The organism is Pedobacter sp. (genome assembly GCF_039594775.1).
Taxonomy (GTDB): Bacteria; Bacteroidota; Bacteroidia; order Sphingobacteriales; family Sphingobacteriaceae; genus Pedobacter.
Genome location: NZ_JBCNMT010000006.1, coordinates 1 through 57671, shown reverse-complemented (window position 1 = coordinate 57671; position 57671 = coordinate 1). Strand labels below are relative to the sequence as shown.

Annotated in this window: 52 protein-coding genes (1 of these 52 running past the window's edge); 34 read left to right on the top strand and 18 right to left on the bottom strand. The window is 38.8% G+C overall.

What is annotated here, in order from left to right; genetic code table 11:
* Together ABDV71_RS14770 and ABDV71_RS14765 are read left to right on the top strand one after the other, a co-directional pair.
* Positions 1-1007, top strand: the 3' portion of a protein-coding gene (locus ABDV71_RS14770; protein WP_343533873.1) for a hypothetical protein. The gene continues 2404 nt to the left of window position 1, outside the view; only the last 1007 of its 3411 coding nucleotides appear in the window; its start codon lies beyond the left edge, outside the window; the stop codon is at positions 1005-1007.
* A 119-nt stretch (positions 1008-1126) separates the two neighbouring features.
* Complete coding sequence (locus tag ABDV71_RS14765; RefSeq protein WP_343533871.1) at positions 1127-3403, top strand: FAD-dependent oxidoreductase; 2277 nt, start codon at positions 1127-1129, stop codon at positions 3401-3403.
* A gap of 407 nt (positions 3404-3810) precedes the next feature.
* Here the strand turns inward: ABDV71_RS14765 and ABDV71_RS14760 are convergent, their stop codons facing one another.
* Positions 3811-4962 carry a galactokinase gene (locus ABDV71_RS14760; RefSeq protein ID WP_343533869.1) on the bottom strand — a complete coding sequence of 384 codons (1152 nt, stop codon included), beginning with the start codon at positions 4960-4962 and terminating at the stop codon, positions 3811-3813.
* Positions 4943-6019: a UDP-glucose--hexose-1-phosphate uridylyltransferase gene (locus ABDV71_RS14755; RefSeq protein ID WP_343533867.1), complete on the bottom strand. Its 1077-nt coding sequence runs from the start codon at positions 6017-6019 to the stop codon at positions 4943-4945. Before ABDV71_RS14755 ends, ABDV71_RS14760 begins: the two co-directional genes overlap by 20 nt.
* A 142-nt stretch (positions 6020-6161) precedes the next feature.
* Between ABDV71_RS14755 and ABDV71_RS14750 the strand changes: the two genes are divergently transcribed.
* Positions 6162-6857: an NUDIX domain-containing protein gene (locus tag ABDV71_RS14750; RefSeq protein ID WP_343533865.1), complete on the top strand. Its 696-nt coding sequence runs from the start codon at positions 6162-6164 to the stop codon at positions 6855-6857.
* Between the two features lie 2 nt (positions 6858-6859).
* Here ABDV71_RS14750 and ABDV71_RS14745 read toward each other — a convergent pair whose 3' ends face one another.
* From ABDV71_RS14745 to ABDV71_RS14735, 3 genes are all read right to left on the bottom strand, one after another.
* The gene (locus ABDV71_RS14745; RefSeq protein WP_343533863.1) at positions 6860-7069 is read right to left on the bottom strand and encodes a hypothetical protein; all 210 of its coding nucleotides are present in this window, start codon (positions 7067-7069) and stop codon (positions 6860-6862) included.
* Between the two features lie 17 nt (positions 7070-7086).
* Positions 7087-7737, bottom strand: coding sequence for an FAD-binding oxidoreductase (locus ABDV71_RS14740; protein WP_343533861.1), 651 nt, complete (start codon positions 7735-7737; stop codon positions 7087-7089).
* A gap of 138 nt (positions 7738-7875) precedes the next feature.
* Positions 7876-8733, bottom strand: coding sequence for a helix-turn-helix domain-containing protein (locus ABDV71_RS14735; RefSeq protein ID WP_343533859.1), 858 nt, complete (start codon positions 8731-8733; stop codon positions 7876-7878).
* A 167-nt stretch (positions 8734-8900) separates the two neighbouring features.
* On the opposite strand from ABDV71_RS14735, the gene ABDV71_RS14730 reads away from it, so the two are divergent.
* Genes ABDV71_RS14730 through ABDV71_RS14720 form a run of 3 tightly spaced genes read left to right on the top strand, consistent with a single transcriptional unit; the run spans position 8901 to position 13642 of the window.
* Entirely contained in the window at positions 8901-10295 is a 1395-nt protein-coding gene (locus ABDV71_RS14730; protein ID WP_343533857.1) for an AcvB/VirJ family lysyl-phosphatidylglycerol hydrolase, read from the top strand.
* Between the two features lie 41 nt (positions 10296-10336).
* Positions 10337-12916 (top strand): phosphatidylglycerol lysyltransferase domain-containing protein, encoded by a 2580-nt coding sequence (locus tag ABDV71_RS14725; protein WP_343533855.1) that lies wholly within the window; start codon positions 10337-10339, stop codon positions 12914-12916.
* 39 nt (positions 12917-12955) lie between these two features.
* Positions 12956-13642 (top strand): VIT family protein, encoded by a 687-nt coding sequence (locus tag ABDV71_RS14720; protein ID WP_343533853.1) that lies wholly within the window; start codon positions 12956-12958, stop codon positions 13640-13642.
* 32 nt (positions 13643-13674) lie between these two features.
* Here the strand turns inward: ABDV71_RS14720 and mgtA are convergent, their stop codons facing one another.
* From mgtA to ABDV71_RS14695, 5 genes are all read right to left on the bottom strand, one after another.
* Entirely contained in the window at positions 13675-16224 is a 2550-nt protein-coding gene (mgtA, locus tag ABDV71_RS14715) for a magnesium-translocating P-type ATPase (RefSeq protein WP_343533851.1), read from the bottom strand.
* A 153-nt stretch (positions 16225-16377) separates the two neighbouring features.
* The gene (locus ABDV71_RS14710; protein ID WP_343533849.1) at positions 16378-17007 is read right to left on the bottom strand and encodes a YceI family protein; all 630 of its coding nucleotides are present in this window, start codon (positions 17005-17007) and stop codon (positions 16378-16380) included.
* Entirely contained in the window at positions 17000-17623 is a 624-nt protein-coding gene (locus ABDV71_RS14705) for an intradiol ring-cleavage dioxygenase (RefSeq protein WP_343533847.1), read from the bottom strand. Before ABDV71_RS14705 ends, ABDV71_RS14710 begins: the two co-directional genes overlap by 8 nt.
* Positions 17624-17705: 82 nt before the next feature.
* Positions 17706-18533, bottom strand: a complete 828-nt coding sequence (locus ABDV71_RS14700; protein ID WP_343533845.1) for a LytTR family DNA-binding domain-containing protein — start codon at positions 18531-18533, stop codon at positions 17706-17708.
* A 5-nt stretch (positions 18534-18538) separates the two neighbouring features.
* A complete protein-coding gene (locus ABDV71_RS14695; RefSeq protein WP_343533843.1) occupies positions 18539-19990 on the bottom strand; it encodes a serine hydrolase in 1452 nt (483 codons plus the stop codon).
* 181 nt (positions 19991-20171) lie between these two features.
* On the opposite strand from ABDV71_RS14695, the gene ABDV71_RS14690 reads away from it, so the two are divergent.
* From ABDV71_RS14690 to ABDV71_RS14640, 11 genes are all read left to right on the top strand, one after another.
* Positions 20172-20750, top strand: a complete 579-nt coding sequence (locus tag ABDV71_RS14690; RefSeq protein ID WP_343533841.1) for a Crp/Fnr family transcriptional regulator — start codon at positions 20172-20174, stop codon at positions 20748-20750.
* Between the two features lie 60 nt (positions 20751-20810).
* Positions 20811-21665, top strand: a complete 855-nt coding sequence (locus ABDV71_RS14685) for an acyl-CoA thioester hydrolase/BAAT C-terminal domain-containing protein (RefSeq protein ID WP_343533839.1) — start codon at positions 20811-20813, stop codon at positions 21663-21665.
* Between the two features lie 40 nt (positions 21666-21705).
* Complete coding sequence (locus ABDV71_RS14680) at positions 21706-22161, top strand: zinc ribbon domain-containing protein (RefSeq protein ID WP_343533837.1); 456 nt, start codon at positions 21706-21708, stop codon at positions 22159-22161.
* A gap of 5 nt (positions 22162-22166) precedes the next feature.
* Complete coding sequence (locus ABDV71_RS14675; protein WP_343533836.1) at positions 22167-22601, top strand: DUF1801 domain-containing protein; 435 nt, start codon at positions 22167-22169, stop codon at positions 22599-22601.
* A 338-nt stretch (positions 22602-22939) separates the two neighbouring features.
* Complete coding sequence (locus ABDV71_RS14670) at positions 22940-23947, top strand: hypothetical protein (RefSeq protein ID WP_343533834.1); 1008 nt, start codon at positions 22940-22942, stop codon at positions 23945-23947.
* 14 nt (positions 23948-23961) lie between these two features.
* A complete protein-coding gene (locus ABDV71_RS14665) occupies positions 23962-25059 on the top strand; it encodes a hypothetical protein (RefSeq protein ID WP_343533832.1) in 1098 nt (365 codons plus the stop codon).
* A gap of 2 nt (positions 25060-25061) precedes the next feature.
* Positions 25062-25805, top strand: a complete 744-nt coding sequence (locus ABDV71_RS14660; RefSeq protein WP_343533830.1) for a hypothetical protein — start codon at positions 25062-25064, stop codon at positions 25803-25805.
* 26 nt (positions 25806-25831) lie between these two features.
* On the top strand, positions 25832-25984 hold the full coding sequence (locus ABDV71_RS14655) for a hypothetical protein (protein WP_343533828.1): 153 nt from the start codon (positions 25832-25834) through the stop codon (positions 25982-25984).
* Positions 25985-26005: 21 nt separating this feature from the next.
* Positions 26006-26914, top strand: coding sequence for a hypothetical protein (locus tag ABDV71_RS14650; protein WP_343533827.1), 909 nt, complete (start codon positions 26006-26008; stop codon positions 26912-26914).
* 916 nt (positions 26915-27830) lie between these two features.
* Positions 27831-28517, top strand: a complete 687-nt coding sequence (locus ABDV71_RS14645; RefSeq protein ID WP_343533826.1) for a DUF4377 domain-containing protein — start codon at positions 27831-27833, stop codon at positions 28515-28517.
* Between the two features lie 267 nt (positions 28518-28784).
* Positions 28785-29135, top strand: coding sequence for a hypothetical protein (locus tag ABDV71_RS14640; RefSeq protein WP_343533825.1), 351 nt, complete (start codon positions 28785-28787; stop codon positions 29133-29135).
* 50 nt (positions 29136-29185) lie between these two features.
* Here ABDV71_RS14640 and ABDV71_RS14635 read toward each other — a convergent pair whose 3' ends face one another.
* Positions 29186-29524, bottom strand: a complete 339-nt coding sequence (locus ABDV71_RS14635; RefSeq protein ID WP_343533824.1) for a hypothetical protein — start codon at positions 29522-29524, stop codon at positions 29186-29188.
* A gap of 341 nt (positions 29525-29865) precedes the next feature.
* Here ABDV71_RS14635 and ABDV71_RS14630 point away from each other — a divergent pair, with 341 nt between their 5' ends.
* The 3 genes from ABDV71_RS14630 (at position 29866) to ABDV71_RS14620 (ending at position 35531) form a co-directional block, all read left to right on the top strand.
* Entirely contained in the window at positions 29866-32688 is a 2823-nt protein-coding gene (locus tag ABDV71_RS14630) for a TonB-dependent receptor (protein WP_343533823.1), read from the top strand.
* Positions 32689-32697: 9 nt separating this feature from the next.
* The gene (locus tag ABDV71_RS14625; protein WP_343533822.1) at positions 32698-34356 is read left to right on the top strand and encodes a tetratricopeptide repeat protein; all 1659 of its coding nucleotides are present in this window, start codon (positions 32698-32700) and stop codon (positions 34354-34356) included.
* 101 nt (positions 34357-34457) lie between these two features.
* Positions 34458-35531 (top strand): phytase, encoded by a 1074-nt coding sequence (locus ABDV71_RS14620; RefSeq protein WP_343533820.1) that lies wholly within the window; start codon positions 34458-34460, stop codon positions 35529-35531.
* 426 nt (positions 35532-35957) lie between these two features.
* On the opposite strand, the gene ABDV71_RS14615 is transcribed toward ABDV71_RS14620, so the two are convergent.
* Together ABDV71_RS14615 and ABDV71_RS14610 are read right to left on the bottom strand one after the other, a co-directional pair.
* On the bottom strand, positions 35958-36710 hold the full coding sequence (locus tag ABDV71_RS14615; protein WP_343533819.1) for an SDR family oxidoreductase: 753 nt from the start codon (positions 36708-36710) through the stop codon (positions 35958-35960).
* A 200-nt stretch (positions 36711-36910) separates the two neighbouring features.
* Positions 36911-38113, bottom strand: a complete 1203-nt coding sequence (locus ABDV71_RS14610; RefSeq protein ID WP_343533817.1) for a GAF domain-containing sensor histidine kinase — start codon at positions 38111-38113, stop codon at positions 36911-36913.
* 107 nt (positions 38114-38220) lie between these two features.
* On the opposite strand from ABDV71_RS14610, the gene ABDV71_RS14605 reads away from it, so the two are divergent.
* A complete protein-coding gene (locus tag ABDV71_RS14605) occupies positions 38221-38601 on the top strand; it encodes a YchJ family protein (RefSeq protein WP_343533815.1) in 381 nt (126 codons plus the stop codon).
* 42 nt (positions 38602-38643) lie between these two features.
* Complete coding sequence (locus ABDV71_RS14600) at positions 38644-40686, top strand: TonB-dependent receptor (protein ID WP_343533813.1); 2043 nt, start codon at positions 38644-38646, stop codon at positions 40684-40686.
* 366 nt (positions 40687-41052) lie between these two features.
* Here the strand turns inward: ABDV71_RS14600 and ABDV71_RS14595 are convergent, their stop codons facing one another.
* Entirely contained in the window at positions 41053-41925 is an 873-nt protein-coding gene (locus ABDV71_RS14595) for a ChaN family lipoprotein (RefSeq protein WP_343533811.1), read from the bottom strand.
* Between the two features lie 157 nt (positions 41926-42082).
* On the opposite strand from ABDV71_RS14595, the gene ABDV71_RS14590 reads away from it, so the two are divergent.
* The 8 genes from ABDV71_RS14590 (at position 42083) to tsaB (ending at position 47220) form a co-directional block, all read left to right on the top strand.
* Positions 42083-42880, top strand: coding sequence for a LiaF domain-containing protein (locus ABDV71_RS14590; protein ID WP_343533808.1), 798 nt, complete (start codon positions 42083-42085; stop codon positions 42878-42880).
* 29 nt (positions 42881-42909) lie between these two features.
* Positions 42910-43971 carry a histidine kinase gene (locus tag ABDV71_RS14585; protein ID WP_343533806.1) on the top strand — a complete coding sequence of 354 codons (1062 nt, stop codon included), beginning with the start codon at positions 42910-42912 and terminating at the stop codon, positions 43969-43971.
* The gene (locus tag ABDV71_RS14580) at positions 43949-44683 is read left to right on the top strand and encodes a LytTR family transcriptional regulator DNA-binding domain-containing protein (protein ID WP_343533804.1); all 735 of its coding nucleotides are present in this window, start codon (positions 43949-43951) and stop codon (positions 44681-44683) included. The genes ABDV71_RS14585 and ABDV71_RS14580 overlap by 23 nt, the downstream gene beginning before the upstream one ends.
* 458 nt (positions 44684-45141) lie before the next feature.
* Positions 45142-45294: a lmo0937 family membrane protein gene (locus ABDV71_RS14575; protein WP_113635858.1), complete on the top strand. Its 153-nt coding sequence runs from the start codon at positions 45142-45144 to the stop codon at positions 45292-45294.
* A 333-nt stretch (positions 45295-45627) separates the two neighbouring features.
* Positions 45628-45786 carry a 50S ribosomal protein L34 gene (rpmH, locus tag ABDV71_RS14570; protein WP_013632808.1) on the top strand — a complete coding sequence of 53 codons (159 nt, stop codon included), beginning with the start codon at positions 45628-45630 and terminating at the stop codon, positions 45784-45786.
* Positions 45787-45851: 65 nt separating this feature from the next.
* Positions 45852-46247 carry a ribonuclease P protein component gene (locus tag ABDV71_RS14565; RefSeq protein WP_343533795.1) on the top strand — a complete coding sequence of 132 codons (396 nt, stop codon included), beginning with the start codon at positions 45852-45854 and terminating at the stop codon, positions 46245-46247.
* Complete coding sequence (gene yidD, locus ABDV71_RS14560) at positions 46234-46464, top strand: membrane protein insertion efficiency factor YidD (protein ID WP_343533793.1); 231 nt, start codon at positions 46234-46236, stop codon at positions 46462-46464. Before ABDV71_RS14565 ends, yidD begins: the two co-directional genes overlap by 14 nt.
* Before the next feature lie 69 nt (positions 46465-46533).
* A complete protein-coding gene (tsaB, locus tag ABDV71_RS14555) occupies positions 46534-47220 on the top strand; it encodes a tRNA (adenosine(37)-N6)-threonylcarbamoyltransferase complex dimerization subunit type 1 TsaB (RefSeq protein WP_343533791.1) in 687 nt (228 codons plus the stop codon).
* Here tsaB and ABDV71_RS14550 read toward each other — a convergent pair.
* A complete protein-coding gene (locus tag ABDV71_RS14550; protein WP_343533789.1) occupies positions 47217-48638 on the bottom strand; it encodes a DUF5723 family protein in 1422 nt (473 codons plus the stop codon). The two genes, tsaB and ABDV71_RS14550, sit on opposite strands and share 4 nt — an antisense overlap.
* 50 nt (positions 48639-48688) lie before the next feature.
* The gene (locus ABDV71_RS14545) at positions 48689-50251 is read right to left on the bottom strand and encodes a hypothetical protein (protein ID WP_343533787.1); all 1563 of its coding nucleotides are present in this window, start codon (positions 50249-50251) and stop codon (positions 48689-48691) included.
* Positions 50252-50340: 89 nt separating this feature from the next.
* Between ABDV71_RS14545 and ABDV71_RS14540 the strand changes: the two genes are divergently transcribed.
* A complete protein-coding gene (locus ABDV71_RS14540; protein ID WP_343533785.1) occupies positions 50341-50727 on the top strand; it encodes a DUF423 domain-containing protein in 387 nt (128 codons plus the stop codon).
* Complete coding sequence (gene priA / locus ABDV71_RS14535; protein WP_343533783.1) at positions 50727-53201, top strand: primosomal protein N'; 2475 nt, start codon at positions 50727-50729, stop codon at positions 53199-53201. Before ABDV71_RS14540 ends, priA begins: the two co-directional genes overlap by 1 nt.
* Here priA and ABDV71_RS14530 read toward each other — a convergent pair.
* The gene (locus ABDV71_RS14530; RefSeq protein ID WP_343533781.1) at positions 53198-53881 is read right to left on the bottom strand and encodes a hypothetical protein; all 684 of its coding nucleotides are present in this window, start codon (positions 53879-53881) and stop codon (positions 53198-53200) included. The genes priA and ABDV71_RS14530 overlap by 4 nt on opposite strands.
* Positions 53882-54059: 178 nt before the next feature.
* Between ABDV71_RS14530 and ABDV71_RS14525 the strand changes: the two genes are divergently transcribed.
* Positions 54060-54716 (top strand): protein-L-isoaspartate(D-aspartate) O-methyltransferase, encoded by a 657-nt coding sequence (locus tag ABDV71_RS14525; protein ID WP_343533779.1) that lies wholly within the window; start codon positions 54060-54062, stop codon positions 54714-54716.
* Between the two features lie 90 nt (positions 54717-54806).
* Here ABDV71_RS14525 and ABDV71_RS14520 read toward each other — a convergent pair whose 3' ends face one another.
* A complete protein-coding gene (locus ABDV71_RS14520) occupies positions 54807-56057 on the bottom strand; it encodes a DUF1343 domain-containing protein (RefSeq protein ID WP_343533777.1) in 1251 nt (416 codons plus the stop codon).
* Positions 56058-56134: 77 nt separating this feature from the next.
* On the opposite strand from ABDV71_RS14520, the gene ABDV71_RS14515 reads away from it, so the two are divergent.
* Complete coding sequence (locus ABDV71_RS14515) at positions 56135-57355, top strand: FtsX-like permease family protein (RefSeq protein ID WP_343533776.1); 1221 nt, start codon at positions 56135-56137, stop codon at positions 57353-57355.
* Positions 57356-57671: the final 316 nt, after the last annotated feature.

Here is a 57671-nt window from a genome sequence, read left to right as displayed (position 1 = left end):
TTTCCAAAGCTCAAATTCTACACGTTTACATGTCCAACTGGGCACCTAACTTGCTGCGTATATTCCAATACAATAACCGAGATATCTTTCAAACCTATGCACGTAACTCTATTATTGGCCGTTTTGCCAACTATCCAGGTTATTATGCAAGAGGTTTTACTGATGTACCTTTAAAGGCAGATTATCCGTATGTAGGACCTGATGTGACTTCCATTTACTACCATCACATTCCTTCCCAATTAGCTTTTTCGGTTGATTTTTTAGTGACCGAAGCCATGCAGCGTTCCCAAGGAAATATCAATTTTCCATACAGTAGGCAAGAAGGATTCGTTTGGTTCAACAATCGGATTTTTGGAGGCGGAAAGGGTAAAGTCTATACAGATAAAGAAGCCACACTATTGTTAAAGAAAGATTTGGTCCAATCGAGCAATCCCGATGTGAATTATCTTACGGCCATTTCCGAAAACAAATTTTGGGTCATCGCTTTAAATGAATCTCCAAATCCCGCTGCGGTAAGTTTGACGCTTACAGACAGCGTGAAAGTGGCGTCTAATTCATCAAGTGAACTTTATACTAATGATAACTGCACACCAACTACTGCCGTAATGAATGGTCGTACCACGCAGCTTACTGTAGGTGCAAAAAGTGTTTCGGCGCTTTCATTTCCATTAAGCACCCCATTTAAGGAAGCAAAGGCTCCCAAGTTGCCACAAGGAATGTACACCACTACGGTAGATAGTAATTGGGGCACTTTCTATGTGTTCAGGATAAGATCTCCATTTGGTTGGGATTCTATTTACGCCTATCTGGATACCCCACCATTGGAAAATGCAGAAGCCAATTTGACCACTAATCTTGATTCAAATACCCTACAACGAGTGGCCTATCCCTATGAGTGGTCTTTGAAAAAAATCCCTTACGGCCATCAAGTAGTGCTCAACTTACAATTGACACTGAACGGAGTAAATAAGAACCTATCGGTAACGGTAAACGGCACCAGTAATTAACCGCAATGAATAAGGATAATTTTCGGGGAGATGGAAATTTATGAGATTTATTAATATATTTACAGACCAAACCAAACCATACCAAATTTATAATAACCAAGATAACCGAGTATTTTAATATGATCATATCAGAGGCAACAGATTCCCGTAATTTAAAATCCAATCAATTAAACACAGATTTTGCAGTGATTGGCGGTGGACTGGCAGGGGTTTGTACTGCCATTACTGCTGCACGTAAAGGTGTAAAGGTAGTTTTAGTACAAGATAGACCCGTTTTAGGCGGTAACTCATCCAGTGAAGTTCGTTTATGGATTTTGGGGGCAACCTCGCATATGGGCAACAATAACCGTTGGAGCAGGGAAGGTGGCGTTATCGATGAAATTTTGGTAGAAAATACCTATAAAAACAAAGAAGGAAATGCCTTAATATTTGATACCATCCTGTTGGATAAAATATTGGCAGAGCCTAACATTACACTTTTGCTAAATACGGCAGTTCACGAAGTGCATAAAGCTGACGCAGAAAAAATTTCATCAGTAAAGGCTTTTTGTAGCCAGAATTCTACCGAATATCATATCCATGCTCCTTTGTTTTGTGATGCCTCTGGCGATGGAATTGTAGGCTTTTTAGCAGGTGCCGCTTTTAGGATGGGCGCTGAAAGTACGGAAGAGTTTGGTGAAAAATTTGCACCCTCCAAAGAGTATGGCGAATTACTTGGCCATAGTTTGTATTTCTATACCAAAGACACGGGCAAACCGGTAAAATTTACCGTACCTAATTTCGCTTTGCAAGACATCACTACAGAAATCCCTCGCTTTAGAAACTTTAATACCAAAGAGTACGGTTGTAAACTGTGGTGGTTGGAATATGGTGGAAGATTGGATACGGTGCATGATACCGAAAAAATTAAAATGGAACTGTGGAAAGTAGTTTACGGCGCTTGGAATTACATTAAAAATTCGGGCAATTTCCCTGAAGCAGAAACCATGACCTTAGAATGGGTAGGTACCATTCCTGGTAAAAGAGAAAGTCGCCGTTTTGAGGGCGATTACATGTTGCGCCAGCAAGATATCATCGAACAAAACACCCATCATGATGCCGTGGCATTTGGTGGATGGTCTATAGACCTTCACCCAGCAGATGGCGTATTCAGTGAAAAACCAGGTTGCAACCAATGGCATAGTAAAGGGATTTACCAAATTCCTTACCGTTGCTTATACAGCAAAAACATCAAAAACCTTTTCCTTACCGGACGCATTATCAGTGCTACACACGTCGCATTTGCGTCAACAAGGGTAATGGCAACGGCGGCACATGTGGGCCAAGCGGTGGGTATGGCTGCTTTTGTTGCGAAGGAGAATAATGTAAATCCAGCAGAGATCATTCACCAAAACCTGATTGGTCAATTGCAGGATGAATTGCTGAAAAGCGGCCAGCATATTCCTGGCTATGCGCTAAACGATGGCGCAGATTTGGTACAAACAGCCAAGTTATCCGCATCAAGTGAATATGTGTTAGATGAGTTGCCCTCGGAATTACTGAAAAGTTTAGAAATTGCTACCGCACAAATGTTGCCGTTAAACGAAGGGAAAGTGCCTCAAGTGATTTTTCATGCGGAGTCTGATGAAGCGACGGAACTAGAAGTTGAACTTCGAATCAGTGGGAAGTCGGCAAATTATACGCCTGATATCATTCTTGAAAAACAAACCTTGGCGATACAGCCCGGTCGTAATTGTTTGCATGTCGATTTTTCTGCCGAACTTACGGAAACGACTTATGCGTTTATCGTGTTCCATAAAAACCCTAAAGTAAAACTACATCTTAGCCAACAACGGGTTACGGGAGTGATTTCTGTATTCAATTTGGTAAATAAAGCGGTGTCTAATTTTGGGAAGCAAACTCCAACCGAAGATATTGGGGTGGATGAATTTGAATTTTGGTGCCCTCAACGTCGTCCAGAAGGGCATAACGTAGCTTTTAAATTGAATCCATCCTTAAGCAAATTTGGAAAAGAGAATATTAAAAGTGGTGTTTATAGGCCTGTTAGCGAGCCAAATGCTTGGGTAGCTGCAAAAGAGGACAAAGCGCCTAGCCTTCAAATAGTATGGGACGAGGCACAGACCATTCAAAAGATAGAACTGTTTTTTGATACCGATTACGACCATCCAATGGAGAGTGTTTTAATGGGACATCCTGAAGACGTGATGCCTTTCTGTGTGCGTAATTACATCATTAAAGATGATTTGGGGAATGTTGTTTTTGAAAAGACAGCCAATTACCAAACCCTGAATACCATTGTGTTGGACAAAGCCATTAGCACGAAATATTTGACGATAACATTAGAACATCCATCAGAAAATGTCCCAGCAGCTTTGTTTGGAGTAAGGTGTTACTAACCTGAGTTCGATTATTATTATTATGCTTTAAGATTGCTTCATTCTTCGCAAAGACGTCCTTTTTTTCGTCTTTGCGAGGGGCTACTCCAGCTTTTTGTTATCTCCAGCCTTAGCAAAGCCTCTTCGTTCTACTAAAATCGGCCTTGGCCTGTTCGGGAGGCACAAATTTGCTATAGCTGTTCCTTGAACAGAACAGGGCGCAGCCGTGGATTTTTTTGCATACTTTTTTCATCTACAGGAAAAAAGTTTGTCCGCGAAGCGACAGAATTAAAAATAGTAGCAGAAAACTGATGTTCTTGGTCTAAAATTCTGATGCGTAGAAAGTATTTATTAATCCTACTTCAAGAGAAACATAAACCTACTTGAAGTAGGATTTTATTTTTAAGCGTTAAAAATGGAGTAGGTCATTAGTCCACTATTTCCGAACCATTTCCCGTTTCTACCACGTAAGTACTCAGGTTTAAACCAAACTCTTCGTGGTAAAGTTGAGTAAGTTTAGCAGTCAATTCATCAATGGCTTCATCCTTTACGATGTTGATGGTACAACCACCAAATCCACCACCCATCATCCTAGCGCCTAACACTTCCTCTACCTCTTTCACCTGCTCTACCAGAAAATCTAATTCCTTACAGCTTACCTCGTAAGCTTTGCTCAAGCCCTCGTGGGTTTCAAGCATCAATTTGCCCAACTCAGCTAATCTGCCATCTTTTAATGCTACGGCAGCTTTTTTTACACGGGCTATTTCCGCCACTACATAGTTGCATTTGGTGTAAACCTCTGCATCTTTAGGCAATACATATTCCGATAGCATTTCTGGACTCACATCCCTTAAATACTCCACTTCGGGATGATGTGCTTTAACCCAGGCCACGCCCTGTTCACATTGTGCTCTTCTTTTATTATAAGCCGATTCGCTTAAGGAATGCTTCACATTGGTGTTAAACAATACCAATTTGTAGCCTTCTAGCTTTAATGGGATATATTCATGCTTTAACGATTCGCAATCCAACATCATGGCATAATCTTTTTGACCAAATACCGAAGCAAATTGGTCCATGATACCACAGTTTACACCTGCAAACTCATGTTCTGCTTTTTGAGCAATGAGTGCCAAATCCATTTTTGGAATAGCAAGACCATGGAGTTCGCTTAAGGCATAAGCCGTGGCACACTCAATAGCTGCTGATGACGATAATCCAGCACCTAGAGGCACATCGCCATAAATGTAAAGGTTGAAACCCGAAAGCGTATGACCTAGTTTCAATAAACCATGAACCACACCAAGGATGTAATTTGCCCAAGATTTTTCACTTTTGCTTACCGCATTAATGTTTCCAACATATTTTTCTTGGTAGCTTTCCGCATACAATTGGATCTGCTCGTCATCTCGTTTTGAGATGGCTACATATACCGCTTTGTTAATGGCGGCAGGCATCACCAATCCACCATTGTAGTCGGTATGTTCGCCAATGATATTGATACGGCCAGGTGATTTAACGAGCATAGGCTCCGCATCGAAAATTTTTCTAAAGGCTTCTTTAAGAGATAGGGGATTCATGTGCTAGTGTTTTACTTTTATAATGTTCGGTAGAAAGTTCTTTTAGTCTAGTAGCAGCGTATTCAGGCGTAATGTCGCGTTGTGGATTGGCCAACATTTCATAGCCTACCATAAATTTCTTTACCGTTGCCGAGCGCAATAATGGCGGATAAAAATGCATGTGCCAATGCCATTCTGGATGGTCGCCATGATTTACTGGCGCTTGGTGCATGCCTGCTGAGTAAGGGAATGAAGTTTCGAAAAGGTTGTCGTACTTGGTGGTCACTACTTTCAGTGCTTCCGCAAGTAAAAGTTTTTCCCGCTCCTCAAAAGCCAATAAGTTTTGTACGTGCCTTTTGCTGATGATCATGGTTTCATAAGGCCATACCGCCCAAAAAGGAACTACTACCACAAAGGCATCATTCTCAAAAATAATACGTTCTTGCTTTTCTAGCTCAAGGTTCAAGTAATCTTTCAAAAGGCTGGTTTTATGTTTGTCAAGATAAGCCTTTTGTCTTTCACTTTCCTTAATGATTTCTACAGGCAACTCGCTTTGCGCCCATATTTGCCCATGTGGGTGGGGGTTGCTACAGCCCATGATTTCGCCCTTGTTTTCAAAAATCTGTATATATTTGATCCATGGCTGATCTGCCAAGCTTTTAAATTCGCTCTGCCAAAGGTCTACCACTTTACTGATTTCGGTTACGTTTAACTCTGGTAAAGTAAGGTGATGTTTTGGACTAAAGCTGATCACCTTGCAAATACCACGCTCCGTTTGGGCAATTAACAAGTCCTCTTGGTTATAACTTTCATCGGGCGTATCTTCCAATAATGCCGAAAAATCATTTTTAAAAACAAAGCTTTCCTGATAATCTGGATTGGTCTCGCCATCAGCTCTGGTATTGGTAGGGCATAGGTAACATTTGGGGTCATAAGCTGGTCTGTTGTCCTGCGGTAAATCCTCAATTTTTCCCTGCCATGGTCTTTTGGTCCGGTGGGGTGAAACTAGTACCCATTCGCCAGTAAGTAAGTTTAATCTCCGATGTGGATTTGAGTCTAGATGATGCGATCCGTGCATGTAAATTAATATTTGATTTGTAATTAGTTGGCTCTAACTTACAGATAAATTTATTAATAGTCAATATGACAATTAATAAATTGCGCAGGTTTGTTAATTTTGGGAGAATAATTTTAACAGCAATCATTAAATAAGCTTACAAATGATCGAATATTCAAGTCAAACGCATTACCTGGTTGCTGTAGATTGTATTGTGTTTGGTTTTGATGGCGAGCGTTTGAAATTACTATTGGTAAAAAGGGGGCTTGAACCCGAAATTAACAAGTGGAGTTTAATTGGTGGATTTGTGAGTGCAAATGAAAGCACCGACGAAGCTGCTGCCAGGGTGTTGAAAAAGAATACAGGGCTGGATGGCATTTATTTGGAGCAATTTCAGGTATATGGTAAACCAAATCGTGATCCTATTGAAAGAGTGCTTTCCGTGGCTTATTTTGCCCTGATCGATATTCATAAGTACAGTGCTCAAATTAATGCCGATTACCATGCCGAATGGTTTCCCATCAACCAGCGGCCCGAACTTATATTTGATCATGATACGATGGTGGCGGATGCGTGGAAAAAGCTTCGTTACAAAGCCGCTTTGCATCCTATTTTGTTTGAATTGCTTCCCAAAAAGTTTACGCTTCCTCAGCTACAAGTACTTTTTGAGGAAGTGAACGATATGAAGATTGATGCTGGAAACTTTAATCGAAAAATAAAATCTACAGGACTGCTTATCAAGTTAGAAGAAAAAGATAAGTCGAGTTCCAAAAAGGGAGCTTTTTACTTTAAACTTAATCCTAAGAGATACCAATCAGATTTCCATTTGGTGCTGAATGTGTTCCGTAGTACTAAATAACCTCAATTTAGTTCTTCGCACTCAAATCCCTTTTGGTGGAGTATCGCTACTATTCTTTCTGGGTGTTCCAAAGGTGTGTCGGCACGGAGGATACGATCGCAATCTTCGAGGTCGAAATTCCAATCTAATTCAGCTAAGGCTGTATCCAAATATGGTTTTAGTAACAGCACATCTGTTTCAGTTTGTACGGTAGTTTTAAATACGTATATCATTTGGTGGTGGGTTAGGTTTATAGTCCTTTTTTGCCTTCAAGCCAATAGCCTTGTGAAAAGATTTTGGCCTTCGATTGGTTTTTGACGGTCTTTTTAAATGCTTGTACCGATTTTGCATTTCCGGTGAGCACAAAAGTGGTATCGTTACTAGTGGAACTTTGAAAAATGGGTAATTTGCTGATCCAACTTTCGTTAAGGAAGGAACCATTTTTGGCAAACACCGTACAATTTGGAATGCCTAGTAATTTGGGAACATGGTGGTTTGCTTGCTCTAGTTCAAAATAGAAATGAAATTGGTGGTCGTTGTTAATGAGTACAGGTAGTAAAGAGCATGCTAATGCTAAGGAAGTTTCATCGCCAAAAATAAGATAGCTTTTGAGTGATTTTTCGTAGCACTTGTGTGATCTGGGAGCGCTTACCACTATTTTATCACCTACTTTTAAGTCTTCCATAAACTGCCTACCCTGGCCTTGGCCATGCAGATGTACAATAAATTCCATTATTTCCTTTTTAGGGTCTAGGTAGGAGACTGTATATCTTCTGGCTTCCGTATCCGAAACCCTAAAATCAAGGTATGAGCCTACTTGGAATTGTAAAGAATCAAAAGTTCCTTTAAACCGTATTTTCTTAATCGTTGGAGACAGATACTCACTCGCTGAAACTTCCATTAACGGTATTTTTGGAAGCAATAAACGTTCGACAACGTCGAATAACCATTTTGGTGCACTTGGCATAAGCTATGTTTTTTTTACAAAACAAGCTTAAATGGGTGGGCTAGGAAAGGATAATGCAAGGTGATAATTGGATTAATCGAGGTTTTTGCTTCTGAAGCTCAAAGCCGACATCCCCACCACTTTGGTGAAAAGACGAGAGAAATAAGGGTAATCGTCGTAGCCAAGTTCGGCCGAAATTTCCTTCACAGATCTATTCGAATGATACAGTAGACGTTTGGCCTCTAAAATAATGCGTTGTTGGATATGATAAGAGACGGGATAACCCGTTGCTTTTTTAAGGCATTCGTTAAGGTAAACTGGCGAGATGTTTAATTTTTCGGCATAGGCGGCTGGACTTTTAGATTGGATAAAATCTTGTTCTAAAAGTGTCCTAAATATACTGGTGATAACTTCGGACCTGTTTAATTTGGTTTTGGGTTTTGCTTGCCCCAAATATTGTGCAGTGATCAGTCCCACTAAAGCATTGCAACTATCCCTTAAAATAGATTTGAAAAGTTGTTCAGGCTTACCGTCCCAAAATTTGAGGCATAGGGTAACGGTTTCCTTAAAAAGGATGAGGTCTTGTGGTGCTAATTTTAGCGGTGTAACGGGTGCTATTTCTTGCAAAATGTTTAGCCATTCCACATGGAGGCTTTCATTGCTAATGATCAATACATTCACATTGAGATCCTGTGCCGCCAACATGCGATGGACCTGATTGGGATGGATATAGGCAATAGCAGGACCCGTAATGCAATATTTTTGAAAATCAATTTCAATAGAGGTCGTTCCTTCTTCCTGGATGAAAAAACAATGGTAATCATCCCGATGGGCATGCATAGCAGGTTCGTAAGAAGCCAGTTCCTCCACAGATACCTTGGCAATGTACATTCCTCTTTCGAATTCATCGGACATGGTTTTTAAAGGAATGGAGGGTTTGCTTTTGGACATCGGTTTCAATTGAAAAAGTAAATATAGTGAGCACTGGATACTTTAGGAACAGCTATTTGAGGAATAAAGCAAAATAAATGGTTGATGGTTTTTAAGTTTAAGGCAATCAATAAGCTCCGTGCATTTGTTTTTAAATTTCTTATATTTAATCAGCTCGATTTCAATATATGAACAAATCTATTTTCGCTAAAACATTTACTGTAATCATTTTGATGTTAATGCTCTTCAATATCAGGTTGAGCGCACAGGAAACCTTTACTTATGGAGGCTTTGGGAAGCTCACCATGTACCAACCTAAATCTCCACCCAGTTCATTGGTTTTATTTGTTTCTGGCGATGGAGGATGGCAGTTTGGGGTAATCAATATGGCCAAGTTTTTAGCACAGCAGGGCGCTTTGGTTGCTGGGGTAGATGCTAAGCATTTTGCTGCTTATATGGCCAGACAGAAGAAGGATTGCTATTATCCGGCGGCAGATTTTGAACAGCTTAGCATGGCCTTGCAAAAGAAATATAAGTTTGCCAGCTATCAAAAGCCCATATTGGTTGGTTATTCTTACGGTGCTACCTTAATTTATGGTTTAATTGCCCAAGCACCTGCAGGTACATTTAAAGGTGGGATAGCTTTGGGATTTTGTCCTGATATTGATCTTCGTAAACCTTTGTGTAAAGGAAGCGGATTGCCTTCGCATATACTTAAGCCTGGAAAAAGCTATTATTTGGATAAAGTAGAAAAATTGGCCGCACCTTTTATCGCACTTAATGGTGTAAAAGATCAAACTTGTCCTTTTAATGCTACTGCAACTTTTTTAAAGGGAATGGAAAATGCTGAATTGGTCACTTTGCCCAAAGTTGGGCATGGTTTTTCTATCGCCGACAATTGGCTGCCTCAGTTTAAAACAGCTTATTTAAAAATATTGGGTCCTAGCCAAAAAAATCCTTCCTTTTCAGCGCTAAAAACAGAAATGCCTATACAGTTGGTAGAACCAAAAACATATACCAATGAATTGATGTTCATGATTTCTGGTGATGGTGGTTGGACAAGTTTTGACCAAGATTTGGCCAATACCTTTGCAGCAAAAGGACTAAAAGTGATTGGGCTAGATGCTCAAAAATATTTTTGGAACGCTAAAACACCCGAGCAAACGGCTACTGAGATAGCCAAAATTTTAGCCTATTACCAAGAAAAAGAGCCAAGCATCAAATTCTCTATTATGGGTTATTCCTTTGGTGCCTGTGTAGCACCATTTATAGTGAATAGACTACCAGAACAAATAAAAAAAGCTACAAAAACGGTGGCTTTATTGTCGCCAGATGATCGGGCAGATTTTGAAATTCATGTGGCCGATATGCTTAGTTTAAGTAGTGATAATGAACCTTATGATGTTGTCGCTGAGTTGCGTAAAACGAGTGTTAAAAAACTCTGTATTTTCGGTAGTGATGAGGATAAGGAGACGATGGCCAAATTCAGGAACTCGGGAGCAGCGTTGGAAACGCTTCCTGGAGGGCATCATTTTGATAATGACTACAATGCTATCGTAGAAAAAGTCGTTAAAATGAGGTAGAGAATAAAGATACCCTTAACCATATCAACAAATACCAGATCATGAAACTCTCACTTAGGGCCAATAACTATTACTTTAAGGAAATTCTAGCTTTTCTATTTCTTTTATTGGCAGCGTATTTTTTTAGAAAACAAAGGACCGAAATTGTACAAGCTGGCCAAATATTACAACATGCCTTGCCCACTTACGTGCTGCTTGGGGTAGTAGTTACAGGAGTGTATATCACTTTACATGGTTTAATGTATGTTTATTCTTTCAAGGCAGTGCAGGCTAATATTTCTGTTTTGGATGGTGTAAAGCTATTCTTAAAAAGAAACTTGGTTAGTGTTTTTTTACCAGGAGGAGGCATTACATCATTGGCGTTTTTTACGGCCGACATTGAAAAAAAAGGAATCAGCAAAAGCCGTATAGGGTTTGCCTCCTATATTTTCGGGATTATTGGCATAGCATCTTTAGCTATTATTGCTTTACCAGTGCTACTTTACCTTGCTGCAGTAAAAAGTACTTCCAATAGTACTTGGGCCGCTTTTTTAGGACTGATTGTACTCATGTTGCTATTAATACTGGCTACCAGGTCTTTTTTGAAAAAGGGATGGGTATTTGATCAGCTTTATAAGTTAAGTCCACAATTTGAAGGTATTGTAGAAGAAATTAGTTTAGGTGCTTTTTCTCTTAAAAAAATTATAGCAACGCTAATCTGTTCGTTATGTGTTGAGCTATGTGGGATTTTGCATCTTTATATTGCTATGAAAGCATTGGGCATTTCGGCAGGTTTAGAAAGTTGTATTGCGGGTTATGTAATTGCTACTTTATTTTTTGCCATTTCGCCTTTTTTGAGAGGTTTGGGGGCGGTAGAAGTTTCACTGGTATTTGTGCTAAGATCTTATGGCATTAGCAATATCGATTCTATTTCCATTACTGTTTTGTATAGGGTATTTGAATTTTGGTTAACGTTGCTTGCTGGTCTTGCGGCATTTAGTTTTTCAAGAGGAAATATCCTATTGCGTATTTTACCAGCCACTTTGCTGGCCTTGTTAGGTTTGGTAAATATTGTCTCGGTATTAACGCCGCCACTTGCCAATAGACTTCATTTCCTTCAGGGCTTTTTACCTATGAACGCTATTCATTTGTCTAACCTTGCCACTTTGATTGCGGGCATCATGTTGCTGTGTTGTGCTGCTTTCCTCATTCGTGGTTTGCGTAATGCTTGGTTGCTGGCCTTGGTGCTGTGTGTAATTTCATTAATTGGAAACCTTTCGAAAGCGATTGACTATGAAGAAGCTTCTGTGGCGCTTTTGGCCATCATTGTACTGGTGGCTACAAAACGTAACTATCGGTTGAAAAGTGATCCTAAAGTGCGTGATTTTGGTATTCAAAACTCTTTAATTATACTTTTAAGTGTCATTGTATATGGTGTAATAGGTTTTTACTTTTTAGATGCCAAGGAGTTTGGCGTTGATTTTTCTTTTGTCGAGGCGGTTAAAAGTACTTTAAATAGCTTTTTGTTACTGTCGCCAAATCCTGCGCCTTTAACGAGGTTTGCCGCTGGATTTGTGCATTCTATTAATTTGCTGGGACTTATCTCGATTGGTTTATTGCTTTATGCTTTTATCAAACCTTTTATCTTTAAAACAGCTACCATAGAGGAAGAACAAGAAAAGGCCACCGCTTTATTGGAACGTTTCGGAAGGTCGGCAGATGATTATTTTAAATCTTATGGAGATAAGTCCTTCTTTTTTGGAACTTCTACAGAAGGTTTTATTGCTTATAAAATAGCTACGGGCTTTGCGGTGGCATTAGGCGGTCCTGTATGCGAGAATAATCCCGAGAATATCCAAAACATCTTAAGGGAATTTGAAAAGTTTTGTTTAGATAATGGCTTAAAAACCGCTTATTATAAAATTGATCAATTAAGCTTGCCATTTTTTTATCAATTGGGCAAAAAATCATTGCCAATAGGACAAGAGGCTATTGTAGATCTCAATTCTTTTACGTTGGAAGGGAAAGACAGGAAATCGCTGAGGAATGCCATCAATGCATTGGAACGTAAAGGATTTAAACCTGTTTTGTACCAGCCACCTATTAAAGATGGTTTGTTGCAAAAGTTAAAATTGGTTTCCGACAATTGGTTACATTCGCTTGATCGAAAAGAAATTGTCTTTTCATCGGGTATGTTTAACTGGGACGAACTCAAAGAACAGCCAATCATTACTATTGAAAATGAAGATGAAAAAGTGGTCGCTTTTTTGAATATTATACCCGATTATGTGGAAGGAGAGGGAACTTATGACCTCATCAGAAAAACAGAGGATGCGCCATCAGGGGTAATGGATGCACTTATTGTAAAGTTGATAGCATATTTAAAAGAAAACGGTTCGCAAGCGCTTAATATGGGAGTAGCATCCATGTCGGGCATAAATAAGCCTAAGGATGTTCCCGAGTGGGTGATCAAGTTTGCCTACGAACGTTTGAGTCAATTTAAGCATTATCATGGTTTATATGAATTTAAGGCTAAATATGCTGACCAATGGATGGATAAATATCTGGTTTATGAAAATCATTACGATTTGCTGTCGTTGCCATTGGTGTTAAGCAGGGTGATGAAAAATCATGAAACATAGGATGGTACTAATGAAAAGGTCATTTAACAAAACTAAGCGATGATTGAAAAACATTACATTAACAGGGTGGGTTGGCTAAGGGCTGGGGTGCTTGGAGCCAATGATGGAATACTTTCAACCACTAGTCTGGTGATTGGTATTGCTGCTGCAACAGATGTAAGAAGTACGGTGGTGCTGGCTGCAATATCTGGCCTTATCGCGGGGGCGATGTCGATGGCCGCCGGAGAATATATTTCGGTGAGTTCTCAACTCGATACAGAAAAGGCCGACATCCATAGGGAAGAACAAGAACTGGCTGAAATGCCAGCGCAGGAGCTGGAAGAATTAGTAGAAATTTATAAGGAACGAGGCCTTTCTGAGGAGCTTGCTCGAGAAGTAGCTCAACAGCTGATGGCTAAAGCACCCTTGGAAACGCATTTACGAGATGAATTGGGAATTACCCAGTTATCAGGTGCAAAGCCGTTGCAGGCTTCTTTGGCATCTTTTGCATCATTTATTGCTGGTGCCGCTTTACCTTTGTTGGTAGCCATTTTTTTGCCTATGCGTAATATGGTTTATGGACAATATGTATTTTCCATTTTATTTTTGATGGTATTGGGCGCCATTGCCGCCAAAACTGGTGGAGCTCCTGTGGGGAAAAGCGTTTTACGGATTGCTTTTTGGGGTACTGTAGCCATGGTAACCACTGCGCTGATCGGTTACTTTTTTGGTACTAAAATTTCGTAATCTTTATCGGTAAGTTCTGCACAGTTTGTGATTTAATTTCCATCAGCTAATTTTTTGTAAAACCATATTTTAACATAATCAGCAGTAATAATGTAGGCAATTACAATGGCTGTCATGTAACCATAAAACTGTAGCGGTAGCTGCACAAAACCAAATAGATTACCTAAAGGCGTATATGGAATTGCCAGTACCAATATAACCACCAAAAGGTTGGCAATCCATAGTGGACGGCTAGGCAAGCTCTTGAAAAAACGATTTCTGGTTCTTACCACCAAAACGATGAGAGAAGCGGAAATAACAGACTCAAGAAACCATCCTGTTTGAAATTGCCGTTCGTTTGCTTTAAGTATCAGAAGCAACACGCCAAAGGTGCAATAATCAAAAATAGAGCTTAATAGACCAAAGACCAGCATGAATTTTTTGATAAACCCGATGTCCATCCGATGAGGTTTGTTGATATAATCTTCGTCTACATTATCTGTGGCAATGGTGGTTTCAGGAACGTCGGTAAGAAGGTTGGTGAGTAAAATTTGCTTAGGTAAAAGTGGTAGGAAAGACAAGATTAATGAAGCCCCAGCCATACTGAACATGTTGCCGAAATTAGCACTGGTAGCCATAAAAACATATTTCATAGTGTTGGCAAAGGTTCTTCTTCCTTCTCTAATACCGTTTGCCAATACTTCCAGGTCTTGGTTCATCAATACCAAATCAGCGGCTTCTTTAGCCACGTCCACTGCGGTATCTACCGAAATTCCTACGTCTGCGGCATGTAAAGCAGCTGCATCATTGATGCCATCGCCCATGAAGCCCACCACATGCCCAGCCTTTTTCAGTGCAAGAATGATCTGTTCTTTTTGGTTGGGCTCTACTTCTGCAAAGATATCAGTTACGGTTGCCTTGGCCATCAGCGCATCATTACTCATGGACATTAGTTCACTTCCTTTTACCACTACGGCATTAGCTAAGCCTATGGTTTTGGCTAAGGTTTCAGCAATTAATGCATTGTCGCCGGTAATGATTTTTAGTTTTACCCCTAATCCATTAAGGTCATTGATGGCTTTAATAGCACTTTCTTTCGGAGGATCAAAAAAGGTAAGAAAGCCTAAAAATACCATTTCCTTTTCGTCTTCTTTTTTGAAAGTCTGTTGGTTAGGTTGTTTCCAACAAATTCCTAATGTGCGATAGCCTTCTTTGCTGAAATTGGCATAACGTTCCTGTAATTGCTTACGATCATCTTCCGACATCAGGGTAGGGGCTGCTGTTCCTTTTTGGATATAGCTACAAATTTCTAAAACTTGTTGAAATGCACCTTTCGTAATTACTGTTGGTTGTCCATCTAATGACAATACTACACTTAGTCGTTTGCGAAGAAAATCATAAGGAACTTCGTCCAGTAACGGTGGTTTAGTTTGTTCATTTTGAGAATAAGCAGTGATGAGCGCCTCGTCAATAGGGTTTTTAAATCCTTGTTGCATGGCCGCATTTAACCATGAATAATGCATTACTTTTTCATTTTCTTTTCCTTCAAAATCCGTAGCTTGGTATAACTTCACCTGTCCTTGGGTAATGGTTCCTGTTTTATCGGAACAGAGGACATTCATACTGCCGAAGTTTTCAATGGCCGCTAATCTTTTTACGATAACCTGTTGCGCGGCCATTTTTTTAGCACCTACAGATAGGTTCACAGTAATGATTACGGGGAGTAATTGTGGTGTGAGGCCTACTGCCAATGCCAACGAAAAAAGAAATGCATCGAGTATGGGTTTGTGTAAAAGCACATTGAGGGCAAATATGATGATGATAAGCACCATGGTGATTTGCATGAGCATGAAGCCAAACTTTTTAATGCCTTTTTCAAATTCGGTTTCAGGTGCTCTAAGTCTTAATCTATTGGATATTTTACCAAACTCGGTATTCATTCCTGTAGAGATGGCTAATATTTTTGCTTTACCGCTGATTACGTGAGAGCCCATAAAGAGCATATTTGTTCGTTTGGCGATAGGGGTGTCTATTGCTAAAGAACCTACTTGTTTTTCTACGGGATAACTTTCACCGGTAAAAGCTGCTTCATCTACAAAAAGATCTTGAGAGGAAATGATGATACTGTCGGCGGGGATGATGTCACCAGCAGAAAGTAAGATGACATCGCCGGGGACAATGCTTTCTGTAGCCACCGATTTGGCTGCATTTTCTCGGATTACCTGTACGGTAATTTGTACCATTTGTAGTAGCTTGGCCACTGCATTTGAAGCACCATATTCTTGCCAAAACCCAAGACCACTACTTACCACTACAATGACGAGAATGATGATGGCATCGGTTTTATCCTGAAGAATAAAGGAAAGAATGGCTGCGGCAATAAGAATCAGGGTGATAGGACTTTTGAATTGTCCTAGAAACAATAAATAAGCGCTGGAAACATTTTTTCCTTTTATACTATTGGGACCATATTTCTTTTGGCGTTTGTTGACTTCTTCATTGGATAAGCCATTTTCACTTGAGCCAAGAGCCGTGATAACATCTTCAGGCCGCTCCGTCCAATAATGGAGAGCTATATTGTTGTTGGTACGCGATTCCTTCATTAGATGATCCTTATATAAAACACTAAATGATTTGTACTTAGCTAAATATAAGGATTTAGTTACGGAATTATCTTACCTGGTTTTGAGGTTAAAAAGAGCTCCTTAGTTATGATATCTTCTATTTACCCCATGATGGAAATATTACTACATCTTTTAAAAGGTAACTTCAATCGCCAATTCAATGTCATTATCTACTAATGTTTTGTCTGCCCAACTTCCAGTATAGGCTACTTTCCAGTCCAATCTATTAAAGGTAAATTTGGCAATAAAGCGGCTGCCTTTTTGCTGTGCGAAAAAAGTAATGTTTTTGGTCACGTTCCTGATGGTCAAATCTCCACGGATTTTTAGGCTATCGTTAGAAAGTTTTTGAACGCTGGTAAACTTTAAATTCGATACTGGATATGTTTTCGTGTAAAAAAAATCTTTGCTTTTCAAATGAGCGATTAGATTCCTGCGAGCCTCTTTTTCGTGAGCGGGAATATCTGTCACATCTATGGTTTTCATATCAACAATAAAGCTTCCTCCCACAATTTTTTGTTTTGAAAATAGACAATAGCCTTTACTAAATGAAATTTTTCCAGCGCGTTTCTTAAGGCCCCTCATTTCGGTGGCTGTCCAGTTGATGCTGGATTTTAGACGATTAATGGGAACTGTATCAGCGGTGATTATTGTAGATGTATCACCTAAGATATTGATAGTTACGGGAGGCGCATCAGAATGGTGCTTGCTTATACAGGAAAGGACCAAAAGCAAAGGGAAAATCAAAAGAAGTAATCTATTCATAGTTCGGAATGTTTTGCCCTAAAATGATGTTTCGTTCGATAGTAAGCATTCCCTTTTGAAGAGTGGGTTTTACAATGCCGGATCCGCCACGGTTTTCCCTTGTCTTCCTAATTTTTGGAGTTAATAAAGAATCATCCTCAAAAAGATATTCGTCAAGGTAATATTCTTTTATATTAGGTTCTTTAATGGTGATATGGATATGTTCGGGTTCGCTGCGGTCCGGATAGGAGGCGGGACGAAAAGTATAAAAGGTATATTTGCCATCCGCTCCCGTTTTAACCCAACCTCTAATGAAACCATGTCTTTTAGCCCAGCCCTTTTCATCACCTTTTTGTTCATAGATGCCTTCTCGGTTGGTATGGTAAATGTAGATGATTACACCTTTAGCTGGCGTTTTGCCATCGGCCTTGAAAACGGTTCCGGTAATTTTCAATTTGGGAGCTTTACGTTCAAATTCAGGTAAAGTGTCTACTGGAGTTAGCTTTTTATTCCCGTACTCGTAAATGGCTTCGCATCCCTCGCAAGCCCCGCCAATTATCTTATTACGTTGTGCATTGCAAGCAGTTGTAACGAAAGTAAAAAAGAAAAAAAATAAGATTTTAGTTTTAAGGTTCATGGTTGTTATGTTTTCTGTTGATGAAAACGAAACTATGAACTAAGGATTTGTAATGGAATTAAAATAGGTTAACCCGATGAGTTTATATGTTATCCTGATGGTTTTTCAGGTTGAATCTCTTTTTAAATCCTTCTACATAGGTTCGGCTTAACCTAATGTCCTTGCCATTTTTTAATTGCAAATCGTAGTCTCCGTTAAGTCGGGATTTAACTGCTGTAACCATGTTAAGGTTTACAATTGTGGTCTTATGTACTTGAATAAATACCTCAGCGTCTATTTTTTGGTAGAAAGACTTTAGCGTATCGGTATGTAAGTATTCCTTATCTCCGGCATGAATGGTAATATAAGGCGTAGCAGAAGTAATTTTTGTGATTTCATTAACGAAAACCAAGGTTTTGTTCCTGCCATGTTGCACCATTAGCTTTTCTAAGCTTTGTTTTTCATTTTGCTTGATTGGGTTTTGGCTAGCGAACAGATGAAAATGTACAAAGGCAAAACAGGTGTAAACCACCATTATTTTATAAAAATCTTGCGCAAGGGTGTAGGAAAATATCTTATACAAATCATACCTGCCCTCAAAAAATAGCACAGAAAAAAACAAGGTGATTACAGAAACTAAAATGAGATGAGCCATGCTTGCCGCCAGTACAAAAGAAATGATTTGGGGTGCACCTTTTAATTTTGTTCGCTGAAATGTTCGATGCAGCAGCGCTAGCATAGGAATAAAAAGGAGCCAAATCACTTTGAAGAGTAAAGATTCTTCGATATAGAAGGAGGAGCTATTCCTGATAGATTCAAGGAAATCTTGTCCAATGGTAAGCGAGGTTATGGCAATAAATGCTATGGAGAGAAAAGCTAGCAATTTGCAGACAGGTAAATTGGCCTGCGGTTCTTTCTGTAGTACCATCATGATTTTTAATTTTCTTTCAGTTTATCGATGACGAAATTCCAATGTGGATTGGAGGGCTCTAGTTTTGCTGCTTTCTCAAAAAACTCGAGGGCTTTTTTTCGGTCTTTTTGGTAACGTTTATAAATTTCACCAAGACTTTCGTAAACCAAGGTACTGTTTGGATATTCAGATTGGTTCAATTCAAAAATCTCGATGGCATCGTCAATTCGTTTATTTTTTCTGAGTTCGTGCCCCAAATTGTTTAACTGATTTTCGTCAAAAAAATATTGGGGGTGCTTTAAAGTTTTAAGTGCTCTATAAAGCGTAATAGTCGCATCTATACCGCTATTTTTTATAGTTTCTCTAAGTGTGTCTAATAAATTCCAGCGGTAAATGTAGGTGCTAATAGGAGAGTTAGGCTTCATTACATGTTTGCCGATATCCGTTACGCCATTATTGGAATTAGAGAGTACTACTACCGCAAATTTGTACTGCGGGTCTATACCAATGAAGGTACGAAAACCTGGTGTACCACCATCTTTATAAATAATGTTTCGTCCATCTTTTTCCCATAAAGTCCAACTCATCGTAGCATACTCGGTACTGTTTCGTTCTTTCTGAATTTGTTTGGTATGTGTAAGCTGCATGGCTGCTGATAGCTTACTTTGGATGAACCCCAAGTTTGCAGCGGCAAAGGAGAGCATATCGTTCGCATTGGAGCGGAAAGCACCACCACCCTCTATGGCCGACAGGTTTAGTGGGGCTACTTGTTTACCATCTTCAGCATAGCCAGTTGCCGTGTTTTTTAGTAACAAAGGAGTTAAGGAAATGACGGTGCTGCGCATGCTCAAGGGTTTACAAATTTGTGCTTTAATAAGCTCCTCGTAGTTTTTTGCTTTTGAAACAGTTGTTAAAATGTGGCCCAATAATCCATAGGCAGTGTTTGAATATCTCCATTGTGAACCTATTTCCATATCGGGTTGGTAAGTAGAAACGTATTCAAATAAACGTTTGGTACTATAATCGCCATAAGGATCATCCAAGTTTTTGGGATCTACATTAGAAGGAAAGCGGGGAAAAGTAGAAGTATGGATGGATAGGTCCAGTAAGGAAATTTCCTTGCCATTAGTGTTTGGGGTTTTTACCGATTTTGGTAGAAATTTGGAAATAGGGTCTTGAAGAGAGAGTTGGCGCTTTAAACTCATGTCTGCCAAAACAAGGGAGGTGAAAACCTTAGTGATTGATCCGATTTCGTACATCGTGTTACTGTCTGGTCGTCTAGGGTTATCATCACTAATTACTCCTTCGCTAAAGAATCTTCTGCCATTGGAATCGATAATGCCTATAATGATGCTCTTGCTTCTTTTACTGTCAACGGCCGTTTTAATAATGTCATTAATTTCTTTTGAAGGGAGTTGAGCCATGGCTGTATTAGCAACCATCCATAAAAAAGCAAGCAAGTGTAGGTATTTTCTCATCGTATCTTGTATGTGTGTGGTGTTGGCTATGATGTTTCTAAGATACCAATATTTATGCTAATATAGGCGTGTAGAACGGGTTCCCAACTTTTAGGAAAGTCGTCTGTTTATATCAATTAAATTTTAATGCTTTTCTGTGATTGTTATATTTGTTTAAGCACCACCATCTTCAATTAACCAAATGAGTATCGAATCCAAGGCCATCTTATTCCAGCATTTCGAAAAATATATCAAATTGAGCGATATCTTAAAGGCCGCTTTGGATGAGCGTGTTACCTTTGTTTCGTTTAAAAAAGGTGAGTTGGTACACGATGCGGAAAAGGTGTGTACGAAATCTTATTTTATACAAAAAGGCTTGTTTAGAACGTATTTCATTAAAGATGGCAAAGAAATTAGTGAATACTTTCCAGCAGAAAATGAATGGAGCAATTCGCCCAAGAGTTTTATGACCAGGCAAAAGGACGTTTATTATATTGATGCCATTGAGCCTACCGAAGCTTTTTGTCTACAGGTTAATGATTTGGTCTATCTGTTTGAAAATTTCCCAGAAATGGAACGCTATGCTCGACTGTCGATGGGGACTGTTTTTGGTCACTTGATGGAGCGCATCACTTCGCTAAGATTTACCAGCGCAAAGGAAAAATATGCACATTTTCTGAAAACCTATCATGATATCTACCACCGCATTCCCTTAGGGATGGTCGCCTCTTATTTGGGTATCACCCAAGAAACCTTAAGCAGAATTAGAGGCGAAAAATAACTTTTTGATTTACATCAAAAGCATTTACGCAAACAATCTCCATTTTTGGTTAAAAAAAAGATGGACTTGAAAAAAGCAAAACAACTTAGCCTAGTACTATTTTTCTTTCTACTACCTACGGTGGTATTTTCGCAAGATACCTTGAAGGTGAAAAACGTAGAAGCAGTTTTATACACCAACAATCAAGCTAAACAACCTTTAGTAGTGGGTTTGGGAGGCTCAGAAGGTGGTAACGCTTGGACTAGTGATTACTGGAAGAAAACTAGAGAACAATTTTTAGCTAAAGGCTATGCCTTTTTGGCCATTGGTTATTTTGGATGTAAAGGAACACCAAAAATATTAGATCAAATAGCCATTGATGAAGTTTATCAGGCCATTGCCACAGCTAAAAAATATCAAAAAGTGGATAGCAATAAAATCGCGGTTCTAGGCGGTTCCCGCGGCGCTGATTTAGCTTTATTGCTAGGAAGCTATTATCCTGATATCGATCTGGTAATAGGAATGTCGGCAAGCCATGCTGTTTTTCCTGGGCATACGCAACATTTTACCAGCTCTTGCTGGACTTTTAAAGGAAAAGAGCTGCCCTTTATTCCCGTAAACGATCAAGCAGTACCCTTTTTAATGAAAAGAGATTTACGTGGTACTTTTACAGCAATGATGCAGGATAGCCTGGCCGAACAAAAAGCATTGATCAAGGTAGAGCGTATCAATGGTCCAGTACTATTGCTCTCTGCTGATAAAGATGAGATGATTCCCGCGGTACAAATGGGAGAAAAGATGATTTCGAGGCTAAAAGACAGTGGATTTAAATACCCTTTTGAACAGGTGGTTTATCAAGGTTCACACACTGAACCCACTAAACACTTTGATAAGGTCTTTGCTTTTTTAGAAAGTAATTTCCTGAAAAGGAGATAGCAAATTGCTAATTTTAGTCTTAGTATTTAAATAACAGAAGATGCAAGAAAGGTTTAATGACCAGAACAAACGAATTACTGAGTTTCAGACCGAAGTTTTGGTGGTGTGCCCTTCATGCGGTCAAAAAGCAATGGCCTCGGTAGACTATGGAAAAGAGAGGGCTCGTTTGCTTTGTACTCAATGTAGTTACAACAAAGAAAATACTACTGAAAGCACTGTTTTGGGAATAAAAGGCCATTGGCAAATGGCTGCCCATCAATATTTCAATGCAAAACTCTGGTTGCAGCAGCCTTTTAAAAATGAAGTGTTTTGGGCTTATAATGAGCAGCATTTAGCTTATTTGGAAAGCTATATTGGGGCAACGTTGCGTGAGCATAAAGACAGGTCACATTTTACATTGTTAGAAAAACTGCCCAAATTTTACCATGAAGCCAAAAACAGAGCGGCACTTTTAAAACTGATTGATAAACTTAAGCAGTTATCTGCAAAATCCTAATTGTGATGACACCAAGACCTATCCATCCAGATTTTGAACGTTTGCTGAGTTTTAAGGAGAAGGAACTTATCGGTCTTTTTTATGATTTAAGAGCATTCATTTTAGAGCTTTATCCCCAAAGTAATGAACTGTTATATCATACGCATGCATTAACGGCGGTCTTCTCCATTTCTGATAAGCTTTCAGATGCTTTTTGCATGCTTCCCATTTATACCAATCATGTAAACCTCGGTTTTAATAAGGGCACTTTGCTAAATGACCCTCACCAATTGCTTACGGGAACGGGAAATTTAATTAGGCATATTGATGTGCAGAACCCCAAAGATTACCGTAACCCTAAAGTGCAGAATTTGATACAGGAAGCCATTAACTTTGCCATTAAGGATATGGATAAGCCTACAAGAATTATTGGACAAACTATTTCGAAGATTAAAATCTAAATAGAATACGAAAAAGCTACATTTTTTTGCTGATTTATTCATCAAATACTCGATATGTAATAGGTTAACTGTTTTTATTACAATATGCGGAAGTGCTTAAGCAGTTAGTCTTTGGGTAATTGATTGAAACTTACAAAGCCTTTTAAGAGTGAATCTTCTATCCTGATAGATTATTGTTGAAATGAAGATTTTACTGAAAAAAAAAACAGACATAGCGCAAAAAAAAATGTAGACTCGTATATCTCTTATGGTTAGTATATTCTAACTTATTTATATTTGAACAGCTCAACCATCAAATTAAAATATTCTATTCGCTCAAATCAATAAAACCATAAACTATGAAATCAAATTTCAAAAAGGCACTCTTACTGGCCATGTTATGTAGTGGCCAAGCCATGGCCCAACAAACCATCAATCAGGTACTTACTCTTAATTCCAACGGAGTTAACTCCACTGAAATTTTAATGAAGAAGCAGGATAATGCAAGTTATTACAGCTTATTTTCAAATGACTTAAGTTTTGGTTTATATAATTCGAGTACTGGCAAATACTTATTATATACGGATGCCAATGACCGCGTGGGGATTGGCACGCATACTCCTTTAGCCAAACTTCATGTGAATGGAGTACTGAGGGCCATGCATTCTATTTCAGGAGATAATAGCGCTTATTTTGGAAACGAATCATCTAGTGGCTATGGGCTATTTTCAACAGGAGGCGGTGGTGCTTCTAATTTATATCCCTTTAGATTTGAAAAATATACTGGAGCTGTAGTGATGATGGCTGATGGTGATGGCAATGTAGGAATTGGTATTGACAATCCTCTTCACATCCTACACTTAAAGAAGCCTCAACCTACGTTAAATTTTGAGAAAACAGGTATTTTAAATTGGACGGTAGGCAATATAGCCGGTAACGATTTTTATATCCGTGTTGATAACGCTCCTTCGTCGCCGTTTGTGATGGAATCCAACACAGGCAACGTAGGCATAGGTACCGCAACGCCTAAAGAAAAACTTTCCGTAAACGGCAAAATCAGGGCCAAGGAAATTAAAGTTGAAGCAACCAATTGGCCTGACTATGTGTTCAAACCAGAATATCAACTTAATACCTTACCAGAATTGGAAGCTTATATCAAAGCTAATGGACATTTGCCAGAGGTGCCTGCAGCGGCTGAGGTAGAAAAAGAAGGCGTAGCCTTAGGCGAAATGAACAAAATCTTATTGAAGAAGATAGAAGAGCTGACTTTGCATCTGATAGAGAAGGATAAAAAATTAGAGGAAACGAATAGAAAATTAGATAAAGTGATGCAAATGGTAGAAACATTAACTCAAAAAAATAAATAACCACTATGAAAAAAATGCTGTTACTAGTTGTAGGCTTAGGCCTATCATCACAAGTGCTATCGCAAAACCTGTTAGACCTACAACATTGGAAGGTAGGAACGGGAAGTGCGGGTGTTTTCACCATGAATGGAAGTCCTCAAGAGAACCTTAGGGAATGGGGAACAGGGCCACATGGCGACCGTGTGGTATTATGGAAGGCTATGCCCGATGGCGCAAATAATGCTGACGGTGGATGGAATTCAGGTGATGTGAATATCGACCACGAAAAAATGTACCGCTTTACGGTATGGATAAAAAAAAACAATTCTACTAATGGCGTATCTTATTTTGGTTGTCAGGATATATTGAATTTGGATAATTCAACCAAAGTAAATCCATATTTTTGGCATGGTGGCTTGCCCGAACTAGACAAATGGTATCTGTTAGTGGGATATATTCATGCAAGTAACGATACTTCAATGGAACATTATGGCGGTATCTATGATGGCGCTACCGGACAGAAGGTAGTAAGCATAACCGACTATAAATTTCCTATTGGAGCTACAACAGCAGTGCATCGCAGCTATCTATATTATGACCCCAATGTAAATGACCGCCAATACTTTTATGCGCCAAGAGTAGAGGTGGTCAATGGTGATGAACCCAGCCTAGGGACTTTATTGGGCATAAATACAGCTTCAAACAACCTCCACTACTTCTCAGGAAACGTCGGGATCAAAACACCAACTCCTCGAGATTATGAGCTAGCAGTAAACGGCAAGATCAGGGCTAAGGAAATTAAAGTTGAATCAACCAATTGGCCTGACTATGTGTTTAAGCCTGATTATGAGAAGATGAGCTTGCAAGAGATTGAAGCCTATATCAAAAACAACGGTCATTTGCCGGGCGTGCCTGCTGCGGCCGAAGTGGAAAAAGAAGGCGTAGCCTTAGGAGAGATGAACAAAATCTTATTGAGAAAGATAGAAGAACTAACACTGCATTTGATTCAGAAAGATAAAGAGTTACAACAGTTGAAAATAGAAACCCTATCAAAAGATAAAACTGTTAACGAACTAATTTTAACACAAGAAAAGCAAATACAATTGCTAAAAAAACATCTAAAAATTAAATAGCTATGAAAAAACTACTCTTTTTATGCTTGGTAGCCCTAACCTTTAACTTAAAGGCTCAAAACTACCCTAATATTTTAAATTATTCTTTAAACGGTACACCTGTATATGGTGTAAAAATCAAAACAAATCTTCCGTTTACAGCAGGTACGCAAATGCCTACTATAAGTATTGTTGGATATAGCTACATTAAGTCATTAACTATCAACCTTACCTTGTCTTATTATGTTTATGCCACTGATTTTAACGATGCTTCTACAAATTATTTTCTCTATCAAACCGCCTCTTCCTCGGGTGGAGATGCGCCCAGGATATTTTTATCAGCAGAAAATGGCAAAGTGGTGATTTTTATTGATGACGAGGTATATCACCAACGATTTACGGTCAGTGCATATGCCGATGGAATGAGCGAACAGGCAAGCTGGTTTACGGGCTGGACAGCGGTTGATGAAGCAATATCGGGAATTAAAACAGTACAAGTGCCTTATGACAATGCTTTTAGAGGAAATGTGCGTTTTGCCGCCAACGGGATTTGGAATGCAGATGGTAATGTAGGCATAGGCACTGACATTCCTCAAGAAAAACTCTCCGTAAACGGTAAAATCAGGGCCAAGGAGATTAAGGTTGAAGCCGCTAACTGGCCTGACTATGTGTTCAAGCCAGAATATCAGCTCAATACCTTACCAGAATTGGAGCTTATATCAAAGCTAATGGACATTTGCCAGAGGTGCCTGCAGCGGCTGAGGTAGAAAAAGAAGGTGTAGCCCTGGGAGAAATGAACAAAATCTTATTGAAGAAGATAGAGGAATTGACCTTGCACCTGATAGAAAAAGAAAAAAAACTTGACCAGATTAATACGGACCTAAAAAAGAAAGATGAAGCCATTGAGGTTTTAATTTCCAGAATAGAGAGATTAGAAAAGAAATAATAAACAATAGAAAAAAATAACATGAATAAAATTAAATATGTATTGATAACGATGTTGTTTTGCTCTGGTGTAGTTTATGGACAGACAGTTCCAAATATTCCTTATAATTTCCAGAACTTAGATTCGGTGGCTCCCGTTGGACAATTCGTAGTAGGTAATGGCTATAATATGCTAAATGCCCCTTTTGGTGATACGGGTTATTGGAACGTGCTTTCTATGCGTCACGAAAATCCTGGAAATAATTATGTCACACAAATTGCAGGAGAATTTTTTGGTCCTCGATTAGCTTTTAGAAATAACAATAGTGGCTCAAATAAACAATGGAGCGAAATTTATCATAGTGGCAATATCCCTACTTTAAAAACAGCTTTAGGAATTGATCCAAATGTTCTGATAGGATTAGACGGTCCAGCTTTAGGGGTTAATATAAAGGCAAACTGGTCGAACTTAACAGGAGACTGGGCTAGAGGATTTACCATCTCTGATCAAAACGCTAATAGTTTTTTTGGGATTGGTGTATATGGGAACGCCAATAATGGTGCCGCTAATATGGGCAGAGGTTGGATAGGGGAAAGCTATAGTAACAGTTTCATGAATTTTTTACCTAATGGCGATGTAGGCATTGGTACTACCACTCCAAAAGAAAAACTCTCCGTAAACGGTAAAATCAGGGCCAAGGAGATCAAGATTGAAGCCGCTAACTGGCCTGACTATGTGTTCAAGCCAGAATATCAGCTCAATACCTTACCAGAATTGGAAGCTTATATCAAAGCTAATGGACATTTGCCAGAGGTGCCTGCAGCGGCTGAGGTGGAAAAAGAAGGTGTAGCCTTAGGGGAGATGAACAAAATCTTATTGAAGAAGATAGAGGAATTGACACTTCATCTCATAGAGCTAAAAAAAGAGGTGGAGAAGTTGAAGAAGAAATGATTGTTTTATGCTTTTTGGCTTTGATTTTTATCAGTCAATCAATATTATATTCAGGCAGCATTCGCAGAGTTAGGATGGGTCGAACTGGGTGCAACAATAAGGGTATATATACTTAATTAACTCGAAAGATAAATTACATATGGTCATTTGGTTTCTTTTACAAAGCTTACTAACATTTATAAGCTTTATTATACTAATAGCTTTTAGTGATTATTCAGGAGGCGATGTTGGTATGACACCGTTAGCAGTACTCTTAGCGGTGTCAATTCAATTTACAAGCTCAATTGCACTATATTTTGCTACAAGAAATTTAGTTAAAAGTAGCCAGAATTATATTTTTTTTTATCATAGGTATGATATTATATGAATTGTCATTTGCTATTTTTTCTCAAGGCATCCCTATTCTGAATATTTTTACATTCGGATTTAAAGGGTTTATTGATAGATGTTACACTTTTTCATCAATTATCTCAGGTATATGTATAACAATAGTTTTCTTATTTCTTAGACTAAAAAAAGCAAATGATTGAGTATTTAAAATAAAAGCCCAGATATATGGTAAATTGCTGTGCTTCTTTATGCTTATGGGTGTTTACACTCCTCTAGCGCAAGCATTGGCCTATTGGTGCTTATACATTAACCTGTAAATCTTGTCTGGAGATAAAATGAGGTAATTTGTGTCTATGAGCGCCTTAATCATAATTTAATTATACGAGAGCGGACAGTTAACCGTCCGCTCTTTTTGTTAAAGTCAAAATTCAAGCTGTTTTTTACGTAACACTAACTCACTTGAATTTTAACCCCCACAAAATCAGTTATCTTTAATTAGATTTTTCTAATTTTTATGGAAAAGCCTTTTGCTACACATCATATGGTCGAAAAATAAAAATGACCTAAGGGTCAAAAAAATAAGAACATGAAAAAAATAACATCCTTACTGATAGCGCTCCTTACCATTACCCAATTCGCAAAAGCTGCTTCCAACAGTGAAATTATCACCATGGAAATTAAAGAGAACAAAGCAGATTGCACCGGTGTAGGTCCTATGAAATGCTATTTGGTGAAATACAAAAACAGTAAAGACTGGGAATATTTCTACAGTGGTTTCCAAAACTTCAAATACCAAGCAGGATACCGTTACAAAGTACAGGTAAAACGCACCAAACTTAAAAATGTCCCTGCCGATGCTTCTTCGTACAAATATAAAGTGGTAAAAGTATTGAGCAAGAAAAAAGTAAAAGCCGAAAAAGCAGATGCCAAAGTTCTTGCTTTTCTAGATAAGTATAACTGGAAACTGCTTTCTATTAATAACAAAACATTGACCAATAGTACGGCTACTATGAAATTTGATACAAAAAAAGGTACAGTAAGTGGCAATACAGGCTGTAATGGTTACGGTGGTTTGGTACAATTTACCGGAAAAAACAAAATCGCTTTTTCTAAAGTAGTGAGTACACAAATGGCATGTTTGGACAACAATGTGGAAGGGGAGTTCCTAAAACTCATCTCGCTTGAAAACTTAACCTACGATATCGCCGACCAAACTTTTAACCTTTACCATAACCAAAAATTGATAGCCATATTTGGTTTGGTCACTAAGTAAAACTTTATATTGTTGTTTTAATAAAGCCGTCCATAATGGATGGCTTTTTTATTTAATCAACATTAAAGTTTATGCTGCCTTTCCTAAGCATTATTCTCTCCCTTTTAGGGAGAGATACCGCACAGCGGAGAGAGGGTGTTTTCTTTTAAACCTCTCCCTAGCCCTCTCCTTGAAAAGGAGAGGGAAATCGTGAATGCTATACCACAAAAAAGAATAACTACCCCAAAATATGCTAGAGCTTAAAGTTGTAATTAGTATCTTCACTTTATGAAAAAACTGATTGTTACTTTAGCACTTGGCTTCGCCTTTATGGCAGCCAAAAGCCAAACCACGGTATCTATAAAAGAAGTAGTGAACCATGTAGGTAAAGAAGTTACCCTTTGCGATTCGGTATACAGTGCCCGTAGCTTAGAGAATTTAAGCTTGCTCAACTTAGGAGGTAAATTTCCAAAGGAAGTAATTACTGTAGTGGTGTTTAAGGCCGATAGAAGCAAATTTGCAAAGGAACCTGTAGAAATGTTCGAAAACAAGCGTATTTGCGTAACGGGAAAGGTAACCTTATATAAAGAGAAATTACAATTAGTAGTAAATGATCCAAAGCAGATCAAGGCGAATTAATAAAATCAAGACTTACGAAGTTTCTAAAACTTCGTAAGTCTCCTTCAAAACTACCTTGTACAATCGGCGGTCCAAATAGCACCATCCTTAGTAAAAGCTATTTTTAAAGTTCCAGCGGTAATTTTAATGTACTTGCTTTCATCGTTGCCAATAGAAATAGCCTCGTTTTCATTTTTCTGAAACTGTACTCCATTCAAATCAGGAATACCATCCGAAAATTTAAAATCATAATTATTGCCTGTTTTCACTACCGTTACCTTACCGGTCTCCGTACGGATAGATGTTGAACCACTGTTATAACTAATGGTACCGTTATAGGTGCCAACAAATAGATCATTATCCGCAGGGTCATCATCTTTACTACAAGCTAAAAAAAAGAGAGGCATCATCAGTAAGACGGCTAAAAATTTAAATTGAGTTTTCATAATGTTCTATTCTTAATGTTTTTTGGCATTACTAACAGCCGCCAAACACTAAAGGTTTTCGGTTTTTCCATTTTAGGTAGTTAACCTTAACTTATCATTAAGGCAATAGAATGTTAATGGATTTTTTGAATGTTTGCAATGGTTTGAAAAACAAAGCATTGTATTTGAAATGGGCAGTCTTGTTATCGCTATGTTAACGGCTTGTTCATGGTGGTTTCTTTTTTGTAACGCGGTAATTGCGGTGGCTAGTAGGTATAATGTTCAATTTCGTGGCGATAAGATTTTCAAACAAATTAAAAGCAGAAATGAAAACACTTTTTACTTCAGTACTTTTACTATTTGCCGTAGTATTTTGCCACGCCCAGCAAGGTAGTGGTGTCATTACAGGTAAGGTAATCGAAAAAATGACGAAGGCCTCGTTACCAGGCGCTACCGTTAAATTAAATGTGGGTAACCGTTATACCATTTCCAATCAAATTGGAGATTACGAATTTTTGAAAGTGCCAGAAGGTACCTATGAGGTAGAGGTCATCTATATGGGCTATCAAAGCCAAAAACAAAGTGTAACCGTTTCAAAAGGTGGTAATACAGTTATTAATTTTTATTTGGAAGATGGTGCTGTAGCGATGAACCAAGTAACGGTAATGGGCGATAGGTTGCGTGGACAAGCCAGAGCGCTTAACCAACAAAAAAACAAATCTAACATCACCAATATCATCTCGTCTGACCAAGTTGGACGTTTCCCTGATGCCAATATTGGCGAAGCCTTACGTCGTGTACCAGGAATCACTATGCAGAACGACCAAGGCGAGGCCCGTAACATCATTGTAAGAGGTTTGGCACCAGAGCTGAACTCGGTAATGCTCAACGGCGATCGTATTCCATCGGCCGAGGGCGATAACAGAAGGGTACAAATGGACTTGATTCCTTCGGATATGATTTCTAGCATCGAGGTAAACAAAACTCTTACTTCTGATATGGATGCTGATGCGATTGGTGGTTCGGTGAATTTGATTACCCGTGCCTCTCCAAATGGCGAACGTATTTCGGCTACGCTATCTACAGGTTACAATCCTATTAGAGACAAAATGTTGTATACTGGTGGTTTTGTGTATGGAAATCGCTTTGCGAAAAATGCCATTGGTATGGTGTTAAGTGGTTCTTACAACAACAACGTGTACGGTTCAGATAACGTAGAAGCCGTTTGGGCAAAAGATGATTTCGGAAATACCTTCGTAGAAGAAACCGATATCAGAAAATACGATGTACAACGTATTAGACGAAGTGTAGCCGCTGCACTAGATTTTAAACTGGGCGAAAACCACACCATTTATGCCAATGCCATGTACAACTGGCGTGATGATAGAGAAAACAGATACCGTATGCGTATCGACAATATTGCACCGCAATACAACGCCAGCAATGCCATTATCGGTTACAGAGGCCGTATTGGTTTACAAACCAAAGGCGGTATTGACAATGACAGAAATAAAATGACCCGTTTGGAAGACCAACGTGTGCAAAACTACTCGCTGCGTGGTGAGCATTTAATTACTTCGGGCTTGGATATGGACTGGGCAGCAAGTTATTCTACCGCTAGAGAATACCGTCCGAACGAGCGTTATATGCTTTTCAGACAAAGCAACAGAACCATCAATTTTACAGGTAGTCCTGATTATCCATTGTTTACAACCACCAATTTTGACGCAAATGCAGTGGGCTTAAACACCATCTCGGAGAATACCGATTTAACCAAGGAAAGTGAATTTGGAGCCAAGCTTAATTTTAGGTTGCCACTATCTGTTGTTGACGGGCAAAAAGGTCGTTTACGCTTTGGTGGTCGATTGAGAATTAAGGACAAAGACCGTAACAATAACTTCACCAAGTTTGAGCCTATTGATGATGATTTGATTCCTAACTTAGGCCAAATTCCGAACAGTTATTTTGATGGTAAGAAATTTCAGCCAGGTAGCCAATATGTACCAGGATTATTTGCCAGCAGGGCTTATTTGGCAAGTTTGAATTTGAACAATCCAGCCGTATTTGAAGCTACTGATGCAGCTGCAGAGTACTTGGCGCTTAATTACAACGCTAAGGAAAACATATTAGCTGGTTATTTGCGTTGGGACCAAGACTTGACCGAAAAACTATCGGCCATTGTAGGTTTGCGTATGGAGCATACCCGAATTAATTATACAGGTAACGTGATTGAAGAAGAGGAGGAATTAGCTGGTAAACGTACTTCAAAAAATAGTTATTCTGATTGGTTGCCAAGCATAACCTTGAAATATCAGGCAAATGATGATTTGATTTTACGTGGTGCATTTACCACAGCACTGGCTAGACCAAATTACTATGCCCTTACGCCATTTGTGGGCATCATTGCAGGCGATGAGGAAATCTCAGCTGGTAATCCAAATTTGGATGCTACTTATGCCTATAACTTTGATTTAATGGCCGAGCAGTATTTTAAATCAGTAGGTTTAATCTCGGGAGGTTTCTTCTATAAGCGATTGAAAAACTTCATCTACACCTATAGCGATAGAGCTTACACCACTTCAAAATTTGCAAATGACTTCCCTGATTTGGCCAATCCAATTCCTGCAGGTGAGCAATGGGCCTTTACCCAAAGCAGAAATGGTGAAAGCGTAAACGTATATGGTTTTGAGGTGGCTGCACAAAGACAATTGGACTTTTTACCAGGCAAATTTTTAAAAGGCTTTGGTATTTATGCCAATTATACCTACACCAAATCGAAAGCTAAAGGGGTGACCAATAGCGATGGTGAATTGAGAGAAGGAATGACCTTGCCAGGAACTGCGCCACACATGCTTAATGCTTCCTTATCATGGGAAAATAGTCGTTTCTCAGCAAGGATTTCGGCCAACTATACCGCGGCTTATATTGATGAATTAGGGTCTGATACTTTTGGTGATGTATTTTATGATAAGCAATTCTTTTTAGATGCCAACGCTTCCTTTAAAGTATCGAAAGTAGCTAGGTTTTTCGCTGAAGCGACCAATTTAACCAATCAGCCATTGAGATACTACCAAGGTTTGAGCAACCAAAGCAGGCAGATAGAATATTACCGTCCAAGATATAACCTAGGCGTTAAGTTTGATTTTTAATTGTTTTTAATGATGAATGTTAGCAGTAAAAAGAACCAATGGCTTAAAGCCATGTTAGTGATTTTAAGCGTATTTTGTGTAGGGAGAGACCTCCTTGCACAAAATACCACTGCTATCAAAGATATTGGGCATGGTGCTAGTAAACTAACCACGCCATCAGATGCTTTGTTCATCAAGCAAAATGAACTTTATAAGCAAGCAAAAAGTAGCGGCGATTTGCAGGGAGAAGCAAGGGCATTGCAGCACATGGGGCAAATTTGTTACCAAATGGGCTTATTTACCCAATCTTTAAGTTACCACATTAAGGCTGATGAGATTTTTAGAGCCTATAAAAATGAGAAGCAAACGGCAGATAACCTAAATGATTTGGCACTGCTGTTCCTCATCACCAAACAGCAAAAAGAAGCTAAACAGTCTTATTTCAAGGCACTAAGTACCTATCAATTATTTAAAGACAGTACGGGGATTGCTAAAACTTACGCCAACTTGGGCCATTTTTACGAGAAAGTGCTTAATTATGATAGTGCTTACTATTATCAGCAAAAGGCCATGCAGGTGTTTGATGCCATTGGTAATGCCGAAGGAGTAGCGTTGGTACATGAAAACTTGGGCAGCATTTACGAGGATAAGTCGCAGTTTGACAAAGCTTATTTCCATTTTTCAAAAGCCTTGACTTGGTTTGAACAAGGTGGAAATACCGAAATGCTGATTGACGCCTACAATAACGTGGGTGATGTGTACCGTAAGCAGGGGCAATACAACCAAGCATTGCATTATACCCGCAAGGCAGAAAAACTGGCCAAAAGTACCAAATCATATAGCCGTTTAAGTAGTGCCTATCGTGATTTAGGTAAAACCTTTAGCTTCTTGAAGCAAAGCGATAGCACCTTTTATTATCTGGAATTAAGCAGGCAATACTTTTTGAGCTCCTATTCCGAAGAAAGTAAAAACCAAGAGGCATTGTTGAAGGTGATTTATGGTTTGGATAGGAAAGAACTGCAGATTGCCCAAATGGCACGACAGGAAAAAATCGCTTGGGCCATTTACATTGCTTCGGGCATTGCCGCCGTGGTGTTTATTTTGGTCGCCGCCATTATCATTCGTAACCAGCGTCATCGTATTTTAAGGGAGCGTGAAATTAGGGAACGTGAGGAGAAAATTTTGAAGACCAAGCAGGAGCTGATGGAGATTGATTTGAACAACAAAAAAATGCAAGAAGAACATCTCAAAGAAAATCTGCATACCAAAGCTAAAGAAATCACCGCCCATACCCTGCAAACCATTCAAAAAAATCAACTGCTGGAGGACATTAGGGATGCACTTACCGAGATGATTAAAAGCGATGGCCGAAGCTATAAAAAGGAACTGCGGAGCCTGTTGAATAAAATCAATCAGAACTTTCATAAAGATGCTTACTGGGACGATTTTAGGAGGATTTTTGAAGAAATCAATCAAGAGTTCTTTGATCGCTTGCAACAAATCAATCCGGGACTTTCTGCAACCGACATTAAATTCATCTCCCTCATTAAACTCAACATCAATGCAGCAGATATTGCTGCACTATTAAGCGTATCCACCGATAGTTTGCGTGTAGCCCGATATCGCTTACGAAAAAAACTTAAATTAGAGCAAGGCGCTAGTTTAACGGCATTTATACAGTCCATTTAAATCAAGCTGCCTTTTTGTAAAGGCTTGTTCACGATTTGTAACGTTAATTTTTTGTTTTAATAACCACTATGTACAACATTTGTGCATACTAACCATATTAAATGAATACACTAAGTAAATATTTTTTAGCATTGGCTATCTTGCCATTTGGAGCATGTGCCCAGAATCCTCAATCAAAAAACAAAAATAATCCCAACACTGCACAGGCAACAGTAATTACTGAGCAGGTTAAACATGATACGGATGATCCTGCCATTTGGATTAACCCAACCGACCCTAGCAAAAGCTTGGTAATAGGTACAGATAAAGATAAAGACGGTGCTTTGTATGCCTTTGATTTATCTGGAAAAATTGTAAAGAGAGTAGGAGGGATACAACGTCCCAACAATGTTGATATTGCATATGGCATTACGCTTGGTGGCAGGAAAGTGGATATTGCCGTAACTACCGAACGCCAAGCCAATAAGATAAGAATTTTCAGCTTGCCCGATTTATTGCCTATAGACAACGGCGGGATTGAAGTGTTTGCTGGTGAAACCGAGCGTGACCCTATGGGCATTGCCTTGTATACTCGTCCAAGCGACCACGCTATTTTTGCCATTGTAGGCAGAAAAACAGGTCCAGCAGACGGGTATTTATGGCAATATCAATTGGCTGATGCTGGAAATGGTCACATAGGTGCCAAGCTAGTGCGCAAATTTGGGAAATACAGTAGTAAAAAGGAGATTGAAGCCATTGCGGTAGATAACGAGTTGGGTTATGTGTACTACTCAGACGAGCAGGTTGGCGTGCGTAAATATTTGGCTGATCCAGCGGCTAACCAAAATGAGGAATTGGTGCTATTTGCTCAAACAGGATTTTCAGTAGACCACGAAGGGATTGCCATTTACAAAACTGGAGAAAAAACAGGTTACCTATTGGTGTCTAACCAAGGTTCGCAAAGCTTTATGGTTTATCCGCGGGAGGGTAGCAAGGGCAATGCTAATCAATATGACCTCATTGCTGAAATTCCAGTAAGTGCCATGGAAACTGATGGTGCTGATGCAGTTTCGGTAAACTTAGGTACTCAATATCCTGAGGGCATTTTTGTAGCCATGAGTACTGATAAAACTTTTCATTTCTATGATTGGAGAGTGATTGCTGCTAAAATCAAAGCAGCGCAAGCAAAGAAATAGATAACTAAAAGACTTACGAAGTTTCAAAAACTTCGTAAGTCTTTTTAACGTATACAAGAAGCCTGAGCTTGCAAAAGCATTAAAACAAATAACCTGAAAGTTCGATTGTTATTTATTTTTTAGCGGGATGATGCCAACTTTGTTTTGCTGTCCCTGAAATAAATTCAGGGTGACGCCAGATGGACGGTACGTCATGCTGAATTTATTTCAGCATCAGCTTTACAGGCTGTTTTGACAAAATTAATAATCGAACTGAAGTAAATAAAACAATAAAAACTACCTAATGAAAGTTTGTCCGCGAAGCGACAGAACCTTAAATAGTAGCAGGAAATTTATGTGTTAAGTCTAAAAGTCCAATTATAATGAGTAGAAGGTCTTTTTTTTCCGAACTCGCATTATTTGTCTACTTCTTATATTTTCGTTCCTTTAAACAGTCGTATAACCACCATCCGTGATGTAATAAGCACCTGTAGTAAAAGATGTTTTATCCGAACTAAGGAATACCACTAATTCAGCTACTTCTTCGGGAGTTCCCAATCTATTCATCGTCGCTTTAGCGGCAACGGCTTTCAAACTGGCTTCATCCAAATTGTCATCCAATAAAGGTGTACGGATATAACCTGGACCAACCGCATTACAACGAATATTTTTCTGTCCGTATTCGGCACCAATATTTTTGGTTAAGCCCACCACGCCATGTTTGGCTGCGGTGTAGGCCACGCTATTAGGTGCGGCCACGGTGCCGTGAATGGAAGCCATGTTCACAATGCTGCCACCGCCATTTTTCTCCATTTGTTCAAGTTGGTACCTACAGCCATAAAATACCCCACTTAGGTTAATGGCAATTACTTTGTCCCAGCCAACAATATCATATTCGCCAGTAGGAGCCGCAGGGCCGCCAATACCTGCATTGTTGCAAGCAATATCTAGCCTGCCATATTTGGCAACGGTACCTGCTACCAATTTTTTATTGTCTTCGGCGCTACTCGAATCTGCTTTGATGAAATGAGCCTCTCCACCACTTTTCTGGATTTCAGCTACGGTAGCATTTCCATGTTCTTCGTTGATGTCTGATACGACTACCTTAGCACCTTCACGTGCGTAAGCTTCTGCAATGGCTTTACCGATGCCTGAACCAGCTCCAGTAACCAATGCTACTTTGTTTAATAGTAATGACATAAATGATAAGTTTTAATTTGTGATGAGCTTTCAAAAATTTAAAGTCTCACTATTAAAAACAAGTAGTGTCAACGGAAGTTTTTCCTTTAAGGAGAGAGGCACTCATTATGACAGAAACCTGTCAAAAGAGGTAATGGAACTGTTTTGTCTTAAAACTGAAAGTTTCAAAACTTTGTAAGTCTTAATGAAAATATACAATGTTATACCGATGGAATTTTGATGTGAAAACAACTGCCTTGGCCTATTTTAGATTCGATGCTCATCTCTCCGTTAAGCTCGTTCAATAGTTTTCGCACCATAGGCAAACCAAATCCATAGCCCTTTTCGCCAATCGTGCCATTACTGCTTTCGGCCGTACCTTTTAGAATTTCGTTAATAGCCTCTTGACTAAGGCCCTGTCCACTATCCTGCACCTGCATAATTAATGTTTTTTGATTAGTTTCCAGAAACAAGTCCAACTGCACCTTGATGTTGCCATTATTAGGGGTAAACTTAATGGCGTTTGAAATCAGGTTGCCACTGATCTGCATCAGTTTGTCCTTCTTAATCTGTATGGTCTCAAATGCAATATTAACTTTTATATCCAAATTGATTTGTTTGTTGAAAGCTTGTGGCTGATACAATTTGTCCAGTTTTTCTTTAAAGATTTTCAAATTAAAAACCTCGGCAGCACAATTCAGTTTATCCAGAGAGCTTCTTAAAATCTCATCAGCCAAATCCAATACCGATTGCCCGCTTTTGCCCATCATGCCCACCATGTTTTGTAGTTCATCTTTGTGATATTCATCCGTATCGTTGGCAATCATATCCGCTAAACCAATAATTCCTGCAATGGGGCCTCTAATATCGTGAGCTACTTTTTTATAAGTATCTGTTTGTAAGCGCAATTGATTTTGTAATGACCTGATACTGCTGGCATCATTAATTCTGGCAATAATTTGACGAGCAATTATTTTTAACTGCTCAATTTTTTCATCCGATAATTTACCATGAAGTTTATTGTCGATAACGCACAACGAACCAATGTTTAAACCGTTAGATGATTTGAGGGGAACCCCTAGATAATACTTTAAATTCATTGGTTCACCAATAAAATCTTTGGTAACAAAACGTTGGTCTTTAGATAAATCTTCAATTTCCAAATGGTCTTCTTCTCCCAGCGTAAATTGGCAAACCGTATCATCTATGGGAGTTTGATATATTTCGAGACCAAATCGTGAAACAATCCATTGCGTATACGAGTCAATAAATGAAATCAGTGAAATTTCGGTTTCTGTAATTTTAGCTGCCAAAAAACTTAAATCTTTAAAAGTATCGTTTAAAGCAGTATAGTCAAGGTCGAGCTTAAATAAGCTGGCTAACCTCTCAGTCTCATTCGTTGGAATTGTACGGGTGGTTTGCAAGGATTTAATATTTGGTTTGTGTGATGTTTAATTACAAAAATATAATTAGAGCTCAAAAAAGCAACTTTTGCAGTGTACTAAATTTCTTTTTAATGTATTTTTGAAATATGTCAACTATAACATGCGCTTGTTCATTGAACAAGCCTTATGCCCAATGCTGTGAAGTTTATCATTTGAAGAAAGCACTTCCGCCAAGTGCTGAATTGTTAATGCGATCGAGATACAGTGCTTACGCCTTGCATCTGATTGACTATTTGTGGGATACTACACATCCGGCCAAAAGACATTTATATAACAAAGCCGATATGGAGCAATGGGCGAAAGCTAATCATTGGTTAAAATTGGATATTGTGGCTGCTAAAAAGAACGTGGTTGAGTTTAAAGCTTTTTATCAAAAAGGATTGCAACAATATGTTCATCACGAGCGGTCGCAGTTCAAAAAAGAAAAAGAACAGTGGTACTACTACTCTGGCGAACATTTCCACTGAGTTGAAACTCTGCAAATCCTTTAATTATTTGTTCTGAACCTCATGTATATGCCAAGCCGTTTCGTTTTAATTATTCTGTTTGAGTTATTCACTTTTCCCCTTTGGGCGCAAAATCGAGATAGCATTGAGAGCGTTAAACTTACTTTAGATAGCGTGGTGATTAATGCTTATGGGAGCAAAAACTTGATGACTACGCCAACCGCAGTGAACAAAATAGGCTTGTCGCAGTTACAGCGTTATGCAAATACTAATGTGCTTCAGGCAATCAATGCCACACCAGGTGCTCGTATGGAAGAGCGATCGCCAGGCAGCTATCGCTTGAACATCAGGGGCAGTTCGGTGCGAAGCCCTTATGGCGTGCGTAATGTGAAGATTTATTACGATGATATTCCTTTTACTGCACCAGGTGGTAATTCGATGTTAAATATGTTGGGTTTTAATAACGTGGGCGGTATAGAACTGATCAAGGGACCGGGAAGTAGTGTGTATGGCATTGGTACAGGAGGCGTGGTACTATTTAATGCGCCAACGGTAAATAATAACATTATGTTGGAAGCCGGTGCTAGTGGAGGAAGTTTTGGGGCACTAAATTATAACGTTAAGCTGCAATTACCCAAGCATCTGCTGGCTTATGAAGAACAAGGTGCCGACGGTTATAGAGCGCATACAGAAATGAAACGTCGTGTGGCAAGTTATCAAGCCCTGCTACCTACTTTTTTTAAAGCAAACTTGACCATACATGCCATTTATAGCGACCTTAAGTATCAAACTCCTGGTGCATTGACTTTAGCGGAATATGAGGCCAATCCAAAACAAGCCCGACCAACCGTAGGTGCTAATCAAGGTGCTATTTTAGCGAATGCAAGTATAAAACAGCAAGCTTTTTTGCTAGGATTGGTACATCGCTATGCTTTTGATGAAAAGTGGCGAAACACGACAAGCTTATATGGCTTTTACAATGAAACAGAGAACCCAGCCATCCAAAATTACGAGTTGAAAAAAGAGCCACACTGGGGTGGAAGAACAGCTTTTGTTTATGAGCCCTCAAACAATATATCCTTGCATTTTGGCGGAGAGTTGCAAAAGGGCGACTTCAGCTCTAGAACCTATAGAAACTTACAGGGGAATAAGGGAAATCAGAACACCAATGACAAACTTGACTTATTGCAATGGCTGGCATTTGCCCAAGTGAATTGGCAGGTGAAAAAATGGCTATTTACCGTTGGAGCCAGTACCAACAACCTCAATCTTGGTTTTCTTCGTAATAGTGAAACACCAAATATTAATGCCCATAAAAAGTTTAGTGGAGAAGTACAACCGCGTTTTGCTGTGCTTTTTAGTGCCAGTGAACATTTTTCTACTTATATCAACGTAGCGAAAGGGTTTTCGCCTCCTGCAAGTAGCGAGATTTTTGCGGACAACAATAGCTATAATTTAGCTTTGAAAGCAGAGAAAGGTTGGAATATAGAACCTGGTTTTAGATGGAAACTGCTTAACCAGCGTTTGTTTCTGGATGCCAGCTATTTCCATATGTTGTTGAGCAATGCTGTCGTCACTCGTAGAGATGCTGCTGGGGCCAATTACTACATCAATGCGGGGCAAAACAAGCAACAGGGGGTAGAAGCAAGTTTATCCTACCAATTGCTTAAGGAAAGTCAGCCATTATCGGTATTGCTGCAAGGAGCCTATGCTTGGCATCAATTTAAATACGACGATTTTGTACAATTAAATCAAGATTTCTCGGGAAATCGTTTGCCAGGAGTAGCGCCACATAGTTTTACTTTAATGGCTGATATTAAACATAAAAGCGGTCTATTGGCTTTCCTGACTTTTAACCACAATGCTAAAATTGCGCTTAATGATGCCAACACACAATATGCCAATGCCTTTCAGTTGGTATCGGCAAAACTAGGTTATCAGAAGCAAATTAAGCATCTACCTTTACAATTATTTGCAGGGGTAGACAACCTTTTGAACCAAACTTATAGCTTGGGCAATGATATTAATGGTTTTGGTGGCAGGTATTATAACGTAGCACCCGGTCGTAGCTTTTACTTTGGGCTAAAAGTAGGATGGTTGAAATAGGAAGCGCTTCCGTCATTTCGACCATAGCGAGTGGAGAAATCTTTGAATATGTCCTTAGATTGCTGTCATTCTGAGCTTGCGAAGAATCTCTTTGGTTACCAGAGTCCGAAGGATTTCAATTGCTATATAAAGATATTAGCCAAATCATGTGATTCCTACATAATAGTATCGAAGCGAATAAGCTATTTTATTAATATTAGACCTCTTCGAGATATGGAAATGAGCTTATACTCAAACTGATGCTAAAATTAAGCCCTGTTATTAATCTTCCGTCATTTCGACCTTGTGGAGAAATCTTTGAATGTATAAATAAAAGATCTCTCCACTCGCTGCGCTGCGGTCGAGATGACGACCGTCATTACTTTTTTAAAAACTCTTCTTCACCTTGGGGTCGGTAACAATAACATAATCGCCCAAGTTTTGATATTTTTCCCAGTTGGGATTTTCAAAATCTTCGGCTGCAAACGAAGCAATGTTTAAAGCCTTTAGCTTTGGTGCCAACTTTTGAAGCTGTGCATAAGTACCCAACTTTTCATCGCTATGGAAACGGCCATTCACCTGAAATATCTTTTTCCCCTTATTTTCCTTGGCAAATTTTGCAATAGACCAAGCCATGGTGGCATCCCAAAAGTTTTGGGACTGATATACCTTCATGGTACCCATGCCATGGCCGCCTAGTAAGCCGATAAACTTTTCGTAGTACCTGCCAGTTAAGGTGTCTATGGTGTTTGGCGGCAAAAACTGTTTAGAACTAGAAGGTAGTTTGCCTAAAATTCCCAATCCATTTTTGGTAACTGCATTGCTATATCTTGCCGCTGCATTACCGCCAATCACCATAATCCCTTCATTCTTTGCAAACTCAACCATGGGTCTGTAATCCTTATAATTGTTCCAAGCCCTTGCCTCTTTAATAAAATTTTTTTCGGAGATGATTCCTGCTAAATATTCGTTGATCACGGGCTGTACATCGGTGTGGAACATTTCAAGCGTTAAACCTACCTTGTTTTGGTAAGTAGTTGCAAGCTTCTTGAACAGCGTTACTTCTAAATAATGGCCAATCGAATCATTGTGTTCCTCCCCGAAGAAAAGAACATCGGCTTTTGCCATATCAGCCACAATATCATCCACATTAATGACCTTCTGTTTTTTTACGTCGTAAACCTTGTAGTGTTGGGTAATGTCCTGTGCATTTGCTAAAATAGGGAGAATCAAAAGCAGGAGGAGCTTAAGTGTTTTCATTTCTTTATCTGTATTTGACCGATGGTTTTCAAATTAACGAAAATTTTTACCGATAAATTAATGCATTTTACCGATAATTGGATAGCAAATAACCGTCTTGTGTTGTGTAGTCTGTAGGGTTGAGATACTTTTGGGCATATCAAATAACACAAGACAAATGGAAAATATAGAAAATAAAGATATGGTTAATCGCTCAGGAAAAGTTTGGGCAGGCTTCATCATCGTAGGTATTGGTGCACTTTTATTGCTAAGGAATTTTGGCTTAGGTTTACCACATTGGTTCTTTAACTGGAGTGTTTGGCTTATTGTTATCGGCTTATTCGTAGGTGCACGTCATAATTTCAGAAGCAGTGGCTGGTTTGTGATGGTGCTGATAGGTAGTTACTTTACCTTGGATGATATCTTAGATGATTATTCAATGCCTCATGTAGCCCTACCAATAGCCATTGTTGCGCTTGGACTTTATCTGATCCTTAAACCCAAAGACACTACGGTATGCCGAAATAAAAAACGACGCAGGAAAGAACGTTTTGACAAGTTCGAGTATGTGAATCCTGTAGGTCAAGAGGCTGAACCAGTAGAACCTATCAACGGAGATAAAAAAGAAAAATATAGCAACGACTACATTAATTCCGTAAATGTATTTGGCGGAAGTAATCAGGTCATCTACTCTAAAAATTTAAAGGGAGGGGAAGTGGTTGCGGTATTTGGAGGTGGAGACCTTAATTTGACCCAATCTGATTTTGAAGGACAAATTATATTGGATGTTACTGCCATATTTGGAGGCGTGAAAATTGTAGTGCCCGCCACTTGGCAAATCAAATCGGAAGTTACTGCCATTTTTGGAGGGGTTGACGATAAGAGGGCCATTTATCCAGCAACCGAACAGGCAAATAAATTGATCATTATAAGAGGAGTGGTGCTTTTTGGAGGGGTAGAGTTTAAGAGTTATTAATCTTTTCGCTAAACCTAAAACTAAACACCTTGACAACTACACCACTATCAAAACCGCAGATCAAGACCATAGCAGGCATTATTTTATTATGCTGGCAGGTGGCTTGCGCTGCGGTTTTGTATTTCTTTTTTAATTTCTCTTGGCAAATTTCGGTGTCCGATAGTGTGGTAAGTAATTTATGCTTGGCCTTTGGTTGTATTGTAATCAGCAATATGTTGGGCTATTACCAGCCTAAAAACGAAAAGCTGCTATATGTACTATTGGTAACGCTGGTAATTTCGGCGGCGGTTGTGTTCGCCTCAAAATATGTTTTAACTTTTCTGTTTGCTAATCAAACGAGTTATGTAGCTTTTTTAGACCTTTCTGATATTTTTAAGGCAGCAGTGTCCTTTATGTGCTTAGCTTGGTGCGCATTGGCCAATATTTTATGGTATCGCTTAGAAGAACAATCGGAAATGCAGGCTCGTATGTTGGCAACCCAAAACTTGGCTAAAGAGGCTGAACTGAACAAATTGCGCCACCAACTACAACCTCATTTTTTATTTAATAGCCTTAATTCGGTTTATGCCCTAACCATTGTAAATCCTACAGAAGCGGGTACCATGATCACCAAATTGGCAGCTTTTTTACGTGGCACCCTGAAAAGAGATGATGAAGTTTGGGTAAGCGTAGCTGATGAAATGGAATACATACAGCTCTATTTGGATATCGAAAAAGTACGTTTTAGCCACCGATTAAGTGTAGACGTAAACATTGCTGAAGAAACGAAAGGACTTTGTTTGCCGGGAACCTTGTTGCAGCCCATTGTAGAGAATGCCATCAAATTTGGTTTATATAATACTTCCACAGCTATTACCATTACCTTGGAAGTGAAAATGGAAGACAGCACTTTGGTCATTTGTGTAACCAATCCTTACGACCCGGAAATGAAAGCATCAAAAGGAACTGGTTTCGGACTTTCGGCCATCAGGCGAAGATTGTATTTGCTTTTTGCGGATAGCAACTTGCTCCAAGCTGAATCGAAGGACAATAAATTGTATATTACTACCCTAAAAATCCCTCAGAAAGATGATAAGAACCATACTCATTGATGATGAAGCCCTTGCCAGAGATATTGTAAAGCATTATTTAAAAGCTTTTCCAAATATTGAGGTTGTAGCCGAGTGCAGTGATGGTTTTGAGGGACTGAAAGCTATAGCTCAACACCAACCAGATTTGATTTTTTTGGATATACAAATGCCCAAAATTAGTGGATTTGAAATGTTGGAACTGGTAGAAAACCGACCAGCGGTAATATTCACTACAGCATTTGATGAATATGCCATCAAAGCTTTTGAGGTGAATGCGGTCGATTATCTTTTGAAACCTATCGAACAAAGCCGCTTTGAGCAGGCTATGCAAAAGCTGCCCGCTAAGTTGGCCAAAGAAGATAACAGTCAAGAGCTTTTGGAAACCGCATCGCTATCACCAGCGCAAAACAATAGGGTAGTGGTTAAAAATGCGGGAGTAATCAAAATCATACCGATAGAAGCCATCCACTATTTGGAAGCCGACGATGATTACGTAAAGCTGAGCACTACCGAGGGTAATTTTCAGAAAAATAAAACGATGAGCTTTTTTGAGCAGACCTTAGATGCTGCTCAGTTTATCCGCATTCATCGTTCCTACATCATTAATTTGGCTCAGGTAACCAAAATAGAACTTAAAGAAAAGGAAAGCTATGTAGTGCTCCTAAAATCGGGAATTTGGTTGCCGGTAAGTAAAACAGGATATGTAAAGCTTAAGGCCGCTTTAGGGCTTTAATGGGCTTGTTTTATTTCTTTTATTAAACTAAGTGCCCGTACGTCATTGCGAGCCTCGCAAAGCCGTATTAATACGTAATGCTGACAGTCTGTCTTCCGGCAATAGGAGATAACACCACGTTTTAAGCATTTTGCATATCCCCCTCTTGAGGGGGCAGGGGGAGGAAATTAGTTGTTTCTAATACTTGTATCCACGCTATTGATCTAATCTTCTCGAAAAAAAGTAAATCCTTCAAAATGTTAAAGCTTGCTCGTCATTGCCAGTCGAGCTGGCAATGACGAGCAAGCAAGAACCCATCTTTTAGAAAAGCGACAGGTATACAGATTTTATAATTATCTGTGAGTCTGTCGCTTTTTTATGCGAACAGAAAAAAATCAGAACAATTTTTAACACGGCGTGTTTTAGTAATAAATCAAATCAATTAACAATTTTACACTTAAAACTTTAACGTCAATATTATGGGAAATCTATTATATGTAATTGCAGTGATTTTAGTCATCATTTGGGCAATTAGTTTTTTAGGAGGCTATTATACAGGAGGTATTATACACGCTTTATTGGTGATAGCTATTGTGGCTATTTTATTAAGAGTAATAAGGGGTGCCGCATAAAAAGAAAAATTTGTAGTTAGTTAATAAATGGAGCTCGATAGGTCTAGGTTGCCTATCGGGCTTTTTTTATTTAGAATAAAGGAATATCCACTAATCAAGCTTGTTCAATGTTAAATCATTTTACTGTTAACCGATTGATGTTTAGTGTTTAATGTATGATGGCCAATGGCTAACGGATTAGTGGGGCAATAAATCAAAAAGCTTATCTTTGAACATTTAGCCGCTGGTAAACTAGCAAGTTTAAAAATAAATTAATTTGCTGTTGCAATTTTAAAAATATCGCTTTATATTTGCACCTCTTATTAAAAACTCTAGTTAATATATTATATAGTTATGAAAAGAACATTCCAACCTTCGCAAAGAAAGAGAAGAAACAAACATGGCTTCCGCGAAAGAATGGCTACAGCAAACGGTAGAAGAGTTTTAGCTTCTCGCCGTGCAAAAGGAAGAAAAAGATTGACAGTTTCTGACGAGCGTCGTCATAAAGCATAATTTTTGATTGCCACCCTTGTGGTGAGGGCAGATCAATTTAACTTCTGCATTTTAGCAATCAAAAAATGAATAAATTTTATAAAGAAGAGCGTTTATGTAGCAAAAAGTCCTTGGACTTGCTATTTAAAAAAGGCTCTTCTTTTTTATTGTATCCCTATAGGGCAACTTTTATATTGGATGCCCAAACCCATCGTTATCCAGCTCAAGTGGTAATTAACGTAGCTAAAAAGCGCTACAAGCATGCCGTGGATAGGAATCTGATCAAACGACGAACCCGAGAGGCTTATCGTTTGCAAAAGCAGGCATTTTTATATGAGTATTTGACTGATCAGAACAAAGTGCTGCTTTTGTCGTTGCAATATGTAGGCAAGGAAATTCATCCTTACGCATTCCTGGAAAAGAAAATAAGGCAAGTTTTTGTTAAACTGTTAGGACAAATCAATAGCAATGAAGGTCATTAAGCTTTTATTTTCTTGGTTATTCTTGGGCATTATCAAATTGTACCAATGGTTGTTGTCGCCTTTGTTGGGTGCAAGTTGTAGGTATACGCCCACATGTTCGCAATACGGGATAGAAGCAATTAAAAAACACGGGCCTTTTAGGGGAGGTTGGCTAACACTAAAACGTATCGGGCGCTGTCATCCTTGGGGGGGACATGGTCATGATCCAGTTCCTTAAAAAGTTCAAAGTTAAAGGTTGAAAGCGGATTAAACTTTTAACTTTGCACTTTAGACTTTCAACTATTCAATGTCAACAATACTTCAGATAGAAACAGCTACGCCCGTTTGTTCGGTAGCCATCTCGGTAAATGGAGAAACGGTAGTGCTTAAAGAAGAAAAAGCACCAAATATTCACGCTTCAAACCTTACGCTTTTTATTGATGAGGTGATGAAAACGACTGGTTTAGCCTATGCTGATTTAGATGCTGTTGCGGTAAGTAAAGGACCGGGTTCCTACACAGGGCTACGTATTGGGGTTTCTACCGCTAAAGGATTGTGCTTTGCCTTGGAGAAACCTTTCATTGCGATTAATACCTTAAAAATGATGGCAAATGGATATCTGTCAAAGCATCCGAACTTTGGAGGCTTGGTGTGCCCAATGATCGACGCCAGAAGGATGGAGGTATTTACCGCCGTTTTTGATCATAAGCTGGCTGAAGTGGAACATACTCACGCTAAAATAGTTGATGATAAGAGCTTCGTGATTGAATTGCAGAGTAATTACATAGCCTTTATAGGTGATGGGGCCGAAAAATGCAAAACAGTAATAGATGACCCCAATGCGCATTTCTACGCAGATAATTTTAATAGTGCCGGTTATATGAGTAGTTTGGCCTATGAGGCATATCAAGCTAAGGTGTTTGAAGATGTAGCCTACTTTGAACCATTTTACCTTAAAGATTTCGTGTTCACTACGCCAAAGAAAAAAGTTTAGCGCTGCTTTTTCTTGAATATGCCGAAAATGCGACCAAAGAAACTCTGGCGTTCCTGGCCTTCGCCAACACCAGGCATCCAGCTCATGTTCATAGGGTGTTCAACGATATAACCAATTTTAAAAGCCATACCTAAATAAATCGATCCACGACGATAGCCTGTTTCTACAACATCTTTGCTGTTGACGATGTTTTTACCAGCATAATAAGTTTCTATCAAATCATTAGTGCCTAAAAACATTTCAAAGTTGGGCGTTTGGATCATTCCTTGTACTCCTAATCTAAAGTTCTTATCTGTATTATAGCTTGGTATGGCACTGAAAGAGAAAGTGCCAGATTTGATGGTGTTTACCAATGCCGCTTCGCCATATTGATCAAAAATATGTTTACTGATGATTAAGTTGGGCGTGTAGGCTCCAAAAGTTTTTGAAATAAGGAAATCAGCTCTGCTGTTTATTGGAGCAATAAAACGTTTTTGTTGGGTGTTGCCTTTGGCCAAATTATCTAGTGCCCTTTGAAGTTTATCCTCTTCTTGCTCTCCAGCATTTCCGGTAAGTGGAATATTACTTTGTGTAATATCAAAAGAACCCGAGTATGAATTTTTTCCCCATCTAATGAAACCCAGGTCTTTCACGTTGGCCATTATGAAAATACCAGATTTGGTGGTGTAAGTAGTGCCGAGTGTAATTGCTGCGCCTAAATTTTTGTAAGGTAAACCGTTTTTGAATTTAACCTCGCCACCTTCAGGATAATTGAGCCTAAATTTTGCAGCCATATCAACATCTAACGTGGCCGAATTAACTCTGGCCGAAGATCTACTAGCGTCGAATTCCATATAGCCAATACCACTTAATAAACTCACTTTTGCACCTAATGCCCAGCGTTTGGTATAGTTCTCGCGATAAGTAAAACTGATCTGATGGTAAGTCAGCATCTTACTGTTGTTATTGAACAGGTTGATGCGGGGTATGGTAGCAAACCGCTGAAAAGTATCGTAAAATAGTCCCTTGCTGATATTCTCGTCATAGTCAACTTGGGTTTCCGATTTGATTTGCCAAGAAAAGCCCATCTCGCTATGGTATTTATGATATTTAAATAGCCTAATTGCCACCAAGTATGCATTTATTTCTTCACGCATAGTTTTCGGGTTGGCAAAATCTCCAACTCTGCTTTGAGCATAGCCCTGTTTAACTAAGTTTCTGATGGCTATGTTCGAATTACCAGGACTTAAACCACTTAGATCGAGATAGGGTATAAGGAAATTAGAGGCAAATTGTCGAGATGAATCCAATACAAAAGATTTTTGAGCAGGGTTCTCAAACGAATCGAATAATGTTTTTGTATTGAATAATGCATATTGTTGTGCAACGGCACTTAAGGTAGAAACAACTAAAAGGAGAACTATTAAGCCTTTCCTCATAAAGCCATTTGTTTTTAGGTTAAATTAGCTGTTTTATCAATAATTAAACGTTAATTCTCTGTAAGCTTAACAGTGTCAGCCTTTGTTTGGTTTTTAAGCAATAAAATATTGCTTGTGAACTTTCCATTATCAGCAGATAGCTGATAACCAAAAGCATTGTAGCTTTTAACGCCCTTTTCAGATTTATATTGCTTGTAGTAAGGTGCTTTTAGGTTTCTGCCAAAAATGTCGTTGCTGTTTTTGTTATTGATGTAAAAAGCGATGGTGGCAGCACTCGAAGTTTGGTCTTTAAAAGTGTGATAGTCATCAGTGTTCATCAATAAGTGGTCATTCCTGTAGGCATTTAAAAATACCTGTACCGTGCTGGCATTATTGGCCACTACCAAATGATTGTCGATAATGGTGTAAAACGGGCGTTCAAATTTTTTAAAGGGTTCACCGAAATAGTTGTAAAGCAAATTGGGTTCTTTAAAAATCCTAACGTCAGGAGCATAATCGCTACCCAAATCTAAAAGGAGCTGACCAAGTTTATCCCCATTTTTAATCTCTACGATTCCAAGTTTTTCGCCACTTTTTAACTCTATTGTAGCAAGTTGTTTATTAAAATACTTAGGGAAGATTTGATTAATGTCAATTCTGTATTTTTCGTCGATGTTTCGGAGCTGTTCTGCAATTTTTTCATCCTCTTTTTTGCCTTTTTGCCAAGCTTTAAGTGCCTTGTCCCACACCGCATAATCATCGATGTTAAATAAGGTATAGTTGGCGGTTTGTTCGGGAAAGAACTGGTCGATATTTATTTTTTGTTCTTTTTGGTCTACAAAAAGCTTGAAATAATTTTGAGCATCTTTAACTTCAGTATAGCCATTGAGCAAAAGCTTATCGCTGCTAAAATTATAGCTCAAAGAAGCATAGGCATTCTGTTGATTAAATACACTTAATTCGCCTGTCAAGTTAGTATTGAGGATGCTCTTTAACAGGTGCGGTAATTGCTTGTAGTTGATGTAAACGTTGGCCAGTGTGTTTTTTCCAAACCTATTATTTTGTTTGATATACTCCGCAAATTCATTGTTAGGGATCTTGGTTTCCGCTAGCACAGATAATGCTTTTTTACTATTGGAAAGAAAAATAGAGCGATTGATGACGGCTACATAACATTCGCTGCTATCACCAAATTTGATATGATAGGCATTTCCGTCTTCCTTTAAGGTGGCATTTATTTGATTAAGAGCTAGGGCGTCAATCTTTTTTTCCTTGGTTTGTGTAGCGATAATGAAGTCTACTTGTTCGGTTTTAGTGGGTAAAAAACCAACAACAACTTTCTCTCCTTCTATTAAGTGGTTGAACTTTGCATTATTGATAACATTTTCTCTTAAGGCTTTTAGTAAATCGCTCTTGGCTGTTCCCAATAGATTATTGGTTACATCTTGCTGACTGAGGATGTCATAAAAACCTTTGTCATTTTCGAAAGTGAAGATGATTGGGGCATTGGCAGATATAAGATTTAGCGAAACGTCAGATGGACTACTTTCCCTATTTAAATTTGAAAAGTATAAATAGGCCATGCCTGTTACCCCAAGCACAAGTATAATTAATAGGATATAGATTCTTCTCATAACTATGTACAGCAAATTTAATTTAATTTTATGATTAGCGAGATTATGAAGGCATTTTGTTAATTTAGCGCTATTTAATGCCGTTGCTCATGAACAAAAGAATAATCTTAACCGCTGCCTTTTTTGGTGCGCTTGCTGTAATACTTGGTGCTTTTGGAGCACATGGGTTAAAGAATATCATCGCACCAAATCAATTGGAAATATGGCAGAAGGGTGTGGAGTATCAGTTTTATCATACTTTTGCTATTTTGTACCTTTCTACCTTTGCTAGATATAAAAACAAACTCATAGCACTGTCGTTTTTCTTTTTCACTTTAGGGATTGTTTTATTTTCCGGCTCTCTATATCTATTGGCGATTAAAGATGCCTATCATTTATCATTTGCAAGTATTTTGGGGCCAATAACACCTATAGGCGGGCTTGGGTTTATTTTAGGATGGGTGTGTTTATTTTTGGCCGCTTTAAAGGATAAATAATGCAGTTTGCGGAGTCGGATTTTTCGGAAAGAGAGACGCTATTTGTAGAGGTTGTGTTACCCCTATCATTGGCAATTAACTACACCTATAGAGTTCCTTTTGAACTTAATGAGGTAATTGCTGTTGGCAAAAGGGTAGTGGTGCAATTTGGAAAGCATAAGATCTACACGGCTTTGGTGAAAAGTATTGGTGCTAATCCGCCGGAGCATTACCAGGCAAAATATGTGATTGATGTGGTTGATGACTATCCGGTAGTGACCAGCAAGCAATTTGAGTTTTGGGAATGGATAACCTCTTATTATTTATGTAATGAGGGCGATGTAATGGCTGCTGCTTTGCCTACGGGCTTGAAATTGGCCAGTGAAACCATACTTCTCTTAAAAGAGGAGCAACCTGAAGAGGTCGAACTAAATGACAAAGAGAGGGTTATTGTAGAAGTGCTTCATAAACAACATCGCATTAGTGTTGATGAAGTGGCGAGTTTATTGGGCCAAAAAACGGTTTATCCCCTCGTAAATTCACTAATCGCTAAAGAAGTAATTATTGCTGCCGAAGAAGTAGTGGATAAATACAAGCCACTGCTTAAATCCTTCGTAAAGCTTAATGCATTTTATCTAGAAGAGGAAAACCTAAGACAATTGTTTGCCCAACTAGAAAAAGCTCCTAAACAGCTAGATGCCTTGTTGGGCTATTTGAAGCTAAGCAAAGACAAAGGCTATATCGCCAAAAACCAATTAATCGAAGAAAGTGGTTGTGGGCAGGCAGCTTTAAAAGCGCTTACGGACAAAGAAATATTTTATGTCGAAAAAAGACCGGTTAGCAGATTAAGCAGTGATGGCGAAATATTCGATGTTAATTTTAAGCTTAGTGAACATCAGCAAGCAGCATTAGATCAGGTAAACCAACAATTTCAGCATAAAGATGTGGTATTGCTACATGGTGTTACGGCGTCGGGCAAAACGCAGCTCTATATCAAATTAATCGAAGAGGCTATTGCTAATGGCGGACAGGTGTTATTCTTGTTACCGGAAATTGCATTAACTACGCAAATTGTAGAACGTGTAAAGCTATACTTCGGAAATAAGATTGGAGTTTATCACTCCAAATTCAACGATAATGAGCGGGTGGAAATTTGGAATAAAGTGCTAAATAGTGCTTATCAAGTCGTATTAGGTGCAAGGTCGGCCGTTTTATTGCCATTTCATGATTTAAGATTGGTAGTGGTTGATGAAGAGCATGAAAACTCTTACAAGCAATACGATCCGGCACCTCGCTACCAAGCTCGTGATGCCGCTGTGTTTTTGGGACATTTACATCAGGCCAAAGTAATTTTGGGTTCCGCCACGCCGTCCTTAGAAAGCTATTATAATGCCAAAACGGATAAATATGGTCTGGTAGAACTCAATGAGCGTTTTGGAGGTGTTCAGCTTCCTTTGCAGGAAGTAGTAAGTATTGCAGAAGAAACCAAACGTAAGAAAATGACTTCTTACTTTACCAGTGTATTGGTAGATGATATAGCCGAAGCCTTGGAAAAGAAGGAGCAGGTAATCCTGTTTCAGAACCGTAGGGGATATGCTACTATTTTAATATGCGCTACCTGTGGTTACGCGCCAAAATGCGTGAATTGTGATGTGAGCTTAACCTACCACAAATCTAGCGGTAAATTGCATTGCCATTATTGTGGTTATTATCAAAACAGCATCAATGTATGTCCAGCTTGTGGATCGGTACATGTGGAGCAAAAAGGCTTTGGTACTGAAAGGATTGAAGAAGAGTTGAGCTTGATTTTTCCGGATGCTAAAATAGCCCGTTTGGATTTGGACAGCACCCGTACCAAAAATGGCATGCAACAAATCATCAGCGATTTTCAGGAGAAGAAGAACGATATCCTGATTGGTACCCAAATGGTGGCTAAAGGACTCGATTTTGAGAATGTGAGCCTTATTGGAGTAATCAATGCCGATACTTTGCTGAACTTTCCCGACTTTAGGGCTTTTGAACGGAGCTATCAATTGTTGGCCCAAGTGGCAGGTAGGGCAGGTCGTAGAGACAAACAGGGTAAGGTATGTATTCAGGCCTATGCCGATGATCATCGTATCATTAAGCAGGTCATAGAAAACAACTACGAGCAAATGTATGCCGACGAATTGGAAGAAAGAAAGCAGTTCCATTATCCGCCTTTCTCAAGATTGATTTTTATTAACGTAAAACATAAAGATGCCAACGTGCTTAATATGGCGGCACAAACATTGGCCAACAACTTAAGAGCTCAGTTGGGGAAAAGGGTATTAGGCCCAGAACAACCTTTGGTGTCCCGAGTGAGGAACTATTACATCAAGCAAATTATTCTTAAGATAGAAAGAACGGCAGCTATGCAAAAGGTAAAAACAGTTTTGCTAGATACCATCAGAGATTTTAATGCCCAAAAAGATTTCAGAAGCGTAATTGCGCAAATAGACGTTGACCCCTACTAGTTTTTGCCTACCAAATGAAATTGTATGCCAATTGAAACTGGGTTAAGCAAAGTTTCCAGCTTGTTGTATTTGGCAAAGGTTCTGGTATTGTTAGCATCATTTAATACCGTCTCTTGGCGCTCATAAGCATAAAAGAAATCCATTGTAGACTCTGCAAAGAAACTTAGGTTTTTTAGTGCATTAACTTTAACCCCCAATACTGGTGAAAAAGTTGCGCCGTTTTTATTAGAATTTGCAGCATAAGAAACTTTAAGGTTAGATGAATTTTTGTTTTCGATATCTCCCTTAAAATGACTCGCTCTAAAACCGATATCAAAACCAAAATATGGCTGTATCACCGAATAGTTAAAGTTTTTCTCGAAACCTACTTTAATGGAGAAGTCGCTGAAATTACCTTTGGCCGTTTCGCAGGTTTCACATTGGTTGTCGAAAGTCAAATCTCTTTTGTAATAATAGTGACCACTGATCCTAAAAGCCATTTGATTATCGTTGATCTTGATCATGCCGCTGTTTAGCCACATGGTTGTATAATCGTCGGTATTGGTTTGTTGCAATATTTTTGGCATTTGAACAATGTTGTAACCTTTAATGCCAATACTGTAGTTGTAGTTCCCGTCAATCTGGGCAAATGCTGAGGCGCTAATTAACAATGAAACAATAACAAGTATAACTCTATTCATGCAAACTTTATTGGATAAACAAAAGTATAAAATATTTGTGAGCGATTGCGCTAAAAAGTGCTAATAAGTTAATAGTTTGAGAATTGCTGTTCTGGCATTCTCCCTGTTGAAGGATGTTGGTAAAAATTATGTCCGGTAATTTGGTTAAATACGGAGTTTAAAGCTATTTTTGGCACAAATGGCTTATAAGTTTGTAGATAATTATCGGGAAAAAGGCGCAAGAAAAAAACTTGTAGAAATCTTAAAAGAAAGAGGAATATCTGATGCGAAAGTACTCAGGGCAATAGGCAAGGTGCCTCGTCATTTCTTTTTCGACGAAACTTTCTGGAACCAGGCTTATAGAGATATTGCCTTCCCTATTGGTGATGGGCAAACCATATCACAACCTTATACTGTAGCTTATCAAACAGAGCTGTTACATATCCAAAAAGGAGATAAAGTATTGGAAATTGGCACCGGTTCGGGCTATCAAACTTGTATTTTGATGGAACTTGGTGCTAATGTATATACTATTGAACGCCAGGAAAATTTATATGCCAGGACTATCAAGGTGCTGCCGGGAATGGGTTATCAGGCTAATTTTTTCTTGGGTGATGGCTCAAAAGGAATTGAGGCACATGCGCCTTATGCAAAGATTATTGTAACTGCTGGAGCACCCTTTGTGCCCGAAATATTGCTGAAACAGTTGAAGATAGGAGGGATTCTGGTGATTCCTGTAGGCGATGAGAAATCGCAGAAGATGATTACCGTCATCCGTGTGAGCGAAAATGAATACGATAGGATTGAGCTAGATACCTTTAGGTTTGTACCATTGGTAGGTGATCAAGCTTGGTGATTTCGATAAAAGTACAAAGAGCAAGGAATAAATACAAACTTCATCTTTACTCCTTAATCCTTGCTCCTTGTTCCTTATTCCTTGTTCCAACTAAGGATATAACAAATACTTTTTCCTCATTTCTTTGTACTTACTCAAACCTGGTTCCCAGCTTGCTCTAATTTCAGCTTCGCTTTTTCCAGCCATAATCTGCTTTCTAAAATCGCTTACACCAATGAGTCTTTCGATAGGTAACATCTGATTGCTCAATTTCGAATCAAAGAACGTTTCTTTTTTAGGAGAAGCTTTGTAAAGTTCTATCATCCATTGGATATTGATTTGACGTGTTTTCCTGAAAATAGAGGTGTCATAATTCCTTAAATCGATACCGTAGCAAGTTTCATCCTTAAATATTGGTGTTTCGGCCATGCCTTTAATACCTGTCGGCGTAAATGAGAATTCGTAAATACCTTTGTAATATGGTGCGCCCAATACCGTAAAAGGAAATTTGGTACCTCTACCGTGGTTCACATATACGCCTTCGAACAAACAAGTGCTAGGATATAATAAGATAGATTGTGGTGTATTTAAGTTTGGTGATGGACTAACTGGAAGCTCATAAGGCATATCATGGTTGTAGTTAGCATTTTTGATGACCGTAATTTTGCATTTTAATTTGTCCTTTAGCCAGCCTTCGCCATTTAACATTTGAGCATATTCACCTACTGTTAATCCATGAGCAGCTGGAATGGGTTGTATCCCAACACCTGATTTAAACTCTGGAGCTAAAATTGGTCCATCAATTACAAAGCCGTTAGGGTTAGGACGGTCGAAAATCATTACCTCTTTGCCATTCGCTGCACAAGCTTCCATTACACGTTGTAAAGTATTGATATAGGTATAGAAACGAACGCCTACATCCTGAATGTCGAAAATCATGACATCAATGTCTGCTAAGTTTTCTTTGCTAGGTGTGCTTTGTTTTCCATAGAGAGAAACTACTTTGATGCCCGTTTTAGCATCTGTTTCATTACTTACATGGATGCCCGCACTTGCATTACCTCTAAAACCATGCTCAGGACCAAAAATCTTTACTATTTTTACGCCACGCTTCAACAAGCTGTCAACGGTAGTTGTTTTGCCTATCACAGAAGTTGGATTAACCACCATGCCTACACGTTTGCCTTTTAATAGAGGCAAATAAAGTTCGGTTTGCTCGGCACCAGTTTTAAATGTGCTGTTGGAAGCTCGGTTTTGTTTGACGATTGAGTTGGTTTTTTGCGTCTTTTTGCTGTTTTGGCCGCAAGCTGAAAGTGTAAAAACAGCTAGGAGAATTTTAAAAAGTAGAATGGATTTGTTCATTTTCGGGTTTTTAAGCACATTAGGCTAAATCAAAATTGAATTAGCACTTTTACGAAGTTACAATTTATTGCAAAAAGTTGAACGTAGAATATTTTATATCGAGCCGTATTTCTTTAAAAGCTGAAAGAACCTTTTCAAAGCTAATTGTGCGCATTGCTATTGCCGGCGTCATGCTGAGTTTGGCGGTTATGATTCTTTCCATTGCTATTATTAAAGGTTTTAAAACGGAAATACAGGATAAGGTAAGAGGGTTTATTGGTGATATACAAATCTACAGGTTTGATTTGAATGGTTCTTTTGAGAAATCGCCGTTTATTCCAAACGATACTACCATCAACAACTTAAAGAATAATAAACAGATAGCTTCTTTTTACCCTTTTGCCACCAAACCTGCCATTATAGTGGCCAATGGCGAGGTAGAAGGGGTCAATTTTAAAGGTATTGATGCTACCTATGATTGGGCCTATATTAAAAAGCACTTGGTGAGTGGCAAGGTCATTGATTTTGCGGATAGCACCAAAGCTGCGCAACAGGTACTCATTTCTGAGTATACTGCAAATCGCCTGATGTTGAAAACAGGTGACAGCTTTATCATGCACTTTGTACAAAATCCACCAAGGAAAAGAAAATTGACCATTGTAGGAATTTATAACATTGGAATAGAAAGCCTCGATAAAGGTTTCGTGATAGGAGATATAGGACTGATTAGGAGGCTGAACAATTGGCTGCCGCAACAAACAGGGGGTATAGAAGTACGTATTAAGGATTTTAGTCAATTGAAACCTGTTGCCGATGAGGTTTATCGTAACTTAGAAATGAAGTTGAGGTCAAGGTCGGTGGAGGAGAGTACGCCTGAAATTTTTACTTGGCTGTCGTTATTGGATGTGAATACAAGGGTATTGCTAATTTTAATGCTCATTGTAGGGGTCATCAATATGATTACGGCTTTGCTGATTATGATTCTTGAACGTACCAACATGATTGGAATGTTAAAGGCTATGGGAATGGGCAATGGCAGCATGATGAAAATATTTCTTTACAATGCCGTTTATTTAGTGGGAATAGGTTTACTATTGGGCAATATTTTAGGCTTGGGACTATGTTTCTTGCAGCAATATACCCATATGTTTAAGCTGGATCAAACGAATTACTATTTAGATCATGTACCTATTGAGGTGCACCTTAAAGACGTACTTTTGCTAAACTTGGCTACGATAGTAACTTGTACATTGGTGCTAATTGTTCCATCGATGTTAGTGAGCAGGATTAGCCCTCTGAAAGCGATAAGATTTAAGTAGTAGTTAATAAACCACCTTAGGCATCTTAGAACATTTTAGGGTACTGTGTCTTAGATGGACCTAGGTGTCTTAGGTGTTAAATTTAGTTTTTTAGCGACCTTAGGATATTTTAGTTTTTTTAACCATTAAGAAATTAAGGGGCGTGCGTTTTGTTTTTTAACCACCTTAGACATCTTAGAACATTTTAGGGGACTGTGTCTTAGATGGACTTAGGTGTCTTAGGTGTTAAATTTAGTTTTTTAGCGACCTTAGGATATTTTAGTTTTTTTAACCATTAAGAAATTAAGGGGCGTGCGTTTTGTTTTTTAAGCACCTT

What these genes read in the sequence shown, in the direction of transcription:
- ABDV71_RS14675 (WP_343533836.1), top strand. Translation starts at nt 22,167, where the DNA reads ATGACACCAAGACCTATCCATCCAGATTTTGAACGTTTGCTGAGTTTT.
- ABDV71_RS14645 (WP_343533826.1), top strand. Translation starts at nt 27,831, where the DNA reads ATGAAAAAAATAACATCCTTACTGATAGCGCTCCTTACCATTACCCAA.
- ABDV71_RS14685 (WP_343533839.1), top strand. Translation starts at nt 20,811, where the DNA reads ATGGACTTGAAAAAAGCAAAACAACTTAGCCTAGTACTATTTTTCTTT.
- ABDV71_RS14625 (WP_343533822.1), top strand. Translation starts at nt 32,698, where the DNA reads ATGATGAATGTTAGCAGTAAAAAGAACCAATGGCTTAAAGCCATGTTA.
- ABDV71_RS14670 (WP_343533834.1), top strand. Translation starts at nt 22,940, where the DNA reads ATGAAATCAAATTTCAAAAAGGCACTCTTACTGGCCATGTTATGTAGT.
- ABDV71_RS14735 (WP_343533859.1), bottom strand. Translation starts at nt 8,733, where the DNA reads ATGTCCAAAAGCAAACCCTCCATTCCTTTAAAAACCATGTCCGATGAA.
- ABDV71_RS14740 (WP_343533861.1), bottom strand. Translation starts at nt 7,737, where the DNA reads ATGGAAGTTTCAGCGAGTGAGTATCTGTCTCCAACGATTAAGAAAATA.
- ABDV71_RS14700 (WP_343533845.1), bottom strand. Translation starts at nt 18,533, where the DNA reads ATGATGGTACTACAGAAAGAACCGCAGGCCAATTTACCTGTCTGCAAA.
- tsaB (WP_343533791.1), top strand. Translation starts at nt 46,534, where the DNA reads ATGTCAACAATACTTCAGATAGAAACAGCTACGCCCGTTTGTTCGGTA.
- ABDV71_RS14690 (WP_343533841.1), top strand. Translation starts at nt 20,172, where the DNA reads ATGAGTATCGAATCCAAGGCCATCTTATTCCAGCATTTCGAAAAATAT.
- ABDV71_RS14750 (WP_343533865.1), top strand. Translation starts at nt 6,162, where the DNA reads ATGATCGAATATTCAAGTCAAACGCATTACCTGGTTGCTGTAGATTGT.
- ABDV71_RS14650 (WP_343533827.1), top strand. Translation starts at nt 26,006, where the DNA reads ATGAATAAAATTAAATATGTATTGATAACGATGTTGTTTTGCTCTGGT.
- ABDV71_RS14665 (WP_343533832.1), top strand. Translation starts at nt 23,962, where the DNA reads ATGCTGTTACTAGTTGTAGGCTTAGGCCTATCATCACAAGTGCTATCG.
- mgtA (WP_343533851.1), bottom strand. Translation starts at nt 16,224, where the DNA reads ATGAAGGAATCGCGTACCAACAACAATATAGCTCTCCATTATTGGACG.
- ABDV71_RS14545 (WP_343533787.1), bottom strand. Translation starts at nt 50,251, where the DNA reads ATGAGAAGAATCTATATCCTATTAATTATACTTGTGCTTGGGGTAACA.
- ABDV71_RS14710 (WP_343533849.1), bottom strand. Translation starts at nt 17,007, where the DNA reads ATGAATAGATTACTTCTTTTGATTTTCCCTTTGCTTTTGGTCCTTTCC.
- ABDV71_RS14655 (WP_343533828.1), top strand. Translation starts at nt 25,832, where the DNA reads ATGAACAAAATCTTATTGAAGAAGATAGAGGAATTGACCTTGCACCTG.
- ABDV71_RS14620 (WP_343533820.1), top strand. Translation starts at nt 34,458, where the DNA reads ATGAATACACTAAGTAAATATTTTTTAGCATTGGCTATCTTGCCATTT.
- ABDV71_RS14720 (WP_343533853.1), top strand. Translation starts at nt 12,956, where the DNA reads ATGATTGAAAAACATTACATTAACAGGGTGGGTTGGCTAAGGGCTGGG.
- ABDV71_RS14745 (WP_343533863.1), bottom strand. Translation starts at nt 7,069, where the DNA reads ATGATATACGTATTTAAAACTACCGTACAAACTGAAACAGATGTGCTG.
- ABDV71_RS14660 (WP_343533830.1), top strand. Translation starts at nt 25,062, where the DNA reads ATGAAAAAACTACTCTTTTTATGCTTGGTAGCCCTAACCTTTAACTTA.
- ABDV71_RS14565 (WP_343533795.1), top strand. Translation starts at nt 45,852, where the DNA reads ATGAATAAATTTTATAAAGAAGAGCGTTTATGTAGCAAAAAGTCCTTG.
- priA (WP_343533783.1), top strand. Translation starts at nt 50,727, where the DNA reads ATGCAGTTTGCGGAGTCGGATTTTTCGGAAAGAGAGACGCTATTTGTA.
- ABDV71_RS14525 (WP_343533779.1), top strand. Translation starts at nt 54,060, where the DNA reads ATGGCTTATAAGTTTGTAGATAATTATCGGGAAAAAGGCGCAAGAAAA.
- ABDV71_RS14605 (WP_343533815.1), top strand. Translation starts at nt 38,221, where the DNA reads ATGTCAACTATAACATGCGCTTGTTCATTGAACAAGCCTTATGCCCAA.
- ABDV71_RS14765 (WP_343533871.1), top strand. Translation starts at nt 1,127, where the DNA reads ATGATCATATCAGAGGCAACAGATTCCCGTAATTTAAAATCCAATCAA.
- ABDV71_RS14680 (WP_343533837.1), top strand. Translation starts at nt 21,706, where the DNA reads ATGCAAGAAAGGTTTAATGACCAGAACAAACGAATTACTGAGTTTCAG.
- ABDV71_RS14640 (WP_343533825.1), top strand. Translation starts at nt 28,785, where the DNA reads ATGAAAAAACTGATTGTTACTTTAGCACTTGGCTTCGCCTTTATGGCA.
- yidD (WP_343533793.1), top strand. Translation starts at nt 46,234, where the DNA reads ATGAAGGTCATTAAGCTTTTATTTTCTTGGTTATTCTTGGGCATTATC.
- ABDV71_RS14760 (WP_343533869.1), bottom strand. Translation starts at nt 4,962, where the DNA reads ATGAATCCCCTATCTCTTAAAGAAGCCTTTAGAAAAATTTTCGATGCG.
- ABDV71_RS14590 (WP_343533808.1), top strand. Translation starts at nt 42,083, where the DNA reads ATGGAAAATATAGAAAATAAAGATATGGTTAATCGCTCAGGAAAAGTT.
- ABDV71_RS14755 (WP_343533867.1), bottom strand. Translation starts at nt 6,019, where the DNA reads ATGCACGGATCGCATCATCTAGACTCAAATCCACATCGGAGATTAAAC.
- ABDV71_RS14540 (WP_343533785.1), top strand. Translation starts at nt 50,341, where the DNA reads ATGAACAAAAGAATAATCTTAACCGCTGCCTTTTTTGGTGCGCTTGCT.
- ABDV71_RS14520 (WP_343533777.1), bottom strand. Translation starts at nt 56,057, where the DNA reads ATGAACAAATCCATTCTACTTTTTAAAATTCTCCTAGCTGTTTTTACA.
- ABDV71_RS14635 (WP_343533824.1), bottom strand. Translation starts at nt 29,524, where the DNA reads ATGATGCCTCTCTTTTTTTTAGCTTGTAGTAAAGATGATGACCCTGCG.
- ABDV71_RS14630 (WP_343533823.1), top strand. Translation starts at nt 29,866, where the DNA reads ATGAAAACACTTTTTACTTCAGTACTTTTACTATTTGCCGTAGTATTT.
- ABDV71_RS14575 (WP_113635858.1), top strand. Translation starts at nt 45,142, where the DNA reads ATGGGAAATCTATTATATGTAATTGCAGTGATTTTAGTCATCATTTGG.
- ABDV71_RS14730 (WP_343533857.1), top strand. Translation starts at nt 8,901, where the DNA reads ATGAACAAATCTATTTTCGCTAAAACATTTACTGTAATCATTTTGATG.
- ABDV71_RS14695 (WP_343533843.1), bottom strand. Translation starts at nt 19,990, where the DNA reads ATGAGAAAATACCTACACTTGCTTGCTTTTTTATGGATGGTTGCTAAT.
- ABDV71_RS14600 (WP_343533813.1), top strand. Translation starts at nt 38,644, where the DNA reads ATGTATATGCCAAGCCGTTTCGTTTTAATTATTCTGTTTGAGTTATTC.
- ABDV71_RS14530 (WP_343533781.1), bottom strand. Translation starts at nt 53,881, where the DNA reads ATGAATAGAGTTATACTTGTTATTGTTTCATTGTTAATTAGCGCCTCA.
- rpmH (WP_013632808.1), top strand. Translation starts at nt 45,628, where the DNA reads ATGAAAAGAACATTCCAACCTTCGCAAAGAAAGAGAAGAAACAAACAT.
- ABDV71_RS14705 (WP_343533847.1), bottom strand. Translation starts at nt 17,623, where the DNA reads ATGAACCTTAAAACTAAAATCTTATTTTTTTTCTTTTTTACTTTCGTT.
- ABDV71_RS14615 (WP_343533819.1), bottom strand. Translation starts at nt 36,710, where the DNA reads ATGTCATTACTATTAAACAAAGTAGCATTGGTTACTGGAGCTGGTTCA.
- ABDV71_RS14550 (WP_343533789.1), bottom strand. Translation starts at nt 48,638, where the DNA reads ATGAGGAAAGGCTTAATAGTTCTCCTTTTAGTTGTTTCTACCTTAAGT.
- ABDV71_RS14595 (WP_343533811.1), bottom strand. Translation starts at nt 41,925, where the DNA reads ATGAAAACACTTAAGCTCCTCCTGCTTTTGATTCTCCCTATTTTAGCA.
- ABDV71_RS14725 (WP_343533855.1), top strand. Translation starts at nt 10,337, where the DNA reads ATGAAACTCTCACTTAGGGCCAATAACTATTACTTTAAGGAAATTCTA.
- ABDV71_RS14580 (WP_343533804.1), top strand. Translation starts at nt 43,949, where the DNA reads ATGATAAGAACCATACTCATTGATGATGAAGCCCTTGCCAGAGATATT.